This is a genomic window from Mycobacterium sp. NGS59 (assembly GCF_059812345.1).
This window is the reverse complement of the sequence record NZ_JCALCN010000002.1, coordinates 228,228-284,545: the sequence shown is the minus strand read 5'-3', so window position 1 is coordinate 284,545 and position 56,318 is coordinate 228,228. Positions and strand designations below refer to the sequence as shown.

The 56,318-nt window shown below is 65.2% G+C and carries 56 protein-coding genes, 5 tRNA genes and 1 pseudogene (2 of these 62 cut by a window edge); 35 read left to right on the top strand and 27 right to left on the bottom strand.

The features are described from left to right. On the bottom strand, nt 1-348 hold the beginning of the coding sequence (locus AC5Y46_RS03900) for a class I adenylate-forming enzyme family protein (protein WP_499943480.1). The gene continues 1,053 nt to the left of window position 1, outside the view; 348 of the gene's 1,401 nt are visible here — the first part of the coding sequence; its start codon is at nt 346-348; the stop codon falls past the left edge of the window. 85 nt (nt 349-433) lie between these two features. Between AC5Y46_RS03900 and AC5Y46_RS03895 the strand changes: the two genes are divergently transcribed. Further along, nucleotides 434-715 carry a 2Fe-2S iron-sulfur cluster-binding protein gene (locus AC5Y46_RS03895; protein ID WP_499943673.1) on the top strand — a complete coding sequence of 94 codons (282 nt, stop codon included), beginning with the start codon at nt 434-436 and terminating at the stop codon, nt 713-715. A 19-nt stretch (nt 716-734) separates the two neighbouring features. After that, on the top strand, nt 735-1,049 hold the full coding sequence (locus AC5Y46_RS03890) for a hypothetical protein (protein ID WP_499943481.1): 315 nt from the start codon (nt 735-737) through the stop codon (nt 1,047-1,049). Between the two features lie 15 nt (nt 1,050-1,064). Here AC5Y46_RS03890 and AC5Y46_RS03885 read toward each other — a convergent pair whose 3' ends face one another. The 4 genes from AC5Y46_RS03885 to AC5Y46_RS03870 are packed head-to-tail and all read right to left on the bottom strand — an operon-like array spanning nt 1,065 to nt 5,037. Beyond that, nucleotides 1,065-2,045 carry a CaiB/BaiF CoA transferase family protein gene (locus tag AC5Y46_RS03885; RefSeq protein WP_499943674.1) on the bottom strand — a complete coding sequence of 327 codons (981 nt, stop codon included), beginning with the start codon at nt 2,043-2,045 and terminating at the stop codon, nt 1,065-1,067. A gap of 47 nt (nt 2,046-2,092) precedes the next feature. Further along, a complete protein-coding gene (locus AC5Y46_RS03880; RefSeq protein ID WP_499943482.1) occupies nt 2,093-3,049 on the bottom strand; it encodes an LLM class F420-dependent oxidoreductase in 957 nt (318 codons plus the stop codon). After that, on the bottom strand, nt 3,034-3,459 hold the full coding sequence (locus AC5Y46_RS03875; protein WP_499943483.1) for a cobalamin-dependent protein: 426 nt from the start codon (nt 3,457-3,459) through the stop codon (nt 3,034-3,036). The genes AC5Y46_RS03880 and AC5Y46_RS03875 overlap by 16 nt, the downstream gene beginning before the upstream one ends. Continuing rightward, a complete protein-coding gene (locus AC5Y46_RS03870; RefSeq protein ID WP_499990156.1) occupies nt 3,460-5,037 on the bottom strand; it encodes a methylmalonyl-CoA mutase family protein in 1,578 nt (525 codons plus the stop codon). Nucleotides 5,038-5,554: 517 nt separating this feature from the next. Here AC5Y46_RS03870 and AC5Y46_RS03865 point away from each other — a divergent pair. Beyond that, a complete protein-coding gene (locus tag AC5Y46_RS03865; RefSeq protein WP_499990268.1) occupies nt 5,555-6,226 on the top strand; it encodes a cutinase family protein in 672 nt (223 codons plus the stop codon). Nucleotides 6,227-6,230: 4 nt separating this feature from the next. On the opposite strand, the gene AC5Y46_RS03860 is transcribed toward AC5Y46_RS03865, so the two are convergent. The 3 genes from AC5Y46_RS03860 to AC5Y46_RS03850 form a co-directional block, all read right to left on the bottom strand. Then, nucleotides 6,231-7,040, bottom strand: coding sequence for a class I SAM-dependent methyltransferase (locus tag AC5Y46_RS03860; protein ID WP_499990154.1), 810 nt, complete (start codon nt 7,038-7,040; stop codon nt 6,231-6,233). Between the two features lie 83 nt (nt 7,041-7,123). After that, a complete protein-coding gene (locus tag AC5Y46_RS03855) occupies nt 7,124-7,837 on the bottom strand; it encodes a M15 family metallopeptidase (RefSeq protein WP_499990266.1) in 714 nt (237 codons plus the stop codon). Between the two features lie 73 nt (nt 7,838-7,910). Beyond that, nucleotides 7,911-8,555: a sensor domain-containing protein gene (locus tag AC5Y46_RS03850; protein ID WP_499990152.1), complete on the bottom strand. Its 645-nt coding sequence runs from the start codon at nt 8,553-8,555 to the stop codon at nt 7,911-7,913. Nucleotides 8,556-8,648: 93 nt separating this feature from the next. Here AC5Y46_RS03850 and AC5Y46_RS03845 point away from each other — a divergent pair, with 93 nt between their 5' ends. Continuing rightward, complete coding sequence (locus AC5Y46_RS03845) at nt 8,649-9,215, top strand: TetR/AcrR family transcriptional regulator (protein WP_499943490.1); 567 nt, start codon at nt 8,649-8,651, stop codon at nt 9,213-9,215. Nucleotides 9,216-9,323: 108 nt separating this feature from the next. Continuing rightward, nucleotides 9,324-9,974 carry a biliverdin-producing heme oxygenase gene (locus tag AC5Y46_RS03840; RefSeq protein WP_499990148.1) on the top strand — a complete coding sequence of 217 codons (651 nt, stop codon included), beginning with the start codon at nt 9,324-9,326 and terminating at the stop codon, nt 9,972-9,974. A gap of 128 nt (nt 9,975-10,102) precedes the next feature. Here the strand turns inward: AC5Y46_RS03840 and AC5Y46_RS03835 are convergent, their stop codons facing one another. Beyond that, nucleotides 10,103-10,387 carry a GlsB/YeaQ/YmgE family stress response membrane protein gene (locus AC5Y46_RS03835; protein ID WP_499943492.1) on the bottom strand — a complete coding sequence of 95 codons (285 nt, stop codon included), beginning with the start codon at nt 10,385-10,387 and terminating at the stop codon, nt 10,103-10,105. A 494-nt stretch (nt 10,388-10,881) separates the two neighbouring features. Here AC5Y46_RS03835 and AC5Y46_RS03830 point away from each other — a divergent pair, with 494 nt between their 5' ends. From AC5Y46_RS03830 to AC5Y46_RS03810, 5 genes are all read left to right on the top strand, one after another. Beyond that, entirely contained in the window at nt 10,882-12,417 is a 1,536-nt protein-coding gene (locus AC5Y46_RS03830; protein WP_499990145.1) for a MutS-related protein, read from the top strand. Further along, nucleotides 12,414-13,943, top strand: coding sequence for a MutS-related protein (locus AC5Y46_RS03825; RefSeq protein ID WP_499990142.1), 1,530 nt, complete (start codon nt 12,414-12,416; stop codon nt 13,941-13,943). Before AC5Y46_RS03830 ends, AC5Y46_RS03825 begins: the two co-directional genes overlap by 4 nt. A 69-nt stretch (nt 13,944-14,012) precedes the next feature. Next, on the top strand, nt 14,013-14,411 hold the full coding sequence (locus AC5Y46_RS03820) for a hypothetical protein (protein ID WP_499990139.1): 399 nt from the start codon (nt 14,013-14,015) through the stop codon (nt 14,409-14,411). A gap of 268 nt (nt 14,412-14,679) precedes the next feature. Next, nucleotides 14,680-15,189: a helix-turn-helix domain-containing protein gene (locus AC5Y46_RS03815; RefSeq protein ID WP_499990137.1), complete on the top strand. Its 510-nt coding sequence runs from the start codon at nt 14,680-14,682 to the stop codon at nt 15,187-15,189. Between the two features lie 30 nt (nt 15,190-15,219). After that, a complete protein-coding gene (locus AC5Y46_RS03810) occupies nt 15,220-15,819 on the top strand; it encodes a PIN domain-containing protein (protein ID WP_499990135.1) in 600 nt (199 codons plus the stop codon). A gap of 114 nt (nt 15,820-15,933) precedes the next feature. Here AC5Y46_RS03810 and AC5Y46_RS03805 read toward each other — a convergent pair. Further along, nucleotides 15,934-16,001: transfer RNA gene (locus AC5Y46_RS03805), tRNA-Phe, on the bottom strand. Nucleotides 16,002-16,693: 692 nt separating this feature from the next. On the opposite strand from AC5Y46_RS03805, the gene AC5Y46_RS03800 reads away from it, so the two are divergent. Further along, nucleotides 16,694-17,653, top strand: a complete 960-nt coding sequence (locus AC5Y46_RS03800) for a rolling circle replication-associated protein (protein ID WP_499990132.1) — start codon at nt 16,694-16,696, stop codon at nt 17,651-17,653. Between the two features lie 195 nt (nt 17,654-17,848). Here the strand turns inward: AC5Y46_RS03800 and AC5Y46_RS03795 are convergent, their stop codons facing one another. Beyond that, nucleotides 17,849-18,523, bottom strand: coding sequence for a TetR/AcrR family transcriptional regulator (locus AC5Y46_RS03795; RefSeq protein WP_065160073.1), 675 nt, complete (start codon nt 18,521-18,523; stop codon nt 17,849-17,851). Nucleotides 18,524-19,212: 689 nt separating this feature from the next. On the opposite strand from AC5Y46_RS03795, the gene AC5Y46_RS03790 reads away from it, so the two are divergent. From AC5Y46_RS03790 to AC5Y46_RS03760, 7 genes and pseudogenes are all read left to right on the top strand, one after another. Further along, nucleotides 19,213-22,290, top strand: a complete 3,078-nt coding sequence (locus tag AC5Y46_RS03790; protein WP_065160038.1) for an MMPL/RND family transporter — start codon at nt 19,213-19,215, stop codon at nt 22,288-22,290. Nucleotides 22,291-22,295: 5 nt separating this feature from the next. Beyond that, complete coding sequence (locus tag AC5Y46_RS03785; RefSeq protein ID WP_499990265.1) at nt 22,296-23,195, top strand: alpha/beta fold hydrolase; 900 nt, start codon at nt 22,296-22,298, stop codon at nt 23,193-23,195. 208 nt (nt 23,196-23,403) lie between these two features. Then, a complete protein-coding gene (locus tag AC5Y46_RS03780) occupies nt 23,404-24,009 on the top strand; it encodes a TetR/AcrR family transcriptional regulator (protein WP_065151109.1) in 606 nt (201 codons plus the stop codon). 473 nt (nt 24,010-24,482) lie between these two features. Then, nucleotides 24,483-24,905 carry a plasmid replication, integration and excision activator gene (locus tag AC5Y46_RS03775; protein WP_081287866.1) on the top strand — a complete coding sequence of 141 codons (423 nt, stop codon included), beginning with the start codon at nt 24,483-24,485 and terminating at the stop codon, nt 24,903-24,905. Continuing rightward, nucleotides 24,902-26,257: a cell division protein FtsK gene (locus AC5Y46_RS03770; protein ID WP_065160039.1), complete on the top strand. Its 1,356-nt coding sequence runs from the start codon at nt 24,902-24,904 to the stop codon at nt 26,255-26,257. Before AC5Y46_RS03775 ends, AC5Y46_RS03770 begins: the two co-directional genes overlap by 4 nt. A 10-nt stretch (nt 26,258-26,267) precedes the next feature. Continuing rightward, nucleotides 26,268-26,495, top strand: coding sequence for a helix-turn-helix transcriptional regulator (locus AC5Y46_RS03765; RefSeq protein WP_081287867.1), 228 nt, complete (start codon nt 26,268-26,270; stop codon nt 26,493-26,495). Next, nucleotides 26,496-27,491, top strand: a pseudogene (locus tag AC5Y46_RS03760) (site-specific integrase); the annotation flags it as partial. A gap of 194 nt (nt 27,492-27,685) precedes the next feature. On the opposite strand, the gene AC5Y46_RS03755 reads toward AC5Y46_RS03760, so the two are convergent. From AC5Y46_RS03755 to AC5Y46_RS03745, 3 genes are all read right to left on the bottom strand, one after another. Beyond that, nucleotides 27,686-27,762: transfer RNA gene (locus tag AC5Y46_RS03755), tRNA-Phe, on the bottom strand. A gap of 33 nt (nt 27,763-27,795) precedes the next feature. Next, nucleotides 27,796-27,872: transfer RNA gene (locus AC5Y46_RS03750), tRNA-Asp, on the bottom strand. Between the two features lie 40 nt (nt 27,873-27,912). Beyond that, nucleotides 27,913-27,985 (bottom strand) — tRNA-Glu (locus AC5Y46_RS03745). Nucleotides 27,986-28,132: 147 nt separating this feature from the next. Between AC5Y46_RS03745 and AC5Y46_RS03740 the strand changes: the two genes are divergently transcribed. Further along, a tRNA-Lys gene (locus tag AC5Y46_RS03740) sits at nt 28,133-28,205 on the top strand. A 118-nt stretch (nt 28,206-28,323) separates the two neighbouring features. Beyond that, complete coding sequence (locus tag AC5Y46_RS03735) at nt 28,324-29,145, top strand: TIGR04255 family protein (RefSeq protein WP_499943521.1); 822 nt, start codon at nt 28,324-28,326, stop codon at nt 29,143-29,145. 5 nt (nt 29,146-29,150) lie between these two features. Here the strand turns inward: AC5Y46_RS03735 and AC5Y46_RS03730 are convergent, their stop codons facing one another. Then, the gene (locus AC5Y46_RS03730; protein WP_499990131.1) at nt 29,151-30,050 is read right to left on the bottom strand and encodes a class I SAM-dependent methyltransferase; all 900 of its coding nucleotides are present in this window, start codon (nt 30,048-30,050) and stop codon (nt 29,151-29,153) included. An 82-nt stretch (nt 30,051-30,132) separates the two neighbouring features. Between AC5Y46_RS03730 and AC5Y46_RS03725 the strand changes: the two genes are divergently transcribed. The 3 genes from AC5Y46_RS03725 to AC5Y46_RS03715 are packed head-to-tail and all read left to right on the top strand — an operon-like array spanning nt 30,133 to nt 31,335. Beyond that, on the top strand, nt 30,133-30,633 hold the full coding sequence (locus AC5Y46_RS03725; protein ID WP_499990129.1) for a nucleoside deaminase: 501 nt from the start codon (nt 30,133-30,135) through the stop codon (nt 30,631-30,633). Nucleotides 30,634-30,680: 47 nt separating this feature from the next. Further along, nucleotides 30,681-31,127, top strand: coding sequence for an ArsR/SmtB family transcription factor (locus tag AC5Y46_RS03720; RefSeq protein ID WP_499990128.1), 447 nt, complete (start codon nt 30,681-30,683; stop codon nt 31,125-31,127). A gap of 10 nt (nt 31,128-31,137) precedes the next feature. Continuing rightward, on the top strand, nt 31,138-31,335 hold the full coding sequence (locus AC5Y46_RS03715) for a zinc transporter Slc39a7 (protein ID WP_499943525.1): 198 nt from the start codon (nt 31,138-31,140) through the stop codon (nt 31,333-31,335). Nucleotides 31,336-31,339: 4 nt separating this feature from the next. Here the strand turns inward: AC5Y46_RS03715 and AC5Y46_RS03710 are convergent, their stop codons facing one another. Next, nucleotides 31,340-32,383 carry an oxygenase MpaB family protein gene (locus AC5Y46_RS03710; protein WP_499943526.1) on the bottom strand — a complete coding sequence of 348 codons (1,044 nt, stop codon included), beginning with the start codon at nt 32,381-32,383 and terminating at the stop codon, nt 31,340-31,342. 66 nt (nt 32,384-32,449) lie between these two features. Here AC5Y46_RS03710 and AC5Y46_RS03705 point away from each other — a divergent pair, with 66 nt between their 5' ends. From AC5Y46_RS03705 to phoU, 5 genes are all read left to right on the top strand, one after another. After that, nucleotides 32,450-33,046, top strand: coding sequence for a TetR/AcrR family transcriptional regulator (locus AC5Y46_RS03705; RefSeq protein WP_499943527.1), 597 nt, complete (start codon nt 32,450-32,452; stop codon nt 33,044-33,046). 113 nt (nt 33,047-33,159) lie between these two features. Next, nucleotides 33,160-34,182, top strand: a complete 1,023-nt coding sequence (locus AC5Y46_RS03700) for an acyl-ACP desaturase (RefSeq protein ID WP_499990127.1) — start codon at nt 33,160-33,162, stop codon at nt 34,180-34,182. A 7-nt stretch (nt 34,183-34,189) separates the two neighbouring features. Beyond that, the gene (gene dusB, locus AC5Y46_RS03695; RefSeq protein WP_499990126.1) at nt 34,190-35,323 is read left to right on the top strand and encodes a tRNA dihydrouridine synthase DusB; all 1,134 of its coding nucleotides are present in this window, start codon (nt 34,190-34,192) and stop codon (nt 35,321-35,323) included. A gap of 146 nt (nt 35,324-35,469) precedes the next feature. Then, the gene (locus AC5Y46_RS03690) at nt 35,470-37,635 is read left to right on the top strand and encodes an LCP family protein (RefSeq protein ID WP_499990125.1); all 2,166 of its coding nucleotides are present in this window, start codon (nt 35,470-35,472) and stop codon (nt 37,633-37,635) included. Nucleotides 37,636-37,689: 54 nt separating this feature from the next. Next, on the top strand, nt 37,690-38,328 hold the full coding sequence (gene phoU, locus AC5Y46_RS03685; RefSeq protein WP_499943531.1) for a phosphate signaling complex protein PhoU: 639 nt from the start codon (nt 37,690-37,692) through the stop codon (nt 38,326-38,328). Nucleotides 38,329-38,333: 5 nt separating this feature from the next. Here phoU and pstB read toward each other — a convergent pair whose 3' ends face one another. From pstB to AC5Y46_RS03660, 5 genes are all read right to left on the bottom strand, one after another. Next, a complete protein-coding gene (pstB, locus tag AC5Y46_RS03680; protein ID WP_499943532.1) occupies nt 38,334-39,110 on the bottom strand; it encodes a phosphate ABC transporter ATP-binding protein PstB in 777 nt (258 codons plus the stop codon). Nucleotides 39,111-39,126: 16 nt separating this feature from the next. Continuing rightward, nucleotides 39,127-40,041, bottom strand: a complete 915-nt coding sequence (gene pstA / locus AC5Y46_RS03675) for a phosphate ABC transporter permease PstA (protein WP_499943534.1) — start codon at nt 40,039-40,041, stop codon at nt 39,127-39,129. Next, nucleotides 40,038-41,009, bottom strand: coding sequence for a phosphate ABC transporter permease subunit PstC (gene pstC, locus AC5Y46_RS03670; RefSeq protein ID WP_499943677.1), 972 nt, complete (start codon nt 41,007-41,009; stop codon nt 40,038-40,040). The genes pstA and pstC overlap by 4 nt, the downstream gene beginning before the upstream one ends. A gap of 142 nt (nt 41,010-41,151) precedes the next feature. Further along, nucleotides 41,152-42,054: a mycothiol synthase gene (mshD, locus tag AC5Y46_RS03665; RefSeq protein WP_499943535.1), complete on the bottom strand. Its 903-nt coding sequence runs from the start codon at nt 42,052-42,054 to the stop codon at nt 41,152-41,154. Further along, the gene (locus AC5Y46_RS03660; protein ID WP_499943536.1) at nt 42,051-42,824 is read right to left on the bottom strand and encodes a winged helix-turn-helix transcriptional regulator; all 774 of its coding nucleotides are present in this window, start codon (nt 42,822-42,824) and stop codon (nt 42,051-42,053) included. The genes mshD and AC5Y46_RS03660 overlap by 4 nt, the downstream gene beginning before the upstream one ends. A 423-nt stretch (nt 42,825-43,247) precedes the next feature. On the opposite strand from AC5Y46_RS03660, the gene lmeA reads away from it, so the two are divergent. The 4 genes from lmeA to AC5Y46_RS03640 all read left to right on the top strand — a co-directional run bounded on the left by lmeA (nt 43,248) and on the right by AC5Y46_RS03640 (nt 46,366). Beyond that, nucleotides 43,248-44,045, top strand: a complete 798-nt coding sequence (lmeA, locus tag AC5Y46_RS03655; protein WP_499943537.1) for a mannan chain length control protein LmeA — start codon at nt 43,248-43,250, stop codon at nt 44,043-44,045. Between the two features lie 348 nt (nt 44,046-44,393). Beyond that, on the top strand, nt 44,394-45,227 hold the full coding sequence (locus tag AC5Y46_RS03650; RefSeq protein ID WP_499943538.1) for a sulfurtransferase: 834 nt from the start codon (nt 44,394-44,396) through the stop codon (nt 45,225-45,227). Nucleotide 45,228: 1 nt separating this feature from the next. Continuing rightward, nucleotides 45,229-45,531 (top strand): DUF1416 domain-containing protein, encoded by a 303-nt coding sequence (locus AC5Y46_RS03645; RefSeq protein WP_499943539.1) that lies wholly within the window; start codon nt 45,229-45,231, stop codon nt 45,529-45,531. A 160-nt stretch (nt 45,532-45,691) separates the two neighbouring features. Further along, the gene (locus tag AC5Y46_RS03640) at nt 45,692-46,366 is read left to right on the top strand and encodes a heme-binding beta-barrel domain-containing protein (protein WP_499943541.1); all 675 of its coding nucleotides are present in this window, start codon (nt 45,692-45,694) and stop codon (nt 46,364-46,366) included. 266 nt (nt 46,367-46,632) lie between these two features. Here the strand turns inward: AC5Y46_RS03640 and AC5Y46_RS03635 are convergent, their stop codons facing one another. Next, nucleotides 46,633-47,505, bottom strand: a complete 873-nt coding sequence (locus tag AC5Y46_RS03635; protein WP_499943678.1) for an aminodeoxychorismate lyase — start codon at nt 47,503-47,505, stop codon at nt 46,633-46,635. 131 nt (nt 47,506-47,636) lie between these two features. On the opposite strand from AC5Y46_RS03635, the gene ygfZ reads away from it, so the two are divergent. Both ygfZ and AC5Y46_RS03625 read left to right on the top strand, forming a co-directional pair. Beyond that, the gene (gene ygfZ, locus AC5Y46_RS03630) at nt 47,637-48,722 is read left to right on the top strand and encodes a CAF17-like 4Fe-4S cluster assembly/insertion protein YgfZ (protein WP_499943542.1); all 1,086 of its coding nucleotides are present in this window, start codon (nt 47,637-47,639) and stop codon (nt 48,720-48,722) included. A 165-nt stretch (nt 48,723-48,887) separates the two neighbouring features. After that, nucleotides 48,888-49,061 (top strand): DUF3073 domain-containing protein, encoded by a 174-nt coding sequence (locus AC5Y46_RS03625; protein ID WP_499943543.1) that lies wholly within the window; start codon nt 48,888-48,890, stop codon nt 49,059-49,061. Between the two features lie 60 nt (nt 49,062-49,121). Here the strand turns inward: AC5Y46_RS03625 and purM are convergent, their stop codons facing one another. The 3 genes from purM to AC5Y46_RS03610 all read right to left on the bottom strand — a co-directional run bounded on the left by purM (nt 49,122) and on the right by AC5Y46_RS03610 (nt 52,311). Then, nucleotides 49,122-50,186, bottom strand: coding sequence for a phosphoribosylformylglycinamidine cyclo-ligase (gene purM / locus AC5Y46_RS03620; protein WP_499943544.1), 1,065 nt, complete (start codon nt 50,184-50,186; stop codon nt 49,122-49,124). Between the two features lie 73 nt (nt 50,187-50,259). Then, the gene (gene purF / locus AC5Y46_RS03615) at nt 50,260-51,792 is read right to left on the bottom strand and encodes an amidophosphoribosyltransferase (RefSeq protein ID WP_499943545.1); all 1,533 of its coding nucleotides are present in this window, start codon (nt 51,790-51,792) and stop codon (nt 50,260-50,262) included. A 132-nt stretch (nt 51,793-51,924) separates the two neighbouring features. Continuing rightward, on the bottom strand, nt 51,925-52,311 hold the full coding sequence (locus tag AC5Y46_RS03610; RefSeq protein ID WP_499943546.1) for a sterol carrier family protein: 387 nt from the start codon (nt 52,309-52,311) through the stop codon (nt 51,925-51,927). A gap of 19 nt (nt 52,312-52,330) precedes the next feature. Between AC5Y46_RS03610 and AC5Y46_RS03605 the strand changes: the two genes are divergently transcribed. After that, nucleotides 52,331-53,539 (top strand): MCE family protein, encoded by a 1,209-nt coding sequence (locus tag AC5Y46_RS03605; protein ID WP_499943547.1) that lies wholly within the window; start codon nt 52,331-52,333, stop codon nt 53,537-53,539. Nucleotides 53,540-53,554: 15 nt separating this feature from the next. Here AC5Y46_RS03605 and AC5Y46_RS03600 read toward each other — a convergent pair whose 3' ends face one another. Together AC5Y46_RS03600 and purL are read right to left on the bottom strand one after the other, a co-directional pair. Beyond that, nucleotides 53,555-54,136 carry a hypothetical protein gene (locus AC5Y46_RS03600; RefSeq protein ID WP_499943549.1) on the bottom strand — a complete coding sequence of 194 codons (582 nt, stop codon included), beginning with the start codon at nt 54,134-54,136 and terminating at the stop codon, nt 53,555-53,557. 149 nt (nt 54,137-54,285) lie between these two features. Then, on the bottom strand, nt 54,286-56,318 hold the 3' portion of the coding sequence (purL, locus tag AC5Y46_RS03595; RefSeq protein WP_499943550.1) for a phosphoribosylformylglycinamidine synthase subunit PurL. It continues 253 nt past the right edge of the window; 2,033 of the gene's 2,286 nt are visible here — the last part of the coding sequence; its start codon lies beyond the right edge, outside the window — the gene reads right to left on this strand; it ends in the stop codon at nt 54,286-54,288.

Here is a 56,318-nt window from a genome sequence, read left to right as displayed (position 1 = left end):
GCTGACGGTGTCGCCGGGACGGAGGGGTTCGTCCAGGTGCAGCATCGGCATCAGGCCGGCCAGCACCGGATGGTCGCCGACGGCGTGGGCCGGCTCGGTCAGGGCGAGGGCATGCTCGACCTCGTCGCGCTTCCAGGCTGGGCTGACCAGTACCGCCGCCGCCCCCAGTCGCCAGATCGCCTGGACGGCGACGACGAACTCGGGTCGGTTGGACGCCATCACCGCCACTCGCCCGCACGCGCGCACACCACGTTTGCGCAGGGCGGCGGCCAGTGCGTCGGTCTGCGCGTCGAGTTCGGGCAGGCTGAGTCGCCGCTCCTCGAACGCGAGCACGGCCGACTCGGTCACTCGTCCTACCTTCTTGAGAAGATCCTATCGTGTAGTGAGAATAGTATTCTCTATAGTGAAGAACGCAAAGTACGGGGAGGTGTGCATGACCGAGGCCGGCATGGTGACGATTCACCTCGAGCGCAAGAAAGCGTCGGTGCCGCTGGTCCCCGGCGAGACGTTGCTGGAAAGCGCGCGCCGGGCCGGTCTGGATCCGCCGTTCAACTGTGAGGCGGGCAACTGCGGGACCTGCATGGCCCGACTCACCGTCGGCACCGCGACCATGCGGGTCAACGACGCCCTCGACGACGACGAGGTCGACGACGGCTACATTCTGACGTGCCAGGCCGTGCCGGACGCGGCACCGATCACCGTGCAATACGAATAGCAACTACGGGGGACGCCCGATGGCAAGAGGGATCATCTACGTCGAGACCTACCCCAGTTCGCCGGATCGCGAGCAGGAGTACAACACCTGGTATGACGAAGTCCACCTGGGCGAACTCGTGGCGCTGCCCGGCATCACCGGAGCGCGCCGGCTGCGGCCGGTCGACGGCAACGGACCTTACGTCGCCCTCTACGAAATCGAGGGAGACGATCTGCAGGCCATCCTCCGAGGCATGAACCGCGCCAAACTGACCATGTCCGGTGCGCTGCAGCTGGATCCGCCGCCGATACCGCGGCTACTCAAGGTGATCACCGACCACCATCCCGAGGGCTGAATCACCGAGTGTGCGTCACTCAGTCAACCGCGGCGCGGGCCGGTACTCGGGCCGGTAGCCCGAAACGTGAATCGGGCTGCCCACCAAGCGCATATCGCCGGCGGAGACGATCACTTCCGGAGTCGCCTCCAACGCCTCGGGCAACGTCCGGACGGCGGCGGCAGGCACTCCGAGCGGACGCAACCGCGCTTCCCAACTGACGGCGGTGTCGGTGGCCAGCATCGCGGTCACAACGGCCAGCACCTCGTCGCGCCGCGACACCCGCTCGGCCATCGTCTCGAAACCCCCGATACCGGCTTCGTTGGCGAACGATTTCCAGAATCCGTCGTGCGTGATGAACAGCGCGAGAAATCCGTCTGCGGTCGGAAAGAGCTGCGCAGGAACGTAATACGAGTGCGCGCCGTACGGACGGCGGCGGGGTTCGGTGCCGTCGTTGAGATAGGCGGCGGCGTGATAGTTCAGCTGAGAGAACATCACGTCGCGCAGCGACACGTCCACCTGCCCGCCGCTGCCGGAGATGATCTTGGCCAGTAACCCGATTGCGGCCGTCATTCCGGTCGAGTTGTCGGCCGAGGAGTAACCGGGCAGCGTCGGCGGGCCTTCGGGGTCACCGGTCAACGCGGCGATGCCGACACCGGCCTGGACGACGTAGTCGAACGCCGGGTCGTCGCCGCCGTTGAGCCCGAAGCCGGTGATCGCGACGCACACGATCTTCTCGTTGTGAGCACGCAGTGCCTCATACGTGAGACCCAGGCGCCGGATCGCCGACGGCTTCAGGTTCACCAACAGCGCATGCGACTGCGCGACGAGCTCACCCAACTGTTGTTGTCCCGCTTCGGAATTCAGGTCCAGACAGATGCTGGACTTGTTGCGGTTCAGGCTGGCGAAGTAACTGTCGCCCACCCCGCGGGAGATCTCGCCGCCGCGCGGCTCGATCTTGGTGACCTCGGCACCCAGGTCGGCCAGCAACATGGTGGCATACGGTCCGGCCAGCATGGTGCCGACCTCGAGGATGCGAATTCCGGCCAGCGGCGCGCCGGCAGTCACCGCAGTTCCTTTGCCAACTCCGCGATCATCTCCCGGGTGCGACGCTTGGAGGCGACGAGTTCGTCGCGGTTGTCCCCGATCGGCAGCAGCCGCACCGACAGGTCCGTCACGCCGGCGTCGGCGAAGCGGCGCATCCGGCCCAGAATCTGTTCCGGGTCGCCCGCGGCGCACAGGTCACCGACATCCCGGGCGTCGCCTCGTTCCAGCAGCCGCTGGTAGTTCGGCGACACCTCGGCCTCACCCAGGATGCGGTTGGCCCGCTCCTTGGCCGCATCGACTTCGCTTGGCGCACAAAGACACACCGGGATACCCGCGATGATCCGCGGTGCCGGGCGCCCGGCATCCGCGGCCGCCTTGGTGATCTTCGGCGCGATGTGGTCACCGATCGCGCGCTCGTCGGCCATCCACAACACGGTGCCGTCGGCGAGTTCACCGGCGATCTGCAGCATCACCGGTCCCAGCGCGGCGACCAGCACCGGCATCGGCGGATCCGCGGCCAGCACCGTCGGATTGTGCACGGTGAACGAATCGTTCTCCACGTCAACGGGTCCCGGCCCCGCGATCGCGGTGTTGAGCACCTGTAGGTAGTCACGGGTGTAGGCGGCCGGCTTCTCGTATGGCAGGCCGAGCATGTCCCGGATGATCCAGTGGTGCGACGGCCCGACGCCCAGCGCCAACCTGCCGCCGGTCACGGCATGAATCGAGAGCGCTTGTCGGGCAAGTGCAATCGGATGCTGCGCCTGCAATGGCACCACGGCGGTACCCAGCTCGATGCGCGAACTGTGCGCAGCCATCAGCGACACCATGGTCAGACAGTCGAAGTCGTCGGGTACCTGCGGCATCCACGCGGTATCCAGGCCCGCGGACTCCGCCCACTCGATGTCGGAGGCCAGCTTTGTCACCTTGCGGGCCATGTCGCCACGCTCGGCGCCGATCATCACTCCGATGCGCACGGTTCCTCCAAAACCGGTTCGGGCGTGCCCGTCAACGCGCGGATGTCACGCACCAGCGTCTCCAGCGACGTCCCGGTGGGGAACACCGCCGCCGCGCCGGCGGACAGCAGCTTGGGCACGTCGGCGTGCGGGATGGTGCCGCCGACTACGACGGCGATGTCGGCTGCGTCGGCGGCGCGCAACGCCTCGATGGTCCGCGCGGTGAGCGTCAGGTGGGCACCGGAGAGGATGCTCAGACCGACGACGGCGACGTCTTCCTGCACCGCGATCGACGCGATGTCTTCGATGCGCTGCCGGATACCGGTGTAGATGACCTCGAAGCCGGCATCCCGCAACGTACGGGCGACGATTTTGGCGCCGCGGTCATGCCCATCCAGGCCCGGCTTGGCGACCAGGATCCGCGCGGCCATCTAGAACACCACCGGCTGCTGGAACTCGCCCCAGACCGCCTTGAGCGTGGTGACCATCTCCCCGACCGTGCAGTAGGCGTTGGCGCAGTCGATCAGCCGGTGCATCAGGTTGTCCGTTCCCTCGGCACCCCGTGCCAAGGCGGCCAGGGTGGATTGCACAGTGGCACTGTCCCTTTCGGCCTTGACCTTGGACAGGCGCTTGAGTTGCAGATCGCGGCCCTCGGCGTCGAGTTCGTAGGTGACGACGTCGGGCTCGGGTTCCTCGGAGACGAAGCGGTTGACCCCGACCACCGGCCGGGTGCCCGCTTCGATGTCCTGGTGGATGCGGTAGGCCTCGTCGGCGATCAGCCCCTGCAGGTAGCCGTCCTCGATCGCGCTGACCATGCCGCCGTGCCGTTCCAGGTCGGCCATGATCTCGATGATGCGTTCTTCGGTCGCATCGGTCAGCGCCTCGACGAAGTACGAGCCGCCCAGCGGGTCGGCGACCTGGGCGACACCGGTCTCGTAGGCGAGGATCTGCTGGGTGCGCAACGCCAGCGTGGTGGAGTCCTCGGAAGGCAACGCGAAAGGCTCGTCCCAGGCCGCGGTGAACATCGACTGGACACCACCGAGAACCGCCGCCATGGCCTCATAAGCCACGCGCACCACGTTGTTCTGTGCCTGCGGGCCGTACAACGACGCCCCACCGCACACACAGCCGAACCGGAACATCGATGCCTTGTCCTTGGTGGACCCGTAGCGTTCCCGGACGATGGTGGCCCAACGACGCCGTCCCGCACGGTATTTCGCGACCTCTTCGAAGAAGTCACCGTGCGTGTAGAAGAAGAACGAGATCTGCGGCGCGAACTCGTCGATGCTCATCCGGCCGCGTTCCACCACCGTGTCGCAGTAGGTGACCCCGTCGGCCAACGTGAACGCCATCTCCTGCACCGCGGTGGCACCCGCGTCGCGGAAGTGCGCGCCGGCCACCGAGATGGCGTTGAACCGCGGCACCTCGGCCGCGCAGAACTCGATGGTGTCGGCGATCAGCCGCAGCGACGGTTCCGGCGGCCAGATCCAGGTGCCGCGCGAAGCGTATTCCTTGAGGATGTCGTTCTGGATGGTGCCAGTCAGCTTGGCGCGCGGAATGCCCTTTTTCTCGGCGGCCGCAACGTAGAACGCCAGCAGGATCGCCGCGGTGCCATTGATCGTCATGCTGGTGCTCAGTTTGTCCAGCGGGATGCCGTCGAACAGGATCTCGAAGTCGGCCAGCGTGTCCACCGCGACGCCGACCCGGCCGACTTCCTCGCCGAAGTCCGGATCGTCGGAGTCATACCCGCACTGGGTCGGCAGGTCGAGCGCGACCGAGAGCCCGGTGCCGCCCTGATCCAGCAGGTAGCGGTAGCGGCGATTGGACTCTTCGGCGGTGCCGAAACCCGAGTACTGGCGGAAAGTCCACAACTTGCCGCGGTATCCGGACGCGAAGTTGCCCCGGGTGAACGGGAACTCCCCCGGCGGCGGAGGTTCGGTGCGTCGGTCCCCCGGGCCATACACCGGCGCGAGCGGTATGCCCGACGGGGTCTGGGCTGCGTTATCCATCGGTGAATAACGTACTTGCAAAAAAAGAGAATGCCAATACCATAGTGCTGACCTGCCCAAACACCGCCTGGCGACAATGCCGTGAGGCACTGTGAACTTCCCTTAGCCCCGTTTGGTTCGCCTCGAATGGACGCTGCGGCGGCCACCCGACGCCGAATCTTGGTCCACAGCGAACACTCGGCGCGACACTGGCTCTCCACCGTTCAAATAGCGAAAACACATGTGAAGCTGGGCACATCGGGCCGAGCCTGAATGCCACCGAACCGGTCGGCCGTGACCCGCAACTACGTGCGCAAACGCGTCGATACTGGCCTTCGAACCTTGCCCGGCTGCGCCGCACGGCGCCGCTGCGCTGATCCAACAGGTGTATAGGCTCAATTCGGCGCCTGGAAAACAAGGGCGCGGAACAACGTGCCCCCGCTATTGGTTCGTCTTCGGCGGAAACCCTTTAGCTCTACGAAAAGAGCCGACCTTGCGCTGCACTTCTGCCCTGTCCTTTCGGCGACTGGCGCCCTGGATGGCCGCCGTCGTCGTGTCCTTCGGCGCCCTGGTCGCGTCACCGGGAGGTCCGGCGCGAGCGCTCGCCGATCCGGAATGCCCGGACGTCGACGTCGTATTCGCCCGCGGAACCTTCGAGGCGCCCGGTGTCGGCGCAACCGGGCAAGCCTTTGTCGATGCCCTCAACGCTCGACTCGAGGGTAAGAACGTGGCCGTCGACCCGGTCGATTATCCCGCGTCGCTGGACTTCGCCCGGGCCGTCGACGGCGTAGCGGATGCCAGCACCAAGGTGGAGGCCACCGCGACGAACTGCCCCAACACCAAGATCGTGCTGGGTGGTTACTCGCAGGGCGCGGCGGTCGCCGCGTACACCACCTCCGACTCCGTTCCCGACGGCGTGACCCTCCCGGACGGCTTGTCCGGCCCGATGCCGCCCGCGGTGGCCGCCAAGGTCGCGGCGGTGGTGCTTTTCGCACCGCCGTCGGAGGGGTTCTTGCGTGTGGTCGACCGCAGCGCGCCGCCTATCAACATCGGTCCGCTCTATGCCGCCAAAACCATCAGACTGTGCGCTGAGGGCGATCCGGTGTGCTTTCCGGGCGGACGTAACCGCGCCGCGCACAGCACCTACCGGGACAACGGGATGGCCAACGAGGCCGCCGACTACGCCCGTAACGCCATCGCTTCCCGCTGAGACGTCATGCGCGGCAAAGGATTTCGCCGTTAGGGATCGCGAACCACCCGTCCGGTGACGCCGCCCAGGCCCGCCAGGCAGCCGCGATCTCTTCCAGTTCGGCCGTGCTGGCCGTCGCCGAGTCCACCAGCTGACGCGTCAGGTCCGATTGCAAGATGCGGTCGGCCCACATGCCGCCCCACCACTGGCGGGACTCGTCAGTTGCGTAGCACCACAGGCTGCCGGTCGGGGTGACGTCGGTGAAGCCGGCCCGCAGCGCCCAGGACAGCAGGTAGCGTCCCGCGTCGGGTTCACCGCCGTTGGCGCGTGCCGCGCCGCGGTAGAGCTCCCGCCACCGCTCGAGTTCCGGGATGAGCGGGTACCAGATGAACCCGGCGTAGTCGGCATCCCGGGCCGCGACGACGCCGCCGGGCGCGCAGACGCGCTTCATCTCCCGCAATGCCTGCACCGGGTCGGCGACGTGTTGCAGCACCTGGTGGGCGTGGACGACGTCGAACGTGTCGTCGGGCAGGTCGAGCGCATGCACATCGGAGGCGACGAAAGCCACGTTGTGCAGTCCGCGCGATTCCACCTCGGCACGTGCCAGGCTCAACGCTGCTTCGGTCTGCTCGACCGCCGTCACCAGCCCCGGCGCGACCCGTACGGCGAAGTCGGCGGTGATAGTGCCGGGGCCGCAACCGATGTCGAGCACCGAACGCCCCGCCCCCAGGTGTGGCAGCAGATAACCCGCCGAGTCCGCCGCGGTGCGCCGACGGTGACCGCGCAGCACCGATTCGTGGTGGCCGTGGGTGTAGGTGGCGTGACGCTCGTCCATGGTTGTGGAACCTAATGCCAGACGATGCCGGCAACCAGACCCGCGTGCGGTCACGGCGGTTCGGCGATGGTGCTTGCGGCGACTCAGTTGACCGGAACGTCGAGGATCGGCCGCTGCACGCCTGCGCCGGGGCCGTCGAAGTGCCACCACTCGCCGGAATAGACCTCGAGTCCGCCGTACTTCATCGCGTCCCGCAGCCGGACCCGGTTGGCGTAGGCGGCTGCGTTTACATCCTGCGTCGCGAATGCCGTTGCGCGCGGGGTGAAGTCGTCGAAATCGGTACCCATGTCGGCCACGCAGGCATTCCGTGCCCGCCGCGGGGTCGGGCAGGGTTGCTGCGTGCTGGTGAAGGTCACGTCGACCGAGCGTGCGGCCACGTGGCTGGTTGCATACGGTCCGGGGCGGGCCACCCAGGCCGGGTTGGGCACCACCTGATAGAGCTTCGCCTGCACGTCGTGCGGTCGGTAACAGTCCCAGAAGACCAGCAGTTGTCCCGCCGGGCGCAACGCGGTGGCGGCCGCCGCCAAGCCACGCGCCATGGACTGGTGGACCAGGCAGCGGGCGTCGGACGGATAGAGCTGGGTATGCGTGAAATTGTCTGTGGTGGCATAGCGCAGGTCGACGATGGCGTCGTAGACGACACTGCGTACATCGACAAGCCCGGCGGCCGCGGCCTGCGGGCTCACCGGGGGCACTTCAGGTCCGACGGGAGCCGTCGTGCCGGCCGGCCGCACCGCCAAAGTGGTGTCCGGGCGAGCGTGATGCGATGGCGCACCACACCCCGCGACCAGGCACATGAGTGCCAAAAACAGCTGGACTCTCCGGATACGACCCATGGTCTTATTGTCTCGTCGCCGGTGCCCGGATTGGTCAACCGACGCGATCGGTAGCTATCTGCAGGATGGCCCGGGCGATCTGTTCGGCGGGCTCGAGCCCCAGCACGCCGACGGACATCAGCACTGAGGACTTTTCGCGATAAACGTGGCTCCACGCGTTGGCGTTGATCCGCACGGTGGCGGAATCCGGGTGGTCGAGAGTGAACTGGTAGTGCGGATCGTGTAAATCCGCACAGGCCTGCAGCGACATCTCCAGCTGGTGCAGAACCCCACGCGCCATGCCGGGGTCCGGATAGATCGCGACGGCCTGGCTGACCGTTTGGATCATGGCGGGACCGCCGGGCTTGAGGTCGTCGGTGATCCCGTGGTAGCCGGCGCTTCGGAACTCCGACCAGCCGCTGCCGAATGTGACGTCACTGATCCCCGCGGCCCGGCAGGGTCCCGGAGCGCTGAGGTCGCTGGGTGGCGGTTGGCGCAAGTCCGCATGCGAATGCGCGGTGAGTTCTTCGTAGTTGGCGATGCGGCGGACGTCTTCGATGCTGACGATCAGCGAGTCGGCACGCGATACCGCGACCGTCGGCTGGGCGGAAGGGTTCTGCTGCGAGCATGCCGTGACCGCAGCAACCAGGCAGCCGACAAACAGCGACAAACCGCCGCGGGCAGCTGGTGTCCTGGGCAAATCAACCCTTCGCGTCGAGGCTCCGGCCCACATCCTACGGGCGCGTCCGGCCGGTGTCGGCCAGCGCGGCGCGCGCCGGAGTTAGAGTCGCATGTGCCCAAGATCAGCGCCTCGTCGGTGGAGGAGCACCGCGAACAGGTCCAACGACGAGTCTTCGAGGCGTTCGCCACCCTGATGGCCGAACAGAGCTTCGACGCGATCACGATGGCCAAGCTCGCCGCCGCCGCCGACATCGGCCGTACGGCGATCTATCACCACTTCGCCGACAAGGAAGCGGTGGTCGTCGCTTTCGCCTCGCACGAGACGAGTCGCTACATCGACGGGCTGCGCGGAGAGTTGGCCGACCTCGATGACCCGGTCGAGCGGCTGAGGATCTACATCCGCCATCAGTTGGGCGCCGGCGAGCAATTCCACATGGGTCTCGGCTCGCAGCTCTACGGTGCGCTGTCGCACGACACCATGCGCGCCATCCGCGACCATGTGGTGGCGATCGAGGATGTGTTGCGCGAGATCCTGACCGACGGGGTAGCCACCGGCCAATTCGTGATCGAAGACGAGGCCGCCACGATGTCGTTGCTGCACGCCTGCCTGGCCCCCCGTGAGTTGCCGACGGCCGCGATCGAGCGCTTCGTCCTGCGGGCGCTGGGTGCCAACCCCTGACGCAGGACATCGGATCGGCCCTGTGCTATGTTTCCTGACAGATTGTCAGGATCGTTTTGACATTTTGTCAGACGCTTTGAGCAGTAGCAGATCATCGGGAGCCGAACAGTGACAGTGAGCACCGCCGAGGCCGTCCGCCCCTTTTCCGTGGCGATGAAGGAAGGGTCGATAGCCGAGCACGAAGCCGCGGAACATTCGCCGTACGTCTCCGAACTGCTCTCCGGCCGCGTCAATCGGCAGGGCTACGCCGACTACCTGCTGCGGTTGCGCATGATCTACGAAGCGTTGGAAGAAGCCGTCCGGTCCCGCCGCGACGACCCGCTGGTTGCCGCCGTCTATGACCCGGCGCTCGAGCGCCTCGCCGCGATCGACGCCGACTTGGAGTACTGGTCACCGGGCGCCGTCCCCGCCGTCGACTCGCCCGCCGCCCGCGCCTACCGCGACCGGCTGGCGAACGCCTCCTGGGGCGGTGCGCTGGTGGCCCATCACTACACCCGCTACCTCGGCGACCTGTCCGGGGGGCAGGCGATCGGCAAGATCCTGGACCGGACCTTCGGTTTGGACGGCGCCGGATTGTCGTTCTACGAGTTCCCGGTGCGGGCCAAGCCGTACAAGGACGCCTATCGCGCCCGCCTGGACGGACTCGGCCTCGACGCCGGGCAGATCTGTCGCGCGGTAGACGAGGTGAAGGTCGCCTTCAATCTCAACCAGTCCCTGTTCAACGAATTGGCGACCAATCTGCCGGCCTATCGGCGCTGAAAAGGATGCGAGCGTAACGCTGCGGCGAAACTTACCCCTCAACTTTTCGCCGCAGCGTTACGCTCGTTATCCGCCTCTTCGCTGCCGCATAACCTTTGCGGCAGCGGGCTTTTCAGCCCTGCGCCGGACTAGCGGAACAGCCGGGTCCGGGTACGGCGGCCCGTCATCGCCTCGTAGACGGCGATGAACACGACGGCCAACCCGACGCCGATGAAGAACGGGATCCAGGCGATCCCGCCGTTGGCGTTGGCGTAGCCGAAGTGGCCGGCCACGGCCGAACCGAGCAACCCGCCCGCAGCACCCAGCAGAACCGTCATCAGCAGACCGACATTCTGCCTGCCCGGCATGACCATACGCGCCACGAAACCAATGATGGCTCCGACGATGAGGGCCATGACAATCGTTCCGATCATTTCGACTCCTGTGCTTGAACGGCGCTCCCGACGAGCACCTCCTGGACTGCGGGTTCCCCGAAGTTGACGGCTTATAACACAGATGTGCACCCAATTGCCTTCGCGGCAAGCGTTGCGCCAGAAGGGTTTGAATGCCGGCACGCGGGGTAATCGCGAATCGTTCAACATACGTTTATCAGGAGTCAGCGCATGATCACCCCCGTCTGCCCCGCGTGCGGTTATCCGACGTTGAAACCCGCTCTGTGCGCCTTCTGCTGCCCGGGAGAAGTGTTCTCCGGGGATCGCGTTTTCGGGGCGTCATCGATGATGTCGACGATGTCTCGCGCACAGGGGTGGACGGCTGCCGGCGACTCGAATCTGGTTGGGCCGGTAGCCAGCTAGTCGGGGGTCGCCGCGCTACGGTTGCCTCATCAAACAGGATCGATGCTCGGCCGAATTGATGCGACGGCTGGTTCTGGGTCGGCGGGTCCATGACGGAGGCAGGTGAGCGACCGATGGCTCGCTATGCCAGCATCCTGTACCCGCCGGAGGCCGCGGCGAACGGAGTGGAAGCGGCACCCGATTGCCTCTCCGATCTGCACCTCGACGAGATCATCACCGCGATAACCGCCGCCGGACAAGCCGGCGAAGGCGTCGACCGCTTCTTCCGTCTCCCACTGCACGACCTGGCTGCCATCGAGCACCGCCATCAGGTATTCCGGGATCTCGAGCGAGACGAGATCCGCCAACCGATCTCGGCTTTCGTCGCCGGTATGCAAACCATGCGCGACCGCGATCAACAAGCCAAAGAGCTTCGTCACCCGCTGCAGCGGCAAGGCTGGCTTCTGTCTGCCGTCCAAACCTATTGCGACGCTCTGCTATTGCTGCAACAACAACTTGTCCGGGCCGGCCCGTCGTCGTGCGGACTGCGCGACTTCGTGCGCTACCTCACCGGATATGTCGACAGCCCGGCGTTCCGCACGTTGGTAGGAGACAGCGAGGCCGCCCGGGCGAGCCTGCACGACGTCCGATACACCGTGCACATTCAGGACCGGCGGGTGCATGTCGAGAAGTACTCGGCCCAAACCGATTACAGCGTAGGGGCCGTCGCGGTGTTCGAACGCTTCACCGCCGAGGAGACCACCGATTACCACGTTCCGCAACAGGACACAGCCGACATGAACCATGTCGAACGACAGATCCTGGAGTGCGTCGCAAAGCTCTACCCGAACGCCTTCGCCCAGCTCGACGCATTCTGTCGCCGCAACGAGCACTTCACCGAACCGACGATCATCCGGTTCGACCACGAAATCCGTTTCTATTCATACTATCTGACGTTTGTCCGGCGCATGACCGGCGCGGGACTGGTCTTCAGTTACCCCGACGTCACCGCCGAACCCGGGAACTTGTCAGCCGAGGGCGCCGTCGACCTCGCGCTGGCGATCAAGTCCGACAAACCGCCACAGATGCTGGTGGGAAATGATTTCCGCCTCGAGGGAGCGGAACGGATCCTGGTGATCACCGGTCCGAATCAAGGCGGCAAGACCACGTTCGCCCGAACCATCGGGCAATGTGTCTATCTCGCCTCGCTGGGTTGTCCCGTTCCGGCCGCACGCGCCAGGTTGACACTGCCCGACACGATCTACACTCACTTCGAACGGCAGGAGCACCTCTCGACCCTGCATGGCAAGCTCGAGGACGAACTCGTTCGGATCCATGACATCATGTCCCGGGCCAGCGCCAGCAGTCTCATCATCTTGAACGAGAGTTTCTCGTCGACCGCCCTGCGCGACGCCCTCCTCATCGCAACCAGAGTGGTCAACAGGATCATCGAAATTGGTTGCACTGCGGTCTATGTCAGCTTCCTTGACGAATTGGCCAGTCTGGATCCCGCGTGCGTCAGCATGGTCGGGGAGGTGGCGCCGCACGATCCAACCCAACGGACCTTCAGGTTCACCCGGCGACCCGCGGACGGCTTGGCGTATGCGGCCGCGCTGGCGAACAAGTACGGGCTCACCCACGAGGTGCTGCGGCAACGGATCGGCCGGTGAAAGTCCGCCTGCTGCATCCCGATTCGGATCTCGATCTGAAGCCTCGGTTGCCGTGGCGGCTGAGCGTCCTCGCCGAAGAAGACCTGGAACTCGGCCGGCTCTACGATGCCATGGCCGGCAGCGACCCTTATCTACTCGAAACCGCGCAGAAAGTGGTTCCGCTGACGGTGACCGAGCCGGAGGTGATCGTCTACCGTCAACGGGTGTTGGCCGACGTCCTTGCCAATCGCGCTGTGGTGCAACAAATGTATGACATCGCGTCCGAGGTCGACGGGATCCAATTGCGGCACAAGGTGTTCCTCGGGGGCCTGACCTCCGGGAATTCGGCATTGATCCTGCGCCGTTCCGTCCGGATCCTGGAACTCCTCATGACCACCCTGCGGCAATTGCGCAACGTGTCGGACCGATCGGCCGGACGGTTCCAGTCCACCGGTTTCCGGCAGTTGTTCGGGATGTTCGCCGAGCAGCTGTCCGCCGACTATCTGGCCGGGGTCGCGGAGTATCTCAGCGAGCTCAATCTGCCGCGCGGTGTCCTGCTCAGCGCCCAGCTCGGACTCGGCAACAGGGGCGACCGGCATGTGCTTCATCAACCGCCCCGGCGCAACCGGTGGGGCAAGCCGTTCGGCGCGCCCGGCGACGGCTACGGATTCGTCGTCGACAAGGACGACATGGCCGGGGAACAGGCTCTGGACAAACTCGCGGGTCAGGCAGTCGACGACGTCGCCAGTGCGGTCACCCAGGCGGCCGAGCATTTCCAGGTCTTCTTCGGGCGGCTGCGCATGGAGGTGGCGTTCTACCTCGGATGCCTGAACCTGCACGACGTCCTGGCCAAACGCCAAGTGCCGATGTGCTTTCCGGTGCCGACGCCGAACGGGACGGCGACGTTTCACAGTCGCGGCCTGCGCGACGTCGCGCTTTGCCTCGCGACCACCAAGACCGTCACCGGGAACGACGTGGACGCCGACGGCATGACACTGATCGTCATCACCGGCGCCAACGAAGGCGGTAAGTCGACATTCCTGCGCAGCGTGGGCGTCGCGCAGCTGATGATGCAAGCGGGGATGTTCGTCGCCGCAGACGAATTCAGCGCTGACGTTCGCGACGGCGTCTTCACCCACTTCAAGCGGGAAGAAGATGCCACCTTGCGGCGCGGGAAGCTGGAGGAAGAACTTGCCCGGATGAGCGCGATGGTCGAACACATCGGGTCGGCGTCGTTGCTGTTGTGCAACGAGTCCTTTGCCTCGACCAACGAGCTCGAGGGTTCGCAGATCGCGCGGGGCATTGTGCACGCGATGGTCGAGAGCGGAGTCCGGGTCTTTTTCGTGACTCACCTATACGACCTCGCGCACAGTCTGTTCGCGCGGCACCATCCCGGCGACCTGTTCCTGCGCGCGGAGCGACGTCCGGATGGCGTGCGGACGTTCCGGTTGTCTCCGGGGAAGCCGGAACCCACCAGCTACGGCGAGGATTCTTTTCGGCGGATCTTCGGCCTCCCGCCGCCAGAAGCCGCGACCAGCGGGCACTGATGACACGTTTTGCCTGCCGCGGTCTTGGGATACTCGTGAACCAATCGATCCGGCGCGGAGGTGATCCGAATGAGTGCCCGCAGCGGTGGCGATCTGCCCAATCCCCAAGAGCGTGCCGCGCGGGCCGGCCGGCGGATCGAGGAACTTCAGCAGAGGCGCCTCGACCTGGCTGCCGGAAAGCCGGCGTCGCCGGATTCGGTCGACCGGGCCCGGCGGCACGCGGCGGCCGCGATGGAACGCGCCAAAGACGCGCACCGGGCCGCAGCTGAAGGACATGAGGCCGCCGCGCGTGCACATGAGCGGGCCGCCAATACTCTGCAGCGGGCGGTCTGGCAGAGGCGGGACGATGCCCGCTCACTGCAGGATGAAGCCGACGAACACTGGCAGGCCGCCGAGAACAACCGCCTGGAAAGCCGCGAAGCGCGGTCGAAGGCCGAGGACCCGGGCCGATCGTCGTCTGCCGGGTAGTTCGTTGATACGCCGCCGGACAACCCGTCGGCGTGCGGTGCTTCCATCGATACCGCGAGCTATGGGCTCAGCTTCGACTTCAGCATGGATGCGCCGCAACAGATTCTGCTCTGCCGGGTGACCGCGGGGCGGGGTGGAACAGCGCCTCGCGGGTCGACAGCCCCGTGCAGATCGCCAGCGGACAGGCCACGTCGACCCTTTTCGTAACTTTCGCAACTTTGCTACGATTGGTTGAGTTCCGACAGTGAGATGAGATGAAGTGAGACCCATGAGCACCGCCTCCGCGGAGATCGTGAGCCCGGTTCCGGCCGATGCCGATGGGCTTGCCAATGTCCTCAGCTTCATGGAGGCGCATGAGGCCCGTCACAGGATCTCTCCTGCGCCTGCCTTCTTCCTGTCCGGCGCGGGCGAGCACGAACGTGTCGAACTGACCGAGCAGCTTTACGAAGTCCTCAAGCGTGTCGCCCACGCCCTCAGCCATGGCCAGTCAATCAGCATCCTGACTCGCGACCGAGAAATCTCCACCCAGCAGGCCGCCGAGATTCTCGGCCTGAGCCGCCCCACGGTGGTTCGCCTTATCGAGGACGGCGAATTGCACGCGCACGTACCCGGTGCAGTGCGTCGCAAGCTCCGGCTCGCTGATGTTCTTGCTTACCGCGAGGAGCTTCGCGCCCGACGCAACCGGTTCATCACAGAGAGCTCAGCGGAGTTCGCGGATCCCGACGCCGACGCCGACGAGATCGCCGAGTTGCTCGCGAAGGCGAAACGCAAGCGTTGACTGTCCGCGGCGCCTGAAAGACTCGCCCACGTGTATCGCGCCGTCCTCGACACCTGCGCACTTGTGCCGAGCCTTCAGCGTGACTTCCTGTTGCAGCTGGCCACCGAGGAGGTTTACGCGCCCGTCTGGGGGTCTGGGATCCTCTTCGAGCTGGACTATGTCCTCGCCGGTTTGCACAACAGGCGCGGGATCACTGATAGCGCCAGTCGCCGTCAGCACCTTTTCGACCAGCTGAAGAAGGCGTTTCCGGGTGCGGAGGTTCACGCACCCAAAGACCGCGACTACATCTACGGGCTCAATGATCCCGATGACGGCCACGTCGCCCACGCCGCGATCATCAGCAAAGCCAACGCCATCGTCACCGACGATCGCCGGTCCGGGTTCAGCACAGCACGCGTGCTCGTGGAGTCCGACATCGAGACAGTGCATCCACATCAGTTCGCCGCCCACACTGTGTCAGCGCACCCGCGTGCAGGAGTGCGTGCGCTGCGAGAGATGTCGGATCGCCGGACCAACCCGCCACGGACCCAGGAGCAGATCCTCGACTTGCTAGTGACACGGCACAACATGACCGAGGTCGCCGAGATCTTGCTGCCGCTGCTGGCAGAGGGCACCTGGCGACCCGGCTGACCGCCGTTTGTTGATCTGTGACCGCCGAGCCGATCTACGTGATCCGCCGTCATTGACCGCAGCGCCCGCGCTACGTCCAACGAACTCGAATGTCTCGATGCAGACCTCGAATTGTGGTGGCCAGGGGCGGGATCGAACCGCCGACCTTCCGCTTTTCAGGCGGACGGATTAGCCGCTGACCTGCGGTTTAACGGTTTTCATGCGTCAAATACGACGCGCTGAGCGCGTCTGACGCATGCCGTCTGTCCGGCGACCGGACAGAAACCGGACACGGTGACAGCACTCCCGACAGGGAACCCTTCACCGCCCATCACTCGATGATGCGCGCCTTGGGCTCCCGGGGAGTAGGTACCCGATGCCCAGCATCTCTGTGCCGACAGTGCGCTCTATCGGCGCTGCGGCGGAGCAATTACCTCTTGGACCGACCACAACCCGAACGGCCAGCCGGAACACGGCCGGAGCCGCGGACGCCGGTAGACCGCGAGCGCCCGAGGCCGCCAAGGCCGCAGGGCGCGAGAGCGACAGCGGTCGGTCGGACGGCGGTAGCGGTGGAGGCCGTGTTCCGGCTGGGACCAACGGGCTTGTTATATGTCCCAAAAGTGTCCGCGACACCATCGATCACGGAGCTGACGCGGATTTCTCGGTTGCAGATGTGCTGGGATTCCGTTTTCCGGGTCCCGACATGGTGGCCTCGGCGGCGACATTGTTTGAGCCCGCGCAGCCGTGGGCTTCTGGCCGGGATCGGCTTGGCCTGGAACCCGAATCCGGTCGGTTCCGAATCACTATCGGGCCTGGTGTCGTTCGGCTGGGCTGGACCCGGCCCGTTCGCGCCGAGAAGGCATCCGAGCGGTCGGTCGAACGGCACCGACTCGATGTGGCCAACGAAGAGGACCGCTTGAAGGCTGGCCGGGACGCGCCCGCTCCGCCTGTGCGCACGATCACCGAATGGTCCCGCAAATCACGAGCCGCGATGTGCCGTACGTTTGCCGAGCTCGATTACACGCCGCTGGTGGAAAGCGGGCGTGTGCCCGCGATGGTCACGCTGACCTATCCCGGCGACTGGGAATGCGTGGCGCCTGACGGGGCTAGCGTAAAGCGGCACATGGTTTTGTGGCGCAAGCGGTTTCAGCGGGAGTGGGGTGAACCGGCTCGCTACATCTGGAAGCTGGAATTTCAACGTCGCGGCGCACCGCATATTCACTTGTGGATGGCTCCGCCAAATGGCCTCGGTCGATCGGGCCGCAAATTCCGGGACTGGCTATCGCAGGAATGGGCCGACATCGTTGGCCATCCCGACGCCGAGCAACGATCGCGCCACCGGCTCGCTGGCACAGCTGTCGACATTCTGAAGGGATTGCGGGCCTTCGACCCTAAACGTCTCGCTGTTTATTTCACAAAACATTCCTCACCGAATATGTTGAGCGACAAGGAATATCAGCACATAGTTCCACAAGCGTGGCAAGAGCCGGGCCGGGGGCCAGGGCGCTACTGGGGAGTCCATGGGCTACAAAAGGCAATCGCAGTCGTAGAGATCTCCCAAGATGCCTACCTGATGGCCCGCAGGATCATCCGCCGCTGGTCACGCTCACAGATCGTCTACGGCAACGGCAACTTAACTCTTTCCTCCACGGCCGCGGCAAGAACCGCCCCACGCTCGGTTCGACGCCTGAGAATCACTACGGGAAACCTACGTCGCCGAACCGTCCGGCGACGACGTCTTCTGTGCGACCAAGGAGGACTAACCGGTGGGTACGCCCTCTTGAACAGCGGACCAGCATTCGCACTACAGCTTGCGGCGGCGTTGTACGGGCGGTCGCGAGCGCTACCTCGTTAGCGCTCGATGCGATAACGAGGTAGCGAACTTGTCAAGCTTTCAGCTTGTGGTCCTTCCTTCTCTGCGGTTCGGCGGCCGGCCACTCGGAAGTGGGCACACTCGCGCCTGCAATCAACCTCACCGATACGTTTGGCGCGTCGCTAGGCGATACCGGGTTCAGTTCCCAATCACCGGCACCCGAGTCGTTCTGGTCGCTTAACTCGGGCTTGGGCGGCGGGCGGCACGCTTGCGGGCATTGGGCTGCGCTGGCGGCTTATCAGCAGTGCGACGGTGGGCGGCAAGAAAGTCATCTACGATGCGTTCACAGTCCTGACGCTCGATTGCACGCAATCCGGTGAGGCGTGCGAACGCCACAGGACCTACGAGTTGGCACATCACGAGATCTACGTCGAAGTTGTCGAGTTCCGCTCGGGCGTTGGAGCTTTGGAGTAAAAGATCAAAGGGATGGCGATAGTGATCGACGATTCGCGTTCGTAACGCGTGCCGGTCAGAGGTGCCGCCGTCGGATGTCGGCCCCAGTGCGACCCAGGCCAGTGTGGTGACATGCAGCGGGGCTTCCTGGAACAGGGTGGCCTGTCGACTAAGCAGTTCAATGAGTTGATCACGTAGGGCTCCCGTGGCTGGTGCCGGCGTGACCTGTGGCAGCAATCTTTCGAATGTGGCGGCGAGTAGCTGCGTAGAGCTGCTGAAATGCCGATAGAGCGTGGTTCGCGCGACTTTGGAGGCTTTCGTGACCGCGTCTACGGTCACTGCTTCAATGCCCCCTGCGGTGAGCAGTTTCGTCGCGGCGTCTAGAAGTCGGGTCCGCGACCGCAGCAGGCGCGGGTCAGCCTCGTCGTCGGCCCGGAGTTCAACAACATCACGCTCCACGTAGGTCACCGTAACCCCACCGGCACCGCAGAGACGGCGAATCACCTTTGATCCCGCCAACAGTCCCTGTAGTATCGCTACGATACTGTTAGTATCGTAGCGATACCGTAAGTTTTGTTATCGGTTCGAGATCGACCTAAGGGGGACGAATGACAAGGCACTATCGGCCAGCAGAAAGTGGTGATGAGCGATGAATCTCCTGCACCCTTTGACTGGGAATCGAACATGGATCCGCGCTGTGGAGCGGTTCAATTCCGCCTTGCGCCACACGCTGGTGCGTAGGGACCAAACACACAGCACCAAGGGAGACCTCGTCGAACCGCGCCATTACCCGCGCCGGTCGTACTCGTTCTTAGATGACGACCTGATGAACCGGGAGATGTACAACCACGTCCACGAAGAACCGATAAGGCTGAGCTCGCGTATAGCGTTTCGCCTTCGTCGTTCGTGAGTTGTCGAAGCTGCTCATTCGTCAACTAGGGCTTCTTCCTGTACAGCCACGAGGTGTGGCGCATCTAGCTTATTTCGTTCGCAACATGCCGGCGCCGGCCTTCGCTGAGTGGATGGAGGCCAAATCCCGTTTCTGGCGCGTTTGACGTGAACCACGAACGGGTACGACCCGACGCAAACGGTACTCATAGTTTCGCTGAGATACCGTTGGTTTTGTTAGTAAATGGGGGGGACAGGGGATGGTAGACACCGGGTGGCTCACTTCGGGCGTGGCCACACTGAGCCGTCCCGTCCGACGGCAACTCCGCAAAGTTGCCGCAGGCGACGGCGCTTACAGCGAACGGCTGGCCCGGCTGGCGGAATTCAGCATCCGGCATAAGGCACTTGTCATCGGGGCCTGGGTGATGATGGCAGCAACCTTGGCTCTGTTGTTCCCACAGTTGGAGACCGTCGTTCGGCAACAGTCGGTGACCCTAATACCGCGGGATGCTCCGTCGCTGCAAACAGTGGAGCGCATGAGCGCAGCATTTGGTGAGCGCGGGTCGAAGACGAGCATATTTATCGCGATGGAAAATCCGGCGGGGCTGACTCCGCCAGTGCGCCAACGCTACAACTCGATGGTTTCGCGGTTGCGGGCCGACACTACCCATGTGCGCCTAGTCCAAGATCTATTAGCCGACCCGTTAACCTCCGCACAAGCCATCAGCGCGGATGGCAAGGCTTGGTACCTGCCGGTCGGGGTGGCGGGAACACTGGGCGATCCCAAAGCCGCGGAATCCGTGAAGGCGGTACGGGCCATCGCCGGCCAGGCATTCAACGACTCCCCCACTACCGTTCGTGTGACCGGACCACCGGCTACCTTCAGCGACCAAATCGATTCTGCTGAAAAGGATCTCGTATTCATCTCTGTGGTTACCGCTGGCCTGATCGCCTTAATCTTGCTGGTCATCTATCGATCCATATTTACCGCAGTGCTGCCGCTGCTGGTCATCGGGATCAGCCTGGCGGTCGGGCGCGGAGTGTTGTCGGCTCTCGGCGAATCAGGCATGCCGGTTTCGCAATTCACCATCGCCTTCATGACTGTGATCTTGCTAGGTGCGGGCACCGACTACTCGGTCTTCTTAATCAGTCGGTATCACGAGAAGCGCCGACAGGACATCTCACCGGATCGCGCGGTCGTTGACGCAACCGCCACCATCGGACGAGTGATTCTGGCGTCAGCCGCAACCGTGGCCTTTGCGTTCTTAGCCATGTTCTTCTCAAAGCTGAGCGTGTTCGGTGCACTCGGGCCAGCCTGCGCGATCGCAGTTTTCATCGGAGTGGCGGCCACAGTGACGTTGTTTCCCCCAGTGCTGGCTATGGCCGCTACACACGGCATCGGAGAACCTAAAGCCGACCGCACGCGTCGGTACTGGAACTGGATCGCCGTCGCCGTCGTTCGGCGACCCGCTCCTCTACTGATTGCCAGCTTGGCGTTAGTCGTAGGTCTAGCGGCCATCGCACTCACCATGCGCATCAGCTACGACGACCGCCAAGGACAGCCCGCCACGACCGCCAGCAACGAAGGCTATCAACTTCTGGACAGACACTTTCCTAAGGACACTGTCATCTCCCAATTCATGGTTGTTGAGTCGCCCACCGATCTGCGCACCAGCCGGGCACTGGCCGACTTGGATGAGATGGCTTCACGGGTATCGCAACTACCGGGCGTTACCAAGGTTTCCGGCGTCACCCGCCCCACCGGCGCGCGCATGGACCAGGCTCAGCTGTCATGGCAGAACGGCCAGATTGGCAACAAGATGGCTGGTGCGGTCGCCGACGGAGACGCTCATAGAGACGACCTGACCAAACTCACCGACGGTGCCGACCAGCTCGCCGGGGCGCTGGCAGAACTTGATACCACCGTACGCACAGCGTTGACGCCTCTGACGAGCCTCCTGACGCAAACCCAAGCCAGCGGCTCTCACGTACAGCGGTTGCGCCCGATGCTTCAACAACTTTCGGCTACCGCGCCAGCCGTGGATCAGGCCATCCGGGCGGGGCCCGGGCTACGACAACAAGCTGAGCAGGCCCAAAGCGCGATTACCACCATCGACCCTCTCGTTGGTGCACTCAACAACTCACCGTGGTGCGCGACTACGCCGGAATGCTCCCAGATCCGCGACCAGGTACAGATTCTGAGTTCCCTGCGCGATAACGGCTTCTTCAGTCAGCTCGCCACTCTCGGCGACTACTACCGTCCTGGCGCCGATACAGCGACCGGAACCTTGGCCGATCTGCAAAGCACCCTTAATGCGCTCGATAGAGCGTTCGGAGCACTAGGTGAGCCCGCCGACATAGCTGGCAATATCCGTCGTCTCCAAAGTGGCATCAGCCAACTCACGTCCGGCGCACAGGCACTAGCTACGGGCGTGCACACCCTTGCCGACAGCAACATCGAGATGCTGTCCGGCATGAGTCGAATCGCGACACAACTGCAAAATTCGGCGCGTGCTAGCGCTGGCTCAGATAACGCCAGTGGCTTCTATCTCCCACCTAACGCCTTTGAAGACCGCCAATTCGCGGGCATGGCAAGACATTTTCTTTCTGCTGATGGGAAAACCGCGCGCTTTGCCATCGAATCCCGCTTTGACCCCTATAGCAGCAAAGCGATGGACCTTGCCCATCAAATCACTGAAACAGCAAACGGCGCGCGACCAAACACTTCCCTAGCTGGCGCCACAATATCGATGGCGGGATTCCCCGCGGTCAACTCCGATATCCAACGCTTACTCTCGGCCGACTTTCACCTTCTGGCCATCGCCACCCTCGTTATCGTCGGTCTGATCTTGGTCGTTCTACTGCGGGCACTGGTCGCGCCGCTCTATTTGCTAGGAACCGTGATTCTCAATTACGGCGCCGCCTTGGGCATCGGAACCCTCGTCTTCCAATACGGCCTTGGCAAGGAGATCGCTTGGCCCGTACCACTTCTGGCGTTCATCATCCTGGTCGCCGTTGGCGCTGACTACAACATGCTGCTGATCTCGCGACTGCGCGAGGAATCCGCCAATAACATCCGAGTTGGCGTCCTGCGAACGGTCGCTAACACCGGTTCAGTGATCACCTCAGCTGGACTCATCTTCGCCGCCAGCATGTTCGGCCTCATGGTCGGATCGGTAGGCATCATGATCCAGACCGGTTTCATAATCGGCTGCGGTTTGCTCCTTGACACCTTCGTCGTTCGCACCCTCACTGTTCCCGCGATTGCTACGCTCATCCGCGACGCGAGCTGGTGGCCACAACGAACGGACTCGCGTTCTTTCCGCGGGGCCCATTGAAAATGATGTCGGGGTCTGAGGAGCAGCACATTCGTGGCGATGACGGCGTTACGCTGGTGGCAGATTATTATCGCCATCCCACTCCTAGTCCGGTCGTATTGCTGCTACATGGCGGCGGCCAGAACCGTCACGCGTGGACTGCCACAGCACGGCGGCTCCATCGCCACAGCTATACCGTCGTCGCCTACGATGCGCGCGGACACGGTGACAGCGACTGGGATCCGAGCGGACAGTACGACGTCGCACGATTGGTCGCCGATCTCATCGCAGTTCGAGGACATTTCACCGCCGAGAGTCGTCCCGCCGTCGTTGGCGCATCATTGGGCGGCATGGTCATTCTCGCTAGCCACCTGACACATTCGCCCAACCTCTGGACTGCTGTCGCACTCGTCGATGTCACCCCGCGACTTGAATTTCAGGGGGCTCACCGAGTTGTGTCCTTCATGTCCGCCCACCCAGCCGGATTTGACACCCTCGACGATGCTGCCGACGTGATCGCCGAATACAACCCGCACCGCCCGCGGTCCGGGAACCTCGAAGGCTTGCGCAAAGTTCTTCGTCAGCAAGCCGACGGCCGATGGACGTGGCGCTGGGACCCGGCGTTTATTAATTCCAATTTCAATGTCACGCAGGGAGAGCTCACGACGAGCTCCGAGCAGTTCGACGTCATTAGCGATTTGCTGTCTCAAGGAGCACGCCGAATCACTGCCCCCACGCTGCTGATTCGCGGCGCACTTTCAGATGTCGTGTCCGAGGACACAGTTCAAGAATTCTTAGAACTCGTACCTCATGCCGAAACAACGGATGTCAGCGGAACCGGGCACATGGTTGCCGGCGACGACAACGACGCCTTTACCGCCGCGCTGATCAACTTTCTCGACCGCACCCTGGGGGCTCCAACGTGAAGCGCCTGCCCTCTTAGTAGCCCAACTTGTCCGCTCGACGGCTAGAGGCCTGCGGTAATCCGACAATTCGCGCTAACCGCTTGGCATCAATACGCCCGCCAGGAGAACAGCCTGAAGAATCTCGCACCGATACGGCCGGTTTCGCTACGCTACTTCACGTACCATAGTGGTGAGCGCACTCGAAAAGCGATGCGGCGGGGGTGGTTGCATGCGATCGGTTACTAGTAGCCCATTGCAGACCAGGCGCCGCGCGCACCTTCTCTCACAGATCGAGGGCAACGCATATAAATTGTTCGCCGAACACGGCTTTTCTGCTGTGACGACCGAGGACATCGCCGTCGCGACAGGCATCTCGATTAGCACGTACTTTCGCCACGTGCCCGCCAAAGAAGATTTGCTCATCGCCCCGGTCCGGCAAACTATCGTTGAAATCGTTGAGTCGTATGAGGCAGGGCCAGACGGTGAATCGGCAGCAGAAACCTTGATCCGCCAGACTGTTGCAAGCGCTCGGCAGCGAACACAACATAGCGGCCTGACGCAATGGCGACAGGGCATCTTGACGGCTCCCCACCTATTAACGAAAGCGGTGCTGATTAGCGAAGACGTCGAACGGCGATTCACCGAAATGGTCGCCGCTCGTATGGGTGTTGACGCTCGTAGCGATATGCGCCCCAGTTTGCTGATCGCGACGAGTCTGGCGACTTCCAAGTTCGTCCTGATGAACTGGCTGAACACCGACCACTGGACGGCTATATCCCCACTGCACCTTCGGTTGGAACAAGCCTTGAGGATCACGCTGGCCGGCTTCGACTGAGACTCTGATGCTTCCAAGGCGCAGTCTGTCATCGATCAGTGGGCCGCAGTCGAGCCCGAGGGGAAGCAGTAGCTACCGTCAGATCAATACGATCCATCTATACGCCTTCGATCGACAGATCGCCGTGCCTAGCTAAAGGCCGAATCCGCTTGGAGCCGAGAATCTTCGAATCACACCAGACGCGAGGGCATCTTCGCGATCGAGGCCTTCCCAGCTAGCGGCGACCAACCCCAACAGCCGTTTCGTGCAGTCTTACACCGTACGTGCTGTGCGCGTACTGCTTTCGACGCTGAGAGCGCGCAGTCGACGTTTGTGACACTGCGAAGGCTGCTTCACCGATCTTCCCGGATACGAGTCGCCGCGCGGTGCGCAGATTTCTTCAAATTGATCCTGCTCGACCGTCGCGTAACTCCGGAACGCCATGTGAGAATCGGCATGGCTAAGAGCAGCAGACTTTCAAGAAAGGGTAGTGAATGGCAGTGCCCAAGTGGCTCAGTGTTTCTCACGCACAGGTGTTTCCGCACCGGGCGTTCGTCGTGTCCGACGTGACGGCGGTGATCGACTATGAGCGGTCGACAAAGGACAACAAAGTCCAGGCGGCCGACCGTGAGTCAGGATATCCGTTATGGCAGGTCGAAGTCCTCGACGGCGATCCGGCAGCGAGCAAACGGACTCGTACCCTCACCGTCAAGTTTGCAACGCCGACACCGCCTGAATGCCCGCCAAATGCCAACGGTATGCCTTTTGCCCCAGTAATTCTCGATGAATTGTGCATATTGCCCTATGTTGACCGTTCGAGTGAAGGCGGTCGCATTGCTTGGTCATTCCGAGCGTCGGGCATGACTGCTGACACAGGCAAGGCAACTTCGTCGGCGTCGGGCCGCGCATCGGCATGAGCCAGTTTGACGACCCCTATCCTGCAATACCCGATGACCCGTATTCGGTACCAGATGCTGATGTGGGTATTGACCTCGACTACCTTGCACACCTGTTAAAGCTCTGCACCGCATGGCTCTTCGGGACGATCGTCGCATTAGGTATCGGGCTCTTCATCTGGCGATTGCGATCCCCTGTCACATACGACCGCTACTTTGGCGTGCATGCACGACAGGCACGCTGGATGGTTTGGAGCTTGACCGCCTGGCCGCGAATCGCCAGGGACTGCGGTTTGTCAACTTCAAGGAGCGTCACTCGAAAAGACATCCAGGGCAAGCCAACCACGAAGACCGTCTGGACTCACCCCGAGATCCTCGGACTACGGATGGCCGATCACTGTCTACGCATGACTATCCGCACGCGGTCAGGCCAGACCGTCGACGACCTCGAAAGGGCGGTCCCCGCAATCCGCGATGCCGTCGGGGCACATTCCGGTCGGTCGACGGTCGTCGCACCTGGCACAGTGCGCATGGAGTTCGTTATGAACGAACAACTTTCGGCGATTGCGACAGCCAAAAGGCCAATCGGAACCGACGCAACTTCCGTCGACATCGGCCGACGCGAGAACGGATCGACCTGGCGTCTTCCCATAGCTGGGCTGCACACCCTGACGGTCGGGTGCTCCGGCGCGGGCAAGGGCTCTATCTTCTGGGGCATCGCCGGTGGACTGGGCCCTGCCGTCAAATCCGGCAGTGCCCTACTGTGCGCAATAGATCTCAAGTACGGGATCGAGGTGTCTGTCGGGTCTTCCCTCTTCGCCAGAGTCGCCACCACAGAATCTCAAGCCGCCAAACTCCTGGCCAAATTGGAAGAGATACTCGACATGCGTGGGCGAGCGATGGCCGGCCACACACGCTCTCACACACCAACCCGCACTGATCCGCTCGTCGTCCTGCTCATCGATGAACTGGCCGGTTTGACCGCTTACATCACGGACGCCGCGCTCAAGAAACAAGTCGCGGCTTCGCTTTCGCGCATCCTGACAAAGGGGCGTGCCGTCGGAGTCGTAGTCGCCGCATTCATGCAAGACCCGCGCAAGGAAATCCTGCCCATGCGCGGACTGTTCACCCAGACCGTCGCCTTAAGGCTTCGGTCACGCGACGAGGTCACGATGGTCCTCGGCGATGGGATGGCCGACCGCGCGCCAGCGCACCGCATCAGCCCCAACGAGCCGGGCACCGGATACGTCGTCACCGAAGACGGTTCAACGACGCGGGTTCGCGCCGACTACTGGCCGGACTCACTGATCCGTTCCGTCGCAAACGAATACAGCAACAAACGTCCAAGCAGCACCACTCCGGCTAAGAACTAAGGATCTTGACATGAGAACTTCCAATACCGCCGATACCGGGGCAGCAGCGTTTCCAACGCTTCTGACTGCAGAGCAGGTGGCCGACCTGTTCGGCGTATCCGCCGCGACGGTGAGCCGATGGGGCGCATTGCGCGATCAGGGAGTAGAAGTGGGGCCACCCTGCTACCCGCTGTCGGACCGCGTAAGACGTTGGGATGCAGCGGAAGTCCGTGCGTGGCTCAGCCAGGTGCGCCGCTGAATGGCCGGCTCGGTACCGCGCGGTATTCGAAAGCGGATCAATTCAGCGGGCCAGGCGCGCTATCAAGTGCGCTACTTGGTGCGTGATCCAGACTCTCCCTCGGGATGGGTTGAAACGTCATCGACATTCGCCACCATGCGAGAAGCGCGGGCCTTTAAAGCCGAGCGCGATGGCGAGGCGGCGATCGGCGCCAGACGTTTCGACCCAAGACTCGGCCGCGCAAGCCTTTCGGCTATCTGGAAGCAATTCACCGCATCGAAACACCCGGCCGTATCACCCAAGACGTGGAGCGGCTACACCCAACATTGGGAACTCCGCATCGGTCCGCGCTTCGGCCATGTCCCGGTCGACGAGATCACCCGCGAAGATGTCCAGCAGTTCATCGGCAGCCTCGCCGTTGGGCCGTGGGCCAAAGTCGCGACGCTGCGCCTGCTGCGGTCAATTCTCGACATGGCTCGCGAAGACGGCCGAATTCACACCAACCCGGCCCAGGGAGTGTCTTCCGGGCGGATGCCGGTGCGAGAACGCCACCGCTATCTCACGGCCGGCGAAGTCGTCGCCCTGGCAGCGGCATGCGGCGACCAGGGCGACATCGTCACGATCTTGGCCTTCACCGGACTTCGCTGGTCCGAACTGGTCGGCCTCCGCGTCGGCGACATCAACCTCGAGACGGGTCGGCTTGAAGTTCGCCAGGCCGCACCGGAAGTAGAAGGCCGAATAATTGTCGGACCGCCAAAGACACGCGCTGCGGTTCGAACCGTCCCACTCCCCCAGGTCGTCATCGACGCCCTCAAGCCACGAATTGCCGGCCGCGGGCCCCGGGAACAAGCGATTACCTCACCCAACGGCGGCTACCTCAGATCCAACAACTGGCGCAGACACACCCACTGGAACGAAGCCCTCAACAAAACCGAACTAGCGCCCCTGACGATTCACGACCTACGCCACACCTACGCCAGCCTGGCCCGGGCATCAGGCGCCGATCTTCGCTACGTACAGAAAACGATGGGGCATTCGACACCGACCGTCACCGCGAATATCTACAGCGACCTCTACTCAGACGAACTCGATCACGTAGCCGCGAATCTCGACCGGCTCTGCAGCACCGTCGCCAACCAGGTGAACGGACAGGAACCGGACAAGACAATCAATCCAAAGAGTGCTGTCACCGCATACAAGCAGGTCAGAGATGGTGGCCAGGGGCGGGATCGAACCGCCGACCTTCCGCTTTTCAGGCGGACGCTCGTACCGACTGAGCTACCTGGCCGGAAGCCGGCAGGCAGTGTGTGCCTCGCCGTGCTGGCGACCCTGACGGGACTCGAACCCGCGACCTCCGCCGTGACAGGGCGGCGCGCTAACCAACTGCGCCACAGGGCCTTGCTGTGCTGCTACTTGCTCCACACTGATGCGTCGCAAGTACCCCCTACGGGATTCGAACCCGCGCTACCGCCTTGAAAGGGCGGCGTCCTAGGCCGCTAGACGAAGGGGGCCAGAACCGAATCTCTCCGGGGCACTCGCAACGAATTCAACGTTGGGAGCCAAGTCAGCTTAGGGCACCCCGGGCCTAATCCTCAAACGAGGCCGTCCCGGATCCTCAAACGACCGGTCGACGGCTACGCAGTATCCTGTGTGTCCACGCCCCTATAGCTCAGTCGGTAGAGCTACGGACTTTTAATCCGCAGGTCCCAGGTTCGAGCCCTGGTGGGGGCACCGGTCATCACATCGTCTGACGGCCCTCTCGGCATCGGTTGGGCGCCAACGCCGCACGGCTGCCCCGGAAATCGAACGCTCCGTTTTCATTCGCACCCGCTTGGTTATGCTCGCGGCTATGCTTCCGGACGTGAATCCCGCTGAGGTCCAACCCAACGCCCCCGTAGCCCTGGTGACTTTGGAAATCCGTCACCCCGCAACCGAAGCCCTCACCGAGTCGACAGCCCGAGAACTCAAGCAACGACTCATCGCCGACCTGCCGATCGAACGTGCGGCCCAGGACGTCCAGTGGGGCATGACCGCTCCGGGGCAGCCACCGCAACCCGTCCAAGATCGCTTCGTCCGCTACTCCAACCGCGAGAACACCACCGCCGCATCGCTGAAGAACCAGGCGATCGTCGTCGAGACGACCGCGTACACCAACTTCGACACCTTCCTGGACATCGCGATGCGCGTGGTTGACGCGCGCTCCTCGGTCACCAACCTGGTGGGCATCGAGCGCATCGGCCTGCGCTACGTGTTGGAGATCCGGGTCCCCGCGGGCGTCGACGGCCGCATCGAATGGACGAACTGGATCGACGAGAGCCTGCTCGGCCCGCAGCGTCTGGCCCCCGGCGGCCTGACCCTGACCGAGTGGCAGGGCGCGGCCGTCTACCGCGAGGCACAACCGGGCAAGTCGCTGATCGTCCGGTACGGACCGGGAGTGGGCCAAGCGCTCGACGCCCAGTACCACCTGCGCAGGGTCACCCCCGCCGGGACGGGCCAGTTCTTCCTGATGGACATCGACAGCTTCTGGACACCGCCCACCGGCACGATTCCGGAGTACAACCGGGAAGCGCTGGTCTCGACCTACCGGGATCTGTACGCACCGGCGCAGACGGTTTTCCAGGACATGCTGACCACGCGCCTCAAGGACGAGCTGCTCCGCAACAGCCAGTAGTCCGGCTACCCCTCGCGCACCGCGCTGCTGTAGGTCACGTCGGCGAATGCTTCCGCGAGTTCGTCGTCAGGGTAGGCAAAGCCGTTGGCTGCGTGCAGTTCCTTGGTGGTGTGCGACGACGTCTGCCAGCCCTCCCCGGACAAGTGGTCCAGGATGTGGCTGCGCTCGGAGTGGTAGACGAGGTCGTTGAAGTCGACCTCGAAGCCGAGTTCAGCCATCCGGTCGTGATGCTCGCGCCAGCGCGGATCCTGAAAGATCCGGGTGTCGGGAACGAACTCGAAGGCCAACCGGCTGCCGGGGGCGCTCAACGCGGTGATGTTGTCGAACAGCGCATCCTGGGCGTCGTCGGGCAGGTAGACCAGCAGCCCTTCCGCGCTCCACGCCGACGCCGCCTCGGTGTCGAACCCCGCGGCGCGCAACGCGGACGCCCAGTCGTCGCGCAGGTCCACCGAGACGGTCCGGCGCTCGGCGGTCGGCTCGGCGCCCAGTTCGCCCAGGGTTTCGGTCTTGAACTCGATCACCTCGGGCATGTCGACTTCGTAGACGACGGTGCCCGCCGGCCACGGAAGTCGGTAGGCACGCGCGTCCAGACCGGACGCCAGGATGACGACCTGGCCGATACCGCCGCAGGTGGCGTCCAGGAAGAACTGGTCATAGAACCTGGTACGGCAGGCCATGCCTTTGGCCATCCGCTCGGGATCGAACTCGGACTCTTCGGTGACCGGGATCTCCCCGTTCACCAGCCGGACATAGACGTCGATGCCTACCGCGCGCACCAGCGGCGCGGCATACGGATCCTCGATGTAGCCATGTTCAGACGAAAGGGCCCGTTGCGCGGCCACCATGGTGGCTGTCGCGCCAACGCTCGTAGCAAGGTCCCATCGATCCCGATCGGTACGCACCATCCAACTCCCAACAGCAAAAAATATAGACAATCTAGTTAATATCACAGCTTCGGCTGTGTCTTCTCGGACTACCCTGCGATCTGTGACCGACTTCGCCCAACGCACCATCGACCTCGCTCGCCGCAACGTCGCCGAAGGCGGCCGCCCGTTCGCGACGGTGATCGTCAAGGACGGCGAAGTGCTGGCCGAGAGCGCCAACCAAGTCGCTCAGACCAACGACCCGACCGCGCACGCCGAGATACTGGCTATCCGCGACGCGTGCACGAAACTTGGCACCGAGCATCTCGTCGGCACCACCATCTACGTGCTGGCCCACCCGTGCCCGATGTGCCTGGGCTCGCTGTATTACTGCTCCCCCGACGAGGTGGTGTTCCTGACCTCGCGCGACGAGTACGAACCGCACTACGTCGACGACCGTAGATACTTCGAGCTCGCCACCTTCTACGACGAGTTCGCCAAGGACTGGCGGGACCGTCGGTTGCCCATGCGCTACGAGGCCCGCCCGGATGCCGTCGACGTCTACCGGTTCTGGCAGGAACGCAACGGCGGCCAACGCACCGCGACCGTCGTACCGGGCGGCTGACCGTCGGGCATTGACACCGTGCCCTCCCGTGGAACTATTATCTGCGTATGCATGCAGATAATAGACCTCTGCGGCTTCCCGACGACCAAGCCGCGCTGGTGGTCGAGATCTTCCGGATGCTCGCCGACACCACCCGGGTACAGGTGCTGTGGTCGCTGACGAATCACGAAAGGTCGGTGAACGAGCTCGCCGAGCACGTGGGCAAGCCCGCGCCGTCGGTGTCGCAGCACCTGGCCAAGCTGCGCATGGCGCGACTGGTCCGCACCCGTCGCGAGGGCACCACGATCTTCTACAGCCTGGAGAACGACCACGTGCGTCAGCTCGTCATCGACGCGGTCTACAACGCCGAACACGCCGGACCCGGAGTTCCGCGCCATCACCGCGGCGAGGGCGGTCTGCACGCCGTGGGGGACGGGGTTCACCCGCCGACTGTGAATCCTGCGACGCGACACGCGGATTCAGCGTCGAGAGATTCACACTCGGCGCGTAAGTAAGGAGCAAGAAATGTCAGAACACAGCCATGACCAGCCGCACACGCACGAACACCAGCACGGCGACGTCACGCATACCCACGAGCACACCGCTCACGACCACGAGCATGTCACCCACGAGCACCCGCACTCACACGACGACGGCACCGAGCACACCCATGAGCACGTGCACCAGTCCGGACTGGACGACGTGCACAGTCACGCGCACTGAGGGATCAGACGTTCGGGCAGTAGTGCTTCGGGTCGCCCCGCTCGTCCAGCGGGGGAAGGTTGCGTGCCGCCGTCTGCGGCAGCGGCGCATCCGCGGCGATGCGGCCGGAGGCGCGGTCGAGGCCGGCCCGGGCCCGCGGGTGCTTGCGGTACCGGGGCGGCACGCACGAGAAGACCAGCCAGACCAGGTTGCCGAAGCGCCGGTGCAGCCATTCGTCGCGCCGTGACCAGGTGAAGCCGAGCCGCTCCCGGACCGCCGGGTGGTAGAAGCCGACCGTCAGCCAGACGAACAGAGGCCGGGACAGCCTGGTCAGGCCGCCCCACAACCATTTAGGCAGCCAGGGCGCGATCGGCAGCTTGTCGTACAAGGTCAGGTCCAGCACGGCCCGCGTCGCGTAGTTGTCCTCTAATACCTCGCGGCACATGTGATCCCAGTAGTCCTGGAATTCCTCCCAGGACTGCGGCACCGGCCGCATGCTCATGCCGTACATCCGATACCACTGGACGTGTTCGTCGAACAGTTGCCGCTTCTGCGCTTCGGTCAGCCCGCCGCCGAACCGTTCGGCCACCAGGATGGTGCCCATGAAGAACGTGCTGTGCGCCCAGTAGAAGACGTCGGGGTTCAGGGCGTGGTAGCGACGGCCCTGCTCATCGACGCCCTTGATGTCGGTGTGGTAGTCGCGCACCTCAGCCCCCGTCTGAGGGGCCCGGTCACCGTCGAACACCACCCCGCCGATCGGGTACAGCGACCGCATCACCCGCGGCAGGGGCTCCCGGAAGAAGGTCGAGTGATCCTGGACGGCAGCGCCCAACTGCGGGTGCATGTTCTGCATGGAGCCCGCGAACGGACCTTGCAGGATGCCGCGCCAGTCGCCGAAGTACTTCCACGTCAGAGACTGCGGGCCGAGCGGCACCGGGGGCGCTTCGTAACCCGGCGACGACACCGGGCACCCGGCGGCCACGCCGTCGGATGGCGCGGGCGGGGCCACTTCGCTGGGCTCGGAATTGCCGCTGGTCTCCGGGCAGGCAGCGGACGTATCTTGGGTCACTGGTGAAATCCTCGGTTGTCAGCAATTCTGACCACACACGTTGTCAGAATCGATCTTAGGAGCGAAGTGCAGGGCAGTCAACGGCGGGGCCGCTGGTCGGGCGTCCCCCTGGAAGACCGCCACGCCCTGCGCCGAGACCGATTCGTCGCCGCCGGCGTCGAGTTGCTGGGCGGGGAGCATGGCCCGGCGCTCACGGTGCGCGCCGCCTGTCGTCACGCCGACCTCACCGAACGCTACTTCTACGAGAGTTTCACCGATCGCGAACAGTTCGTCCGGGCGGTTTACGACGACGTCTGCACCCGCGCCATGGACGCGCTGACGTCGGCGAAGACACCGCGGGAAGCCGTCGAGCGCTTTGTCACCCTGATGGTCGACGATCCGGTGCGCGGACGGGTGCTGTTGCTGGCACCCGCGGTCGAACCGACGCTGACCCAGTCCGGTGCGGCATGGATGCCCACCTTCATCGATCTGCTGCAACGCAAGCTGTCCCGCATCGCCGACCCGGTCGTCCAGAAACTGGTCGCCACCAGCCTGATCGGTGCCCTCACCGGCCTGTTCACGGCGTACCTGACCGGGCAGCTGGGCGCCAGTCGCGAACAGTTCATCGACTACTGCGTCGACATGCTGCTCAGCACGGCGGCCAGCTACGCGACGCTCGCCTGAACCCGCTGAATGTGACCTCGCCGTGATGCGCCACACCGTCGGCGAAACTTGATGCTACTGATAGGCACAGATATATTGACTGCAACCCGACGACACAGATAACTGGAGGCGTCATGTCAGCGGAGCTGACCAACCTGCAGCTTTTGCAAGAACTCGAACCGGTGGTCGAGACGTACATCAACCGGCACGAGAAGATGCACAAAAACTGGAACCCGCACGACTACATCCCGTGGTCGGACGGCAAGAACTTCTACGCCCTCGGCGGCCAGGAATGGCATCCCGAGGAAAGCAAGCTCTCCGACCTCGCCCAGGTGGCGATGGTGCAGAACCTGATGACCGAGGACAATCTGCCGTCCTACCACCGCGAGATCGCGATGAACTTCGGCCTGGACGGGGCCTGGGGTCACTGGGTCAACCGCTGGACCGCGGAGGAGAATCGGCACGGGATCGCGCTGCGCGACTACCTCGTGGTGACCCGCGCGGTAGATCCCGTCGAGCTGGAGAGGCTCCGCATGGAGGTGGTCAACCGGGGGTTCAGCCCGGGCCAGAACCACCAGGTGCGGGAGGATCTGTTCGCCGAGAGCCTGTTCGACTCGGTCATCTACGTGACCTTCCAGGAGCTGGCGACGCGGATCTCGCACCGCAACACCGGCAAGGCGTGCAACGAGACCGTCGCTGATCAGCTGCTGGCCAAGATCTCGGCCGACGAGAACCTGCACATGATCTTCTACCGCGACGTCAGCGAGGCCGGCTTCGCCGCCGCGCCCAACCAGGCGATGAAGTCGCTGCACAAGGTGCTGCGCAACTTCCAGATGCCCGGTTTCCAGGTGCCGGAGTTCCGCCGCAAGGCGGTGTTCATCGCCGTCGGCGGCGTCTACGACCCGCGCATCCACCTCGACGAGGTCGTCATGCCGGTACTCAAGAAGTGGCGCATCTTCGAGCGCGACGACTTCACCGGCGAAGCTGCCGCCATGCGGGACGACCTGGCGCTGCTGATCAAGGAACTCGAGCAGTCCTGCGACAAGTTCGAGGTGTCCAAGCAGCGCCAACTCGATCGGGAGGCCCGTACCGGTAAGCGGACCACGGCCTTCGAGCTGCACCAGACCACCGGCACGCTGACCATGAGCGGGCGGTAGCCGGCCGGTGCGCATCGGACCCATCGAGCTGGCCAGCCCGGTGGTGCTGGCCCCGATGGCCGGCGTGACGAACACCGCCTTTCGCATGCTGTGTCGCGAGCAGGAGCTGTCCAAGGTCGGCACGGTCAGCGGCCTCTACGTGTGCGAGATGGTGACGGCGCGGGCGCTCGTCGAGCGCCACCCGGTCACCATGCACATGACCACGTTCGCGCCGGACGAATCCCCACGCTCGCTGCAGCTCTACACCGTCGACCCGGACACCACCTACGCCGCGGCCAGGATGATCGCCGACGAGGGACTGGCCGACCACATCGACATGAACTTCGGCTGTCCAGTGCCCAAGGTGACCCGGCGCGGCGGCGGGGCGGCCCTGCCGTTCAAGCGGCGGCTGTTCGGCCAGATCGTGGCCGCCGCCGTGCGTGCCACCGAGGGCACCGACATCCCGGTGACGGTCAAGTTCCGCATCGGCATCGACGACGAGCATCACACCCATCTGGACGCCGGCCGGATCGCCGAAGCCGAAGGCGCGGCCGCCGTCGCCCTGCATGCGCGTACTGCCGCGCAACGTTATTCGGGTACCGCCGACTGGGACCAGATCGCCCGGTTGAAGGAGCAGGTACGGACCATCCCGGTGCTGGGAAACGGCGACATCTACGACGCCAGCGATGCGCTGGCCATGATGGCCGCCACCGGGTGCGACGGCGTGGTCATCGGCCGCGGCTGCCTCGGCCGGCCCTGGCTGTTCGCCGAACTGTCGGCCGCGTTCACCGGCAGCCCGGCACCGGTCCCGCCGAACCTCGGCGAGGTGGCCGACATCGTCCGCCGCCACGGCGCCCTGCTGGCCGCGCACTTCGGCGAGGACAAAGGCATGCGCGACATCCGCAAGCACATCGGCTGGTACCTGCACGGCTTCCCGGCCGGCTCCGATCTGCGTCGGGCGCTGGCGCTGGTCAAGACGTTGGACGAACTCGACGACCTGCTGGGACGGCTGGACGGCGCCGCGCCGTTTCCGGCGGCCGGCAACGGTCCGCGCGGCCGGCAAGGCTCACCGGCACGGGTGTCGCTCCCCGAGGGCTGGCTGGACGACCCCGAGGACTGCCGGGTGCCCGAGGGCGCCGACGTCATGCACTCGGGCGGCTGAGGGCGGCTGATGGCGGCCGAACCGAGACCCTGCTGAAATCGCGTCTCGGCCGAGAAATCAGTACGATGTGAGCCTTACTGCTTTTTGCGCGGCGCTGTCTGAAGTGCTGCGCTGACGTGCGCGCACATTCGGAGGCCAGGTAAGACATGAGTGACGGCGACACAGGCGCCACTCCTGTTCCTCGGCGCAGTTCCGACGGCACTGAGGACCGGCTTACCGCAAACCCGCATCCATTGCCAGGCGCCGCGCCGTGGGAACGGTTTTCGGCGCCGTCGGTCGACGAAGATCTGAGCCGGTGGTCGCCCAAAACGCAAGATGCCCACGATGAAGAGCGTCCCGAGGAGTCCGGCACTCGCCATGACGGCCCGCTGAGTGTCGCCGAACTGATCGCCAGACTCGGCGCCACGGTTCCCGACCGGCCCACTCCGCACCACGTCGCGGAGGAGCCCCACGAATCCGCAGACCCGGAAGACCCTGAAGCGCACCCGGAAGCGCACCCGGCACCGGAGTCCGCCGAACTCACCGACGACCTGTCCGACACGCAGGTTCTGCCGATCCCCGCTTACTCGCTGCAACTGCTCTCGGAATTGCCCGATCTCGGGGCGGCCAACTATCCGCACGATTCCGACGACGAAGCCGTCGGACCCGAGCCGGGTTCGACGAAGACGCAACGCCGGCGAGCCTCCGAGACCGCCGAGGACCGCGCCCCGAAGACGCGCGAACCGAAACGGCGATCCCGTCGCCGCCCGGCCATGATCGCCGGACGTTCGGCGGCAGCCATCATCGCGCTGCTGTCGTTGGTGTTGACCGGCGCCGCGTACCAGTGGAGTGCGTCGAAGAACAATCAGCTGAATACCGTGAACGCGCTGGACCCGCAGTCGGCTGACATCGTCGACCCCAACGCACAGTACGGAGACGAGAATTTCCTGATCGTCGGCATGGACTCGCGGCTGGGGGCCAACGCCAACGTGGGGGCCGGTGACACCGAGGACGCCGGCGGCGCCCGGTCGGACACGGTGATGCTGGTCAACATCCCCGCCGATCGCAAACGCGTGGTCGCCGTGTCGTTCCCGCGTGACCTGGCGATCAACCCGATCCAGTGCGAAGCCTGGAACCCCGAAACGGGCAAGTATGGCCCCATCTACGACCCCAAGACCGGCAAGACGGGTCCGCGCATGGTGTACACCGAGACCAAGCTGAACTCGGCGTTCTCCTTCGGCGGCCCCAAATGTCTGGTCAAGGTCATCCAGAAACTCTCCGGGTTGAGCGTGAACCGGTTCATCGCCATCGACTTCGTCGGATTCGGCCGGATGGTCGAGGCGCTCGGCGGCGTCGAGGTCTGCAGCACCACGGCGCTGCGGGACTACGAGTTGGGCACCGTGCTCGACCACGCCGGTCGGCAGGTCATCGACGGGCCCACCGCGCTGAACTATGTCCGCGCGCGCCAGGTCACTACCGAGAGCAACGGCGACTACGGCCGCATCAAGCGCCAGCAGCTGTTCCTGTCCTCGCTGCTCCGCGCGATGATCTCCGAGGACACGTTGATGAACCTCAACAAGCTCAACAACGTCGTCAACATGTTCATCGCCAACAGCTACGTCGACAACGTCAAGACCAGGGACCTGGTCGAGCTGGGCCGATCCCTGCAGCACATGGCGGCCGGCCACGTCACGTTCGTCACCGTGCCCACCGGAATCACCGACCAGGACGGCAATGAGCCGCCCCGGACAGCCGACATGAAAGCGCTGTTCACGGCCATCATCAACGACGATCCCCTGCCGTTGGAGAACGACCACAACGCGCAGACCCTGGGGACTTCGCGTACGCCGGGCACCACTTCGGGACCCTCGACCACCAAGAAGACGCCCGAGGCGGCCCCCACCAACGAGACGCACCGCGAGCAGGTGGTGACCACCTCCCCGCAAGAGGTCACCGTGCAGGTCTCCAACGGCACCAGCACTTCCGGTTTGGCGGCCACCGCAGCCAGCCAGCTCAAGCGCAACGGTTTCAACGTGATGACACCCGACGACTATCCGAACACGCTGAAAGCCACCACGGTGTTCTTCTCGCCCGGCAACGAACAGGCTGCCGCAACGGTCGCCGCGGCGTTCGGCAACTCCAAAGTGGAACGGGTCACCGGAATCGGTTCGGTGGTCCAGGTGGTGATCGGCCCGGACTTCAGCGCGGTGAGCGCCCCGCCGCCCAGCGGATCCTCGGTCAGCATGCAGATCAGCCGCAACTCCGGCAGCACGCCGACCAGGCTGCCCGAAGACCTCACGGTGACCAATGCGGCCGACACCACCTGCGAGTAGTCGCCCACGTGGTGCTTAATCACAATTCGGCGTTATAGAACGTAGTCTTTACCCATGCGCACCGCTTACCATGAGCAGCTCACGGAACTCTCCGAGCGGCTCGGCCAGATGTGTGGCCTGGCGGGGATGGCGATGGAGCGGGCCACCCAGTCCCTGTTGCAAGCCGATCTCGTGCTGGCCGAACAGGTGATCACCGACCACGAGCAGATCTCGGCGCTGAGCACCCAGGCCGAGGAGAGCGCCTTCGTCCTGTTGGCGCTGCAGGCCCCGGTTGCCGGTGATCTCCGGTCCATCGTGAGCGCGATTCAGATCGTGGCGGACATCGACCGGATGGGCGCGCTGGCACTGCACGTCGCCAAGATCGCCCGCCGTCGGCACCCGCAGCACGCACTGCCCGAAGAGGTCAACGGGTACTTCGCCGAAATGGGGAGAGTCGCAGTCGAATTGGGCACCAGCGCGCAAGAGGTGCTGCAGACCCGAGACCCGGAGAAGGCCGCGCGGATCCGCGAAGAAGACGACGCGATGGACGACTTGCACCGGCACCTGTTCAGCGTGCTGATGGACCGGGAATGGAAGCACGGGGTGGCGGCCGCCGTCGACGTGACCTTGCTGGGCCGGTTCTACGAGCGTTTTGCCGACCACGCGGTCGAGGTCGCCCGCCGGGTCATCTTCCAGGCCACCGGCACGATGTAGGACGCTCAGCCGAATCGGCCGGAGATGTAGTCCTCGGTGGCTTTCTGGGTCGGGTTGGAGAAGATCTTCTCGGTGTCGTCGATCTCGACCAAGCGACCCGGTTTGCCGGTGGCCTCCAAGTTGAAGAACGCGGTCTGGTCACTCACCCGGGCGGCCTGCTGCATGTTGTGGGTCACGATGACGATGGTGTAGTCCTGCTTCAACTCGCTGATCAGTTCCTCGATCGCCATGGTCGAGATGGGATCCAGCGCCGAACAGGGCTCGTCCATCAGCAGCACGTCGGGTTGTACCGCGATGGCACGCGCGATGCACAGTCGCTGCTGTTGCCCGCCGGACAATCCGCCGCCGGGCCTGTCCAACCGGTTCTTCACCTCGTCCCACAGGTTCGCGCCGCGCAGCGAGTGTTCGGCGGTCTCGGCCAGCAGCTTGCGGTTACGCACGCCCTGCAACTTCAGGCCGGCCACCACGTTGTCCCGAATCGACATGGCCGGGAACGGATTCGGCCGCTGAAAGACCATCCCGATCGCCCGGCGCACCCCCACCGGGTCGATGCGCGAGCCGTAGATGTCCTCGTCGTCGAGCAGCACGCTGCCCTGGACCCGCGCACCGGGGATGACCTCATGCATCCGGTTCAACGTGCGCAGCACGGTCGTCTTGCCGCAGCCGGACGGGCCGATGAACGCGGTCACGCTGCGCGGCAGAACCGACAGCGACACGTCGGCGACCGCGTGGAACGACCCGTAGTAGATGTTGACCTCTTTGAGGTCCAACCGTTTGGCCACGTAAAACAGCTCCTGCCTAGGTTCTCTTCGGGCCGAAGATCCGTGCGACCACCCTGGCCCCGATATTGATCATCGCAATCAACACGATCAATGTCAGCGCGGCACCCCACAGTCGGTCGGTCGGGACGGAACTGGTGCCCGCCCCGGCTGTCGTCTGGTCATAGATCATGCCGGGCAACGTCCCCATGTAGTCGCTGGAGACGTCGAAATTCGTGGCGTGGAAATAGCCGACCAGAACCAGCAACGGCGACGTCTCACCCAGTACCCGACCGAGCGCCAGCAGGATCCCGGTCAAGATGCCGGCGCGACCGGTGGGCAGCACCACCCGGGTGATGGTCCTCCACTTCGGTACCCCCAGAGCGTAGCTGGCTTCACGCAGGTCCTCCGGGACGCTGCGCAGCATCTCTTCGGTCGCCCGGGCGATCACCGGCAGCATCAGCAACACCAGCGCCAACGCCGCCGCGAATATCGAGCGGCGCAGGCCCAGCACCGCGACCCACACCGCATAGACGAACAACGCCGCCACGATCGAAGGAAGGCCGGCCAGGATGTCGACGGTGAACGTGACCAGGCGGGCCAGCCGGCTGCTGCCGCCGTATTCGACCAGGTAGATCCCGACCAGGACACCGAATGGGACAGAGATCACCGCACACACCAGACCCAGCAGCAGGGTGCCCACGATGGCGTGGTAGGCACCCCCGCCGGTCTCGACGGCCGTCCTGCCCTCCTCCGAGTTGATCCACCAACTGCTCACCGTGAGCGCCTTGAATCCGCGCAGCAGCACCGAGGACAACACCCACAGCAGCGATGTCAACGCGATCACCATCGACAGGCAGACCAACACGGTGGCCGCCGTGTCGGCGATGCGACGGCGCCGGCTGAGTCCGGAAATCCTCCGCCATTTCAGCGGACGGTCCAGCATCGAGGTCATTGCGCTCTCCCGGCGTGCGGCCGGGTCACGGCTCGGCGGGCCCGCGCGTTGACCACGAAGGTGAGTGCGAACAGCACCAGGCCCGCGGCCATGTACGCACCGACCTGGTACTTGTTGTCGAATTGGGGTGCGTTGGCGGCGATCTTGGTGGCGAACGTGGAGCCGCCGTCGAACAGTGACCACCCGAATGCCTCCCGGGTGCCGCGCAGGATGATCAGCAGCGCGACCGTCTCACCCAGAGCCCGGCCCAAGCCCAGGATTCCGCCACTGACGAAGCCGGATCTGCCGAACGGAAGGACGGTCGTCTTGACCACTTCCCAGCGGGTGGCGCCGAGCGCCATAGCGGCCTCGATGTGGTCCTGCGGTGTCTGCACGAACACTTCGCGGGTGACGGCGGTGACGATCGGCAGGATCATCACCGCCAAGACCATCCCGCCGGTGAAGATGGTGCCGTCGCTCACCGATGCGCTGCCGGTTGCGAACAGAAACCAGTGCCCCAGATGGGTATTCAGCCAGATCGCCAGGGGACGCAGCTCGGGCGCCAGCACGTGCAGTCCCCAGACGCCGTAGATGACGGACGGCACCGCGGCCAACAGATCGACGGTGTGCGACATCGGTGCGGCCAGTTTGCGCGGGGCGTACTGGGTGAGATAGATCGCCACGCCCAGCGCCACCGGCATGGCCACAACCAGGGCGAACACCGACACGAACAGGGTCACCTGCAACTGTTCGGCGATGCCGAACCGCATCGCGGCGGCGTCGGAGGTGACCCAGCGGCCGCCGTAGGTGAAGAAGTTCTCCCGGTTGCGCACCAGCGCCGGCACCGCCCGCCACAGCAGGAAGATGCCGATCGCCGCGATCAGCGCGACCATCAACCCACCGGCACCCTCCGAAATCCGTCGGAAGATCCGATCCCCCACGTGCCGGCCGGATTGGCCGAGCAGGCGGCCCGAGACGGCCGGCGGCACGGCGACGACCTCGCCCGAGCCTGCGTCGGCTGGGTCTGGCGTCACTGTGATCCCGTCAATTCCCCGTCACCGCGGCCCGGCGGAGCCTCGGTCGCCATGTCACCGCAACCCGTCGATCGCGGTGACCAGGCGCGCCTCGACCTTATCCGGCGGCCGCGTAGGCCGTGTCGACGCTGTATACGGTGAAGTCCGTCTTCTCATAGGTGCGCACCGCGGCTTTGTTGTCGGATTCGACGTAGAGCAGCGCCGTGGGATCAGGCCGGTCGGCCAGTCGCCGCGCCAGCGAGGCCAGGCCGATCGACGTCAGCGCCTGACCCAGGCCCCGGCCCTGCGCCGCAGGATCCACACCCAGCACGTAGACCTCCCCCAACCCGGCCGGGTCCGGATGCACCTTGGTCCAGTGGAAACCCAGCAAGGTGTCGTGCTGATCCTCGAAGGCCAGGAACAGGCCGTCCGGGTCGAACCACGGCTCGGCGCGCCGCTCGTCCAGCTCACGTTCGGTCCAGCCACCCTGTTCCGGATGGTAGGAGAACGCGGCGTTGTTCACCCGCAGCAGTTCGGCATCGTCGTCCGGGCCGGCGTAAGTGCGGATCCGCAGCCCGTCCGGGATCGTCGGCTCGGGGACATCGCGCAGCGGGCGCCGCATCTGCAACAGTTCCCGAACGGCGACCAGACCCAGAGCCGACGCGGTGGCTGTGGCCGACTCGAGCGTGCCGTGCGCCCAGAACTGGTTGCCCCGGCCGGTCTTGTGCAGCGCCGCGCGCGCCAGCGCCGCACCGATCCCCTGACGCCGATGCCGGGGGTGCACCACCAATTCGGCCATCGCGGCGGCGTCCTCGCGGGACGGGCTCAGGTTGAGGTAACCGACAATGGCGTCGCCGGCATCGGAAGCCAACAGGTGCTCGGTGCGATCGTGCGCCAGTTCGCGCAGCACCTGTTCACCGACGGGCGCCACCGCATCGAATTCCGTTGCGGCACTGATGATATCGCGGACAGCCTGCTGCTGGCCGGCGGTCAGGGCCGGGCGCCAGTCCAGCGTCGTCACTGGGTGCGCAGCGGGTCGGGAAGGGGATCGGGGGCACCGTCGCGGTTTACCTCGGCGTCGGCGTCGGCGTCGTCGGGCTCGGTGGCCGCTACCCGGCCGCGCGCGGGTCGCACCGCCTTGTAGCCGACGTTGCGGACCGTGCCGATCAGCGCTTCGTGCTCGGACCCGAGTTTTGCCCGCAGCCGCCGGACGTGGACGTCGACGGTGCGGGTGCCGCCGAAGAAGTCGTATCCCCACACCTCGTGCAGCAACTGCGCGCGGGTGAATACCCGGCCGGCGTGCTGCGCCAGGTACTTGAGCAGTTCGAACTCTTTGTAGGTCAGGTCGAGCGGGCGACCCCGCAAGCGGGCCGTGTAGGTGCCCTCGTCGATCACCAGCTCACCCAGGCTCACCTTGCCGATGCTCTCCTGATCGGCCAGACCTCCGCGGCGCCCCACTACCAGCCGCAGCCGGGCATCGATCTCGGCCGGTCCGGTGCTGGGCAACAGGATCTCGTCCAGACCCCAGTCGGCGCTGACCGCCACCAGACCGCCTTCGCTCACCACCGCCAGCACCGGCACCGCTCGGCCCGCGGTGCTCAGCAGGCGGCACAGCCCGCGCGCCGCCGAGAGATCGTTGCGCGCGTCGACGAGCACGGCGTCGGCGTTACCCGCCTCCAACAGTGAGGACGCCTCCGCCGGCGCCGTCCGCACGGAATGAGGGAGCAGCGACAGCGACGGCAGGACAGGATCGGAATACAGCTCCGAGGTCAGCAGTAGTAGTTCCAACAAGCCCCTCCAGCGTTGTGGGCAAGGCCTCCAGATTCATCGCGACACATGACGTTAGCGGCCAGAACATCTAACGATAACGTGCAACGTGGCTTTTGGCCTTCCGACGTGGTCTTTCGCACCTACCCCATACCGCCGGAACCCGCCGGTGCCGCTTGCCGGGCACGGCCTGCCACGGCGGCCGCTGCGCTGTGCGTCGCTCCCTTCCCCCCGGCAACCGGACGGTGTTGCCGCGCCGGGCGCGCGACGCCCCTACCGGGACCGATGCCGGATGCGACCGCGCTTTGGAACCGGGATGCGACACCACCGAATCATCGAACCCTCGGTGATTGTCACCCCGACTGTCGACGGCTCGGCCGGTGTCGCAGCCGTGCGAGGCGTTGTGACCAAAGCAACACGGCCGACGAGCGGTGTCACAATGACTCGGTGCGCAGGATCCTGGTCGGTGCGGCCGCCGTGACGATCGCCGTCGTGCTCGGCGCGTTGAGCGTCGACTACGGCGCGAGCATCTTCGCCGAATACCGCCTCTCGGCTGCCGTCCGCAGAGCCGCCGACCTGGAATCGGACCCGTTCGTGGCCATCCTGGCCTTCCCGTTCATCCCGCAGGCGATGCGCCAGCACTACAACGAACTGGAGATAAAGGCCAGCGGCGTCGATCAACCGGGGGTCGGCCGGGCCACCCTCGAGGCGACCATGCATTCGATCGGGCTCACTGACTCATCCTGGCTGATCAGACAGGACGCCAAGCTGCCGGTGCGCGAACTGGAAAGCCGCATCATCATCGACTCGGTGCATCTGGGCCGATATCTGGGCATCACCGACCTGATGGTGGAGACGCCGCCCCAGGAGTCCAACGACGCCACCGGCGGAACCACCGAGTCTGGAATATCCGGCAGCCACGGGCTGGTGTTCAGCGGCACTCCGAAATCGGCGGCTTTCGATCACCGGGTCAGCGTCTCGGTAGACCTGTCCATCGCCTCGGATGATTCGGCGACGCTGGTCATCACCCCCACCGGCGTGCTCCTCGGCCCAAACACGGCCGACCAGGTTGTCCCGGACGACAAGCGGACGGCCGTGCTGCGCGCGTTCAGCGGCAGGTTGCCCGGCCAGAAGTTGCCGTTCGGAGTGGGACCGACCACCGTCGGGGCCCGCGGCTCCGACGTCATCATCGAAGGCATCACCTACGACGTCGCCGTCCGGCTGGTGGAATTCAAACAGTCGTGAATCGGCCGGTTGGCGGCCGTAATGCCGTTGTTGGCTTCATCACTGTGTCATTGGGTAAGCTGTCCGACGTGTCAGCCCGCACCGAGCTTCTGCTCTCCAAGTGCCGCACAGTCGATCTGTGCCGCACCGCGGGTTGTTGCTGTTGCTGTAGCTGCTGAGTAGCCGCGCCTTTCTGCGCAGCACTCGGAGCAGCCCGGAGCTCTCACCGCGGCATGTCTCCTTACGCGCAACAGGCATACCTAGGAGTAAATCCGTGTCGAGCACCGATACCACCCGAGTGCGTGGACGTCCGCGCCAAGCGGTCAGGTAGTGCCCGAAATCCATCAATAGAAATCGAAAGGATCCACCATGGCACGCTCCGACGTCCTGGTCTCTGCCGACTGGGCGGAGAGCAACCTGGATGCCGAAGACATCGTCTTCGTCGAGGTCGACGAGGACACCAGCGCTTACGACGGCGGTCACATCCCCGGCGCGATCAAGCTGGACTGGCGCACCGACCTGCAGGACCCGGTCAAACGCGACTTCGTCGACGCCGAGCAGTTCTCCAAGCTGCTGTCTGACCGCGGCATCTCCAACGACGACACCGTGATCCTCTACGGCGGCAACAACAACTGGTTCGCTGCCTACGCGTACTGGTACTTCAAGCTGTACGGTCACCAGAACGTCAAGCTGCTCGACGGTGGCCGCAAGAAGTGGGAACTCGACGGCCGTCCCCTGTCCAGCGACGCCGTCAGCCGACCGGCTACCTCCTACTCCGCGTCCGCACCGGACAACACCATCCGCGCGTTCCGGGACGAGGTCATCTCGGCCATCGGCGTCAAGAATCTCGTCGACGTGCGATCCCCCGACGAGTTCTCCGGCAAGATCCTGGCCCCGGCTCACCTGCCGCAGGAACAGAGCCAGCGCCCCGGCCACGTCCCGAGCGCCATCAACGTGCCGTGGAGCAAGGCAGCCAACGAGGACGGCACCTTCAAGTCCGACGACGAGTTGGCCAAGTTGTACGCCGACGCCGGCCTGGACGGCTCCAAGGAGACGATTGCCTACTGTCGAATCGGGGAACGATCGTCGCACACCTGGTTCGTGCTGCAGGAATTGCTCGGACACCAGAACGTCAAGAACTACGACGGCAGTTGGACGGAATACGGCTCCCTGGTGGGTGCCCCGATCGAGTTGGGAAGCTGACATGTGCTCTGCACCGAAACAAGGACTGACGTTGCCCGCCAGCGTCGACCTGGAGAAGGAAACGGTGATCACCGGTCGCGTCGTCGACCGGGACGGACAAGCCGTCGGCGGCGCGTTCGTGCGGTTGTTGGACTCCTCCGACGAGTTCACCGCGGAGGTCGTCGCGTCGGCCACCGGTGACTTCCGCTTCTTCGCCGCGCCGGGATCGTGGACACTGCGGGCATTGTCCAAATTGGGCAACGGAGACGCCGCGGTGGCGCCGTCGGGCGCGGGCGTCCACGAGGTGGACATCAAGATCGCCTGACGGGTCGGTCACATCAGCGCCCGGATGTACCAGCCCGAGCAACAGGTGAGAATAGACTCGTCCCCGTGGTGCTGTTCTTCGAGATCATGCTGGTCGTGGCGACCGGGGTCATCTCCTGGTTTGCGCTGTATGCGCTGTACCGGTTGATCACCGACGAGTCGTGACCCCGACCGAGGGCGATGACGCGGCAGGCGGTTCCGAGGCCGCCGGTTCGGCGGATCGTGCCGTCGCCGCCGCGGCCGAACGCGCCAAACTGACCGCCGCGCGCAATATTCCGGCGTTCGACGACCTGCCGCTACCCGCGGACACCGCCAACCTGCGCGAGGGCGCCAGCCTGAACGACGCATTGCTGGCGTTGCTGCCGCTGGTCGGGGTCTGGCGCGGCGAAGGCGAGGGTCGCGGGAGCCACGGCGACTACCGCTTCGGCCAGCAGATCGTGGTCTCCCACGACGGGGGCGACTACCTGAACTGGGAAGCCCGGTCGTGGCGGCTCACCGCCTCGGGCGACTACGGAGAGCCCGGTCTGCGCGAGACGGGATTTTGGCGCTTCGTCAGCGACCCAGACGATCCGACCGAATCCACCGCGATCGAACTCTTGTTGGCACACTCGTCGGGATACGTCGAGCTCTTCTATGGGCGACCACTCACCCAGTCGTCGTGGGAGTTGGCCACCGACGCCCTGGCGCGCAGCCGGTCGGGTGTGCTGGTCGGCGGCGCCAAGCGGTTGTACGGCATCGTCGAGGGCGGCGACCTGGGTTACGTGGAGGAACGGGTCGACGCCGACGGCGCCTTGGTGCCGCATCTGTCGGCGCGCCTGGCTCGCTACGTCGGCTGATCGCCTCCCGCCGCAATGGCTGGCCGGGGAAATGGAGCGGCCCCCGAGCCATATTCCGGTTGGACAGACCGGAAGCTCGAGGGCCGGGTGACTGCGGGAAATTCGCCAGCGCGCGTTGATCGCTGACTCTTCCGAGCCAATGCAGCTAGCGCGCAGCCACCTCACATGTCCATGAAGCTATCAATTTCGCGGACCACCTCCTTTCCTGTGTACTGACGAAGCTACCACCGACCCCGAAACGGTTGCCAGCCATTAAATTTCGGCCGCTACCGGCCGTCCCGGTCGCTGACTATCGCGGCGTCGATCAACTCGGCGAACGTGGCCGCGAAGGGCGCGGGGGGCAGCAGCCGACCGTCCAGAGTGTGCACCCGGGCCGCCAGCGTCATGCTCGATATCAACCAAACGCCCTGAGCCGCAAGCAGATCCGCAACCCGAAGGGCACGGTAGTCGCAGTCGTAGCCGTTGCCGCGCGCGACCTCGAACAGCGCTTGTTGGGTGGTTCCCCGCAGGATGGGGAACCACGGCGGCGGGGTCAACAGACAGGGCTTGCCGTTCTCGCCGTCGGTCGCGATGACCACCGTCGAGCGCGGACCCTCCAGGACGTAACCGTCGGTGCTGACGAACACGACATCACCCGCGCCGCGGCGGGACGCGTGGCGCAACACCGCCATGTTCACCGCGTAAGACAGCGTCTTGGCGCCGGCCAGCAGCCAGGGCATCGCATCGATTCCCTTGGCCGGCAACCCTCTTTCGAGGGTGATCGCCGATACGCCGTCACGGCGCACCGCGGCCACTCGTTCCGGCACCTGGTTGACTGCGACGTAGCCGGTCGGGGCCGAACCGCTCTCCCGGCCGCGGCTGTAGACCAGCCGCATCGCGGCTTCCGCACCGGTGGTCGCGACCCACTGTCGGGTCGCGACGTCGATCGCGCGACGCCAGCCGGGCAAATCAGGTTCGGGTAGGTCCATCAGCTTGGCGGACTGGGTCAGCCGTTGCAGGTGCGACTCGATCAGACATGCCCTGCCGTCGCGCACCAGCAGCGTCTCGAACACCCCGTCACCGCGGACCGCGGCCAGGTCGTCGGCGTGCAGCAGCGGCGTTCCCGGATCGACGATCGCGCCGTCGAGCGTGACAACCACAGCGGCCATGAGGGGTCAGCCTAGCTACCCCGTCGTTCCCAGCGTGCGTCGCGCTGGCGTGACTGTCGACGTCGAGCGTCACGCCAGCGTGACGTTCGGGTGGCCCGGAGCCGTCGCCGTAAGGTTGACGTGTGAACCCAGTCCCTGCCCCGGATCCCGGACCCGACGCCGGTGCGATCTGGCATTACGGCGATCCGCTGGGTGAACAGCGGGCCGGCGAAACCGACGCCATCCTGGTGGACCGCTCGCATCGTGCAGTGCTGGCCCTGACCGGCGACGACCGGCAATCCTGGCTGCACAACATCTCCACCCAGCACGTCAGCGCACTGCCCGAAGGCGCGTGCACCCAGAATCTGAGTCTGGACGGGCAAGGCCGGGTCGAGGACCACTGGTTGCAGACCGAGCTGGGCGGCACCACCTACCTCGACACCGAGCCGTGGCGGGGCGAGCCGTTGCTGAACTACCTGTCCAGGATGGTCTTCTGGTCCGACGTCACACCCGCGGCCGCGGACCTGGCGGTGCTCTCACTGCTCGGTCCACGGCTGGCAGACACAACGGTGCTCGACGCGCTGGGACTGGACGCGCTACCGGCCGAAGGGCAGTCGATGCCGCTGGCCGGTGGCGGTTTGGTGCGACGTATGCGCGGCGTTGCGGACGGGCCGGTCGAACTGGACCTGCTGGTGCCGCGCGGCGAATCGGGCGACTGGCAGCGGCGCCTCGGTGTGCGCCCGGCCGGGGTGTGGGCCTATGAAGCTCATCGGGTGGCCGCGCTGCGTCCGCGGCTGGGCGTGGACACCGACGAGCGCACCATCCCGCACGAAGTGCGCTGGATCGGCGGCCCCGGCGAGGGCGCGGTGCATCTGGACAAGGGCTGCTACCGGGGACAGGAAACGGTCGCGCGGGTGCACAATCTGGGCAAACCGCCCCGGATGCTGGTCCTGCTGCACCTCGACGGTTCGGTGGACCGGCCGTCTACCGGTGACCCGGTCCTTGCCGGTGGGCGCACGGTCGGGCGGCTGGGAACGGTCGTCGAGCACGTCGACCTGGGCCCGATAGCGCTGGCGCTACTCAAACGCGGCATACCGGGCGACACCGAGCTGGCGGCGGGCGCCGAGGGCGAGGTCGCCGCGGTGATCGACGCCGAATCACTGCCGCCAGTCGACGAGGTGGGCGCCGGACGGCTCGCCGTGGAGCGGCTGCGCGGCGGTGGCCGTTGATCGACTGTGACGTCGACGACATCCCCGGGCCGGTCGGTGTCCCCAGGCAGGGCGAGCCGACGTTCGGGCACCGGGCACGGTAAGCTGTCGGCAGGACAATGACACTAAGAGATCGGAGCCGCCTACTTGTTAGGCCGCTCCGTTATTTCGCGAGGGGGTTCCCCCATGGGCCGCGGCCGGGCTAAGGCAAAGCAGACCAAGGTTGCTCGAGAACTGAAGTACAGCTCCCCGCAGACGGACTTCACGCGGCTGCAGCGCGAGCTGTCAGGGACGAGCACCGATGAGTCGGACCACGCGGACGACGATTCATACGACGACCAGGACGACTGGCGCCGCTAGACCTCACCACCCGACCGTGCCCTGCACATCGCAACGGCACGGTCGGCTTGACGTCTGGGCCTAGAAACGCGGGTGCTGTCCGACGAGCTTGGCCCGAGGGCCCTCTTTTCCTCCCTTGCCCACGGTGCCCAGCACCCAACAGTCCAGGTGCCGCGCGGTCAGTATCGCCTGGGCGCGATCGGTGTCCTCGGGGGCGACGACGGCGATCATGCCCACCCCCATGTTGAACGTCTTCTCCATCTCGGCCCGCGCTACCCGGCCCCGCTGGGCGATCATGCCGAACACCGGCGCCGGGGTCCATGTGCCGCGGTCCACCTCGGCGACCAGCCCGTGCGGGATGACCCGCGCCAGGTTGCCGGCCAGCCCTCCGCCGGTGACATGGCAGAACGTGCGGACCTGGGTCTCGGCGGCCAGTGCCAGACAGTCTTTGGCGTAGATGACGGTCGGCTCCAGCAGCTCCTCGCCCAGCGTGCGACCGAACTCCTCCACATAACCGGCGAGGTTCATCCGGTCGATGTCGAGGAGAACGGAACGGGCCAGCGAATAACCGTTGGAATGCAGTCCCGAGGATGCCATTGCGATGATGACGTCACCTGGTTTGACGCGCTCGGGGCCCAGCACGTCGTCGGCCTCGACCACGCCGACACCGGTCGCCGAGATGTCGTAGTGGTCCGGTTCCATCAGGCCGGGATGCTCGGCCGTCTCGCCCCCCAACAGGGCGCAGCCCGCCCGCACGCAGCCCTCGACGATGCCGCTGACGATCGCCGCGACCCGTTCCGGGACAGTGCGGCCCACCGCGATGTAGTCCTGCAGGAACAGCGGCTCGGCGCCACACACGACGAGGTCGTCGACCACCATCGCGACCAGGTCCAGCCCGACGGTGTCGTGCTTGTCCATCGCTTGAGCGACCGCGATCTTGGTGCCGACGCCGTCGGTGGACGCCGCCAGCACCGGTTCGCGGTAGTCGCCACGCAAGGCGAACAGCCCGGCGAATCCGCCCAGCCCACCACGTACCTCGGGTCTGGTGGCCCTGACTGCCAGCGGCTTGAACAAGTCGACGGCGCGGTCACCGGCCTCGATGTCCACCCCGGCCGATGCGTAAGTGACGCCTTCGGGATCCGTCATCGCGATAAAGGCTACCGGTAGCCGGCCACGGCGGTACGCGTCACCGCCGATTGCGCGCCGAGAGTCGTAATCGTCAGCGCGAGACGGGAACTTCCGGGACTTGCTGGCCGGACAACTCGCCCATGCCGGCCCCGCGCGCGGCGGTGGCGAGCATGTGCTCGATCACGTTCTTACCCAGCGCGCTCTCACTCGGCAGCTCGATCGGGTAGGTGCCGTCGAAGCACGCCGTGCACAACCGCGAGGCGGGTTGCTCGGTGGCCGCGATCAGCCCGCGCAGCGAGATGTATCCCAGCGTGTCGGCGTTGATCGCGTGCCGCACCGCCTCGAGCATCTCGCCTTCGTCCTCGACGGCGTTGGCGATCAACTCGGCCGGCGACGGGAAGTCGATGCCGTAGAAGCACGGCCATTTCACCGGCGGTGAGGCGATCCGCACGTGCACCTCCACCGCGCCGGCCTCACGCAGCATGCGCACCAGCGCGCGTTGGGTGTTACCTCGCACGATCGAGTCGTCGACGACGATGAGCCGCTTGCCGCGGATCACTTCTTTGAGCGGATTGAGCTTGAGCCGGATGCCGAGCTGGCGGATCGTCTGAGACGGCTGGATGAAGGTTCGCCCGACATATGCGTTCTTCATCAGGCCCTGGCCGTAGGGGATGCCCGATTCCTGGGCGTACCCCACCGCGGCGGGTGTGCCGGATTCCGGCACACCTATCACCAGGTCGGCGTCCACCGGGCATTCGCGGGCCAGCCGACGGCCGATCTCGAGCCGGGCACCGTGAATCGACCGCCCGGCGATGACGCTGTCCGGCCGGGCCAGATAGACGTACTCGAAGATGCAGCCCTTGGGCGACGGGTTGGCGAACCGGGTGGACCGCACTCCGTCGGCGTCGATGGCCAGCAGTTCACCGGGCTCGATGTCGCGGACGAAGGAGGCGCCGACGATGTCGAGCGCGGCGGTTTCGGAGGCGACGACCCAGCCGCGGTCGAGCCGGCCCAGCGACAACGGACGCACCCCGTGCGGGTCGCGACAGGCGTACAGGGTGTTCTCGTCCATGAACGTCAGACAGAACGCACCACGCACCGTCGGCAGCAGTTCCAGCGCCGCCTGTTCCAGGCTGGAGTCGGCCGCGCCGTGCGCCAGCAGCGCGCCCAGGATGTCGGAGTCGGTGGTCGCCGGTGCCGGGCACCGCCTGGCCATCAGCCCCGCGTCGCGGGCCCGGGCCGCCAGCTCGGCGGCGTTGACCAGATTTCCGTTGTGCCCCAAGGCAACTCCGGTCCCGGCCGCGGTGTTACGGAACACCGGCTGGGCGTTCTCCCAGGTCGTGTCCCCGGTCGTGGAGTAGCGGCAGTGCCCGATCGCGACGTGGCCGTCCATGGCCGCCAACGTCTGCTCGTCGAATACCTGACTGACCAGACCTAAGTCCTTGAACACCAGAACCTGGGATCCGTCGGCGACCGCGATGCCCGCGGCTTCCTGGCCGCGATGCTGCAACGCATACAGGCCGTAGTACGTGAGCTTGGCGACGTCTTCACCCGGGGCCCAGACCCCGAATACACCGCACTCTTCACGGGGCGAGTTGAAGTCTTCTTCGGGCTGCACGGTCACGGTTTGGCGGCTCCCTGGGGCGCGGGTAGTGACGGTAACGGAGTCTACGGCTTTGCCGCCGGTAGCGACGAATTCGGCGGGCGTGTTATTCCCGTTCATTTTCGGCGTGTCGCGCCAAACACGCAGGTCAAGTCACATATGCACCACCGGTAACAGGTGGCCAATCTCACTCGACCGGCTGCCCGACAGACGCAGCAGACCGCTGTCGGAGGCCTCGTCGAAACCCATCAGCCCCGTGGCCACCAACAGCCACGTGCGCGGGTCGGTCTCCACGACGTTCGGCGGTGTTCCGCGGGTGTGCCGGGGCCCCGCGACGCACTGCACCGCGACGAACGGCGGCACCCGGACTTCGACGCTGGCGCCGGGCGCCAGGGCAGCCAGTGTGCGGGCGGTAAGTCGCACAGCCGTCCCGAGCTCAGCCCGGTCCGGCCCGGGACGGGTCTCGTCGCGTAACCATTCCGCAATGGCCAGCACGGCCTGCCGAGTCTTCGCCGGATCAGCGCTATTCCGGGCAGCCATACCCTAGGGTCTCAGAACTATGGACCCGCGGACGCGGCCACCTTTCAAGACCATCGGCGTGCTCGCGCTGATTGTGCTGGTGATCGTGCTGGGGTCGCTGTATTGGCAGTTCCGCGGCAACTTCACCCCGAAGACCAAGTTGACGATGATCGCCCCGCGGGCGGGTCTGGTGATGGACCCCGGCGCCAAGGTCACCTACAACGGCGTGCAGATCGGCCGGGTGTCCCAAATCTCCGAGATCACCCACCACGGCGTCCCGGCAGCGCAGCTGGTGCTGGATATCTATCCGCGCTACATCCCGCAGATCCCGGCCAACGTCGCTGCCGAGATCAAGGCGACGACCGTGTTCGGCAACAAGTACATAGCGCTGAGCTCACCGACATCCGCGCCGTCACCGCAACACGTCACACCCTCGACGGTCATCAACGCGACCCAGGTGACCACCGAGTTCAACAGCTTGTTCGAAACTCTCACCGCCATCTCGGAGAAGGTCGACCCGGTCAAGCTCAATCTGACGTTGAACGCCGCCGCGCAGGCGCTGACCGGGTTGGGCGACGAGTTCGGCGCTTCGCTGTCGAATGGCAACGCCATCCTGGATGACCTGAACCCGCGACTGCCGCAGGCCCGCTTGGATATTCAGCGCCTCGCGGCCCTGGGAGACACCTACGCCGACGCCGTCCCAGACGTGGTGGAGGCCCTCGACGCCGCCGCGACCACGGCCCGCACCGTCGACAGGCAACAAGGTGACCTCGACGAGGCGTTACTGGCGGCTGCGGGCTTGGGCAACATCGGCTCGCCGGTATTCGAGCGGGCGGGGCCCTTCCTGACCCGCGGAGCCATCGACCTGGAACCGACCGCACGGCTGCTCGACGAGTACAGCCCCGAGGTCTTTTGCACATTGCGCAACTACGACCACGTCGCACCCAAAATCCGTGCGGCACTGGGGTTCAACGGCTACGCGCTCGGTGCGAACTCGGCGGGCGGCATCACCGGGGCGCCGCCGCCGTACTTCTACCCGGAGAACCTGCCCCGGGTGAATGCACGCGGCGGCCCCGGCGGCAAACCAGGCTGCTGGCAGCCGGTCACCCGTCAGCTGTGGCCCGCCCCGCTGCTGGTGATGGACGTCGGGGCCAGTCTGGCGCCCTACAACCACTTCGAACTTCCCTCGCCGCTGATGCTCGACTACGTGTGGGGTCGCCAGGTCGGTGACTACACCATCAATCCCTGATCTGTGCCCGCTGCACTACACCATCAGTAGTCCGCCATGGGGACCGCCGCCGCGGCAGTGCTGGTCGAGAATGTCCAGGGCTTCGCGCAGGAAAGCGTCTCCGTGCCGGATATGGGTCGCCGCCTGCAGCATTCCTGCGGCGTCTTCGGTGCGCGCGGCGGAGATGCAATAGGGCAGACCGATCTCGTAGTCGGTGACTGCCTGCTGCAGCGTTCTGTTCAGCGCCCGCTCCGGGCTCGGCAGCTGTTGGTGTAGTTCGCTGACCGCGCCGGCGGCGGATTGGCATGCCGCAGCCGTGGCCGCGACATCGCGGCGGGTGGCAGCAGCGGCAATGGTGTTTCGCTCGGCTACCAGGTGACTGATCAGCGGCTCGGATTTGGTGCGCCATGCCGCCAGCGACTCGGGCGTCGGTGCAACCGCTTCGCTGTCCGGTGAATCCGGTTGTTCGGTGCGGTAGTGAGCCCAGGCCGATAGAACGGCGATCACGATCAGCAGAACAGTCCAACCCGCCGCCATGACCCGGCGTTCGTGGCCATAACGGTCGATCTTCTGCAGCGAGATACCCGTGTCAGCGCGGTGGAGGCTTGCTGTGGCCATGGCTGCGTCCCTGCCTCTGTGCAATCGAAAATGGCCGGGTGGGGCGGTGCATCTGGCTCAGCTATCCGCAAGATCGAGGACCTCGACGCTCAAGTACCCGCGACTTTCCGCGGTAATCCCGGAAACCGGGTATTTCTTCGCCGGCGGCGTTAGCCGAAGAAGCGCGGCAGCACCGCTTCGGAGGTCTCGCGCAATTCGGCCAAGGGGATGGTGAACAGCCCTTGCACCTCGATGCCGTCCGAGGCCTGGTCGACGACGCCGATGCGGACGGCGGGCAATCCCCGCGCCTCGCACATGGACCGGAACCGGCTCTCCTCGGTGCGGGGTACGGCGACCAGCACCCGTCCGGAGGACTCGGAGAACAATGTCACGAACGGGTCTGATCCCTCGGGAAGCACTATGCGACAACCGGTTTCACCGGCCAGCGCCGCCTCGACGACGGCTTGGGCCAGCCCGCCCTCGGAGAGGTCGTGTGCGGCGGTCACCAGTCCGTCCCGGGATGCCGCGCTGAGCACCTCGGCCAGGAGCTTCTCCCGCGCCAGATCCACGGTGGGCGGTCGGCCACCCAGATGGTCGCCGGCGATCTGCGCCCAGACCGATCCGTCGAGTTCGTCGCGGGTATCGCCGAGCAGAATGAGGGTTTCTCCGGGTTCGGCGCCCAACCCTGTCGGGATGCGCCGGCCGACGTCGTCGATCACGCCGAGGACGCCGACTACCGGCGTCGGCAGGATCGCCGACGATCCCGTCTGGTTGTAGAAGCTGACGTTGCCGCCGGTGACCGGGATGCCCAGAGCCGCACAACCATCGGCCAACCCGCGCACCGCCTGGGAGAACTGCCACATCACGCCGGGATCTTCGGGCGAACCGAAGTTGAGGCAATTGGTCACCGCGACCGGGGTGGCGCCGGTGACCGCCACGTTGCGGTAGGCCTCGGCCAGCGCGAGCTGTGCACCGGTGTAGGGATCGAGCTGGGTGTAGCGTCCCGACGCGTCGGTGGACAGCGCGATACCGCGGCCGGTCGCCTCGTCGATGCGCAGCACACCGCCGTCGGCGTGCTCGGCGAGCACCGTGTTGCCGCGCACGTAGCGGTCGTACTGTTCGGTGATGAATGCCCGACTGCACAGATGCGGACTGCCAAGCAGCGCAAGCAAAGTCGCGCGTAGCTCGGCACCGGTGGACGGGCGGGGCAGCCCGGCGGACGTGTCGGCGTTGAGGGCATCCTGTGCTTCCGGGCGGGCGACCGGACGCTGATAGACCGGCCCTTCGTGGGCGACCGTGCGCGGCGGCACGTCCACGACCGTCTCCCCGTGCCAGGTGATGCGTAGCCGGTCTCCGTCGGTGACCTCGCCGATGACGGTGGCCAGCACTTCCCATCTGCGGCACACCGCCATGAACGCCTCGACGTTCTCCGGTGCCACCACCGCACACATCCGCTCCTGGGACTCGCTGCACAGCACCTCGGCCGGGGTCATGTCCTTGGCCCGCAGCGGTACGGTGTCCAGATCGATGGCCATGCCACCGTCCCCAGCAGAAGCCAATTCCGAGGTGGCGCATGACAATCCGGCACCGCCCAGGTCTTGGATGCCGATCACCAGACCACCGGCGTAGAGCTCCAGGCAGCACTCGATGAGCACTTTCTCCATGAACGGATCGCCGACCTGTACCGACGGCAGCTTCTTACGTGAGTTTTCGGCGTCAAAGGTGTCCGACGCCAGCACCGACACCCCGCCGATGCCGTCCAGACCGGTCCGCGCCCCGAACAGGATGATCTTGTTCCCGGCGCCCGAGGCGAACGCCAGATGCAGGTCCTCTTGCCGTAGGACACCGACGCACAACGCATTGACCAACGGGTTGCCGGCGTAGCTGGCGTCGAAGACGGTTTCACCGCCTATGTTGGGCAGTCCCAAGGAGTTTCCGTAGCCGCCGATACCTCGGACCACCCCGTCCACCACGCGACGGGTGTCGGGCGCATCGGCGGCACCGAACCGGAGCTGGTCCATCACCGCCACCGGGCGCGCGCCCATCGCCATGATGTCGCGCACGATGCCACCGACGCCGGTGGCCGCGCCCTGGTAGGGCTCCACATAGGAGGGGTGGTTGTGCGACTCCACTTTGAAGGTGACCGCCCAGCCGTCGCCGATGTCGACGACTCCGGCGTTCTCGCCGATGCCGGCCAGCATGC

Bases quoted from the DNA above. Each gene is read 5' to 3' on its own strand.
- AC5Y46_RS03875 (WP_499943483.1), bottom strand. From the start codon at position 3,459: ATGGCCGCGCGGATCCTGGTCGCCAAGCCGGGCCTGGATGGGCATGAC.
- AC5Y46_RS03735 (WP_499943521.1), top strand. From the start codon at position 28,324: ATGCTTCCGGACGTGAATCCCGCTGAGGTCCAACCCAACGCCCCCGTA.
- purM (WP_499943544.1), bottom strand. From the start codon at position 50,186: ATGACGGATCCCGAAGGCGTCACTTACGCATCGGCCGGGGTGGACATC.
- AC5Y46_RS03815 (WP_499990137.1), top strand. From the start codon at position 14,680: ATGAGCACCGCCTCCGCGGAGATCGTGAGCCCGGTTCCGGCCGATGCC.
- AC5Y46_RS03605 (WP_499943547.1), top strand. From the start codon at position 52,331: ATGGACCCGCGGACGCGGCCACCTTTCAAGACCATCGGCGTGCTCGCG.
- AC5Y46_RS03835 (WP_499943492.1), bottom strand. From the start codon at position 10,387: ATGATCGGAACGATTGTCATGGCCCTCATCGTCGGAGCCATCATTGGT.
- AC5Y46_RS03765 (WP_081287867.1), top strand. From the start codon at position 26,268: ATGAGAACTTCCAATACCGCCGATACCGGGGCAGCAGCGTTTCCAACG.
- AC5Y46_RS03820 (WP_499990139.1), top strand. From the start codon at position 14,013: ATGAGTGCCCGCAGCGGTGGCGATCTGCCCAATCCCCAAGAGCGTGCC.
- AC5Y46_RS03690 (WP_499990125.1), top strand. From the start codon at position 35,470: ATGAGTGACGGCGACACAGGCGCCACTCCTGTTCCTCGGCGCAGTTCC.
- AC5Y46_RS03650 (WP_499943538.1), top strand. From the start codon at position 44,394: ATGGCACGCTCCGACGTCCTGGTCTCTGCCGACTGGGCGGAGAGCAAC.
- AC5Y46_RS03870 (WP_499990156.1), bottom strand. From the start codon at position 5,037: ATGGATAACGCAGCCCAGACCCCGTCGGGCATACCGCTCGCGCCGGTG.
- AC5Y46_RS03770 (WP_065160039.1), top strand. From the start codon at position 24,902: ATGAGCCAGTTTGACGACCCCTATCCTGCAATACCCGATGACCCGTAT.
- AC5Y46_RS03785 (WP_499990265.1), top strand. From the start codon at position 22,296: ATGTCGGGGTCTGAGGAGCAGCACATTCGTGGCGATGACGGCGTTACG.
- AC5Y46_RS03610 (WP_499943546.1), bottom strand. From the start codon at position 52,311: ATGGCTGCCCGGAATAGCGCTGATCCGGCGAAGACTCGGCAGGCCGTG.
- AC5Y46_RS03885 (WP_499943674.1), bottom strand. From the start codon at position 2,045: ATGCTGGCCGGACCGTATGCCACCATGTTGCTGGCCGACCTGGGTGCC.
- AC5Y46_RS03625 (WP_499943543.1), top strand. From the start codon at position 48,888: ATGGGCCGCGGCCGGGCTAAGGCAAAGCAGACCAAGGTTGCTCGAGAA.
- AC5Y46_RS03700 (WP_499990127.1), top strand. From the start codon at position 33,160: ATGTCAGCGGAGCTGACCAACCTGCAGCTTTTGCAAGAACTCGAACCG.
- AC5Y46_RS03715 (WP_499943525.1), top strand. From the start codon at position 31,138: ATGTCAGAACACAGCCATGACCAGCCGCACACGCACGAACACCAGCAC.
- AC5Y46_RS03890 (WP_499943481.1), top strand. From the start codon at position 735: ATGGCAAGAGGGATCATCTACGTCGAGACCTACCCCAGTTCGCCGGAT.
- AC5Y46_RS03730 (WP_499990131.1), bottom strand. From the start codon at position 30,050: ATGGTGCGTACCGATCGGGATCGATGGGACCTTGCTACGAGCGTTGGC.
- AC5Y46_RS03720 (WP_499990128.1), top strand. From the start codon at position 30,681: ATGCATGCAGATAATAGACCTCTGCGGCTTCCCGACGACCAAGCCGCG.
- AC5Y46_RS03645 (WP_499943539.1), top strand. From the start codon at position 45,229: ATGTGCTCTGCACCGAAACAAGGACTGACGTTGCCCGCCAGCGTCGAC.
- AC5Y46_RS03865 (WP_499990268.1), top strand. From the start codon at position 5,555: ATGGCCGCCGTCGTCGTGTCCTTCGGCGCCCTGGTCGCGTCACCGGGA.
- AC5Y46_RS03780 (WP_065151109.1), top strand. From the start codon at position 23,404: ATGCGATCGGTTACTAGTAGCCCATTGCAGACCAGGCGCCGCGCGCAC.
- AC5Y46_RS03855 (WP_499990266.1), bottom strand. From the start codon at position 7,837: ATGTGCCTGGTCGCGGGGTGTGGTGCGCCATCGCATCACGCTCGCCCG.
- AC5Y46_RS03775 (WP_081287866.1), top strand. From the start codon at position 24,483: ATGGCAGTGCCCAAGTGGCTCAGTGTTTCTCACGCACAGGTGTTTCCG.
- AC5Y46_RS03600 (WP_499943549.1), bottom strand. From the start codon at position 54,136: ATGGCCACAGCAAGCCTCCACCGCGCTGACACGGGTATCTCGCTGCAG.
- pstA (WP_499943534.1), bottom strand. From the start codon at position 40,041: ATGACCTCGATGCTGGACCGTCCGCTGAAATGGCGGAGGATTTCCGGA.
- phoU (WP_499943531.1), top strand. From the start codon at position 37,690: ATGCGCACCGCTTACCATGAGCAGCTCACGGAACTCTCCGAGCGGCTC.
- AC5Y46_RS03895 (WP_499943673.1), top strand. From the start codon at position 434: ATGACCGAGGCCGGCATGGTGACGATTCACCTCGAGCGCAAGAAAGCG.
- AC5Y46_RS03790 (WP_065160038.1), top strand. From the start codon at position 19,213: ATGGTAGACACCGGGTGGCTCACTTCGGGCGTGGCCACACTGAGCCGT.
- AC5Y46_RS03830 (WP_499990145.1), top strand. From the start codon at position 10,882: ATGGCTCGCTATGCCAGCATCCTGTACCCGCCGGAGGCCGCGGCGAAC.
- AC5Y46_RS03860 (WP_499990154.1), bottom strand. From the start codon at position 7,040: ATGGACGAGCGTCACGCCACCTACACCCACGGCCACCACGAATCGGTG.